Origin of the sequence: Vibrio aerogenes (genome assembly GCF_024346755.1) — a bacterium.
GTDB lineage: Bacteria > Pseudomonadota > Gammaproteobacteria > Enterobacterales > Vibrionaceae > Vibrio > Vibrio aerogenes.
In genome coordinates, this window is record NZ_AP024861.1 from 3,805,819 (window position 1) to 3,863,489 (window position 57,671).

The 57,671-nt window shown below is 43.9% G+C and carries 40 protein-coding genes and 5 tRNA genes (1 of these 45 running past the window's edge); 14 read left to right on the forward strand and 31 right to left on the reverse strand.

Annotated features, from left to right (window positions below; genetic code table 11):
- Together OCV29_RS17035 and OCV29_RS17040 are read left to right on the forward strand one after the other, a co-directional pair.
- On the forward strand, positions 1-548 hold the 3' end of the coding sequence (locus OCV29_RS17035) for a uroporphyrinogen-III C-methyltransferase (RefSeq protein WP_073604310.1). 634 nt of this gene lie to the left of the window's left edge; 548 of the gene's 1,182 nt are visible here — the last part of the coding sequence; its start codon lies beyond the left edge, outside the window; the stop codon is at positions 546-548.
- Positions 545-1,741 carry a heme biosynthesis HemY N-terminal domain-containing protein gene (locus OCV29_RS17040; RefSeq protein ID WP_073604311.1) on the forward strand — a complete coding sequence of 399 codons (1,197 nt, stop codon included), beginning with the start codon at positions 545-547 and terminating at the stop codon, positions 1,739-1,741. Before OCV29_RS17035 ends, OCV29_RS17040 begins: the two co-directional genes overlap by 4 nt.
- Before the next feature lie 115 nt (positions 1,742-1,856).
- On the opposite strand, the gene hemN is transcribed toward OCV29_RS17040, so the two are convergent.
- The 4 genes from hemN to OCV29_RS17060 all read right to left on the reverse strand — a co-directional run bounded on the left by hemN (position 1,857) and on the right by OCV29_RS17060 (position 5,083).
- A complete protein-coding gene (gene hemN, locus OCV29_RS17045) occupies positions 1,857-3,251 on the reverse strand; it encodes an oxygen-independent coproporphyrinogen III oxidase (RefSeq protein ID WP_073604312.1) in 1,395 nt (464 codons plus the stop codon).
- A gap of 138 nt (positions 3,252-3,389) precedes the next feature.
- Positions 3,390-3,878 (reverse strand): DUF2489 domain-containing protein, encoded by a 489-nt coding sequence (locus OCV29_RS17050; RefSeq protein ID WP_073604313.1) that lies wholly within the window; start codon positions 3,876-3,878, stop codon positions 3,390-3,392.
- A gap of 15 nt (positions 3,879-3,893) precedes the next feature.
- Positions 3,894-4,445 carry a Der GTPase-activating protein YihI gene (gene yihI, locus OCV29_RS17055; protein ID WP_073604314.1) on the reverse strand — a complete coding sequence of 184 codons (552 nt, stop codon included), beginning with the start codon at positions 4,443-4,445 and terminating at the stop codon, positions 3,894-3,896.
- Positions 4,442-5,083 (reverse strand): class I SAM-dependent methyltransferase, encoded by a 642-nt coding sequence (locus OCV29_RS17060; protein ID WP_261887344.1) that lies wholly within the window; start codon positions 5,081-5,083, stop codon positions 4,442-4,444. The genes yihI and OCV29_RS17060 overlap by 4 nt, the downstream gene beginning before the upstream one ends.
- A 698-nt stretch (positions 5,084-5,781) precedes the next feature.
- Here OCV29_RS17060 and yihA point away from each other — a divergent pair.
- Complete coding sequence (yihA, locus tag OCV29_RS17065) at positions 5,782-6,435, forward strand: ribosome biogenesis GTP-binding protein YihA/YsxC (RefSeq protein ID WP_175561552.1); 654 nt, start codon at positions 5,782-5,784, stop codon at positions 6,433-6,435.
- Positions 6,436-7,208: 773 nt separating this feature from the next.
- Here yihA and polA read toward each other — a convergent pair.
- Positions 7,209-9,989 (reverse strand): DNA polymerase I, encoded by a 2,781-nt coding sequence (gene polA / locus OCV29_RS17070; RefSeq protein ID WP_073604316.1) that lies wholly within the window; start codon positions 9,987-9,989, stop codon positions 7,209-7,211.
- A gap of 576 nt (positions 9,990-10,565) precedes the next feature.
- Positions 10,566-11,606 (reverse strand): porphobilinogen synthase, encoded by a 1,041-nt coding sequence (gene hemB / locus OCV29_RS17075; RefSeq protein ID WP_073604317.1) that lies wholly within the window; start codon positions 11,604-11,606, stop codon positions 10,566-10,568.
- A 261-nt stretch (positions 11,607-11,867) separates the two neighbouring features.
- On the opposite strand from hemB, the gene OCV29_RS17080 reads away from it, so the two are divergent.
- Positions 11,868-12,632, forward strand: coding sequence for a TatD family hydrolase (locus OCV29_RS17080; RefSeq protein ID WP_073604318.1), 765 nt, complete (start codon positions 11,868-11,870; stop codon positions 12,630-12,632).
- 63 nt (positions 12,633-12,695) lie between these two features.
- Here OCV29_RS17080 and tatC read toward each other — a convergent pair whose 3' ends face one another.
- From tatC to rmuC, 7 genes are all read right to left on the reverse strand, one after another.
- The gene (gene tatC, locus OCV29_RS17085; RefSeq protein ID WP_073604319.1) at positions 12,696-13,442 is read right to left on the reverse strand and encodes a twin-arginine translocase subunit TatC; all 747 of its coding nucleotides are present in this window, start codon (positions 13,440-13,442) and stop codon (positions 12,696-12,698) included.
- A gap of 69 nt (positions 13,443-13,511) precedes the next feature.
- Positions 13,512-13,868: a Sec-independent protein translocase protein TatB gene (gene tatB, locus OCV29_RS17090; RefSeq protein WP_073604320.1), complete on the reverse strand. Its 357-nt coding sequence runs from the start codon at positions 13,866-13,868 to the stop codon at positions 13,512-13,514.
- A gap of 9 nt (positions 13,869-13,877) precedes the next feature.
- Positions 13,878-14,117, reverse strand: coding sequence for a Sec-independent protein translocase subunit TatA (tatA, locus tag OCV29_RS17095; RefSeq protein WP_073604321.1), 240 nt, complete (start codon positions 14,115-14,117; stop codon positions 13,878-13,880).
- A gap of 63 nt (positions 14,118-14,180) precedes the next feature.
- Positions 14,181-15,815, reverse strand: coding sequence for a ubiquinone biosynthesis regulatory protein kinase UbiB (ubiB, locus tag OCV29_RS17100; RefSeq protein WP_073604322.1), 1,635 nt, complete (start codon positions 15,813-15,815; stop codon positions 14,181-14,183).
- Positions 15,812-16,441, reverse strand: a complete 630-nt coding sequence (locus tag OCV29_RS17105; RefSeq protein ID WP_073604323.1) for a ubiquinone biosynthesis accessory factor UbiJ — start codon at positions 16,439-16,441, stop codon at positions 15,812-15,814. Before OCV29_RS17105 ends, ubiB begins: the two co-directional genes overlap by 4 nt.
- Positions 16,442-16,469: 28 nt before the next feature.
- Positions 16,470-17,237 carry a bifunctional demethylmenaquinone methyltransferase/2-methoxy-6-polyprenyl-1,4-benzoquinol methylase UbiE gene (gene ubiE, locus OCV29_RS17110; protein ID WP_245796886.1) on the reverse strand — a complete coding sequence of 256 codons (768 nt, stop codon included), beginning with the start codon at positions 17,235-17,237 and terminating at the stop codon, positions 16,470-16,472.
- Positions 17,238-17,450: 213 nt separating this feature from the next.
- Entirely contained in the window at positions 17,451-18,980 is a 1,530-nt protein-coding gene (gene rmuC, locus OCV29_RS17115; protein WP_073604325.1) for a DNA recombination protein RmuC, read from the reverse strand.
- Positions 18,981-19,133: 153 nt separating this feature from the next.
- Here rmuC and OCV29_RS17120 point away from each other — a divergent pair, with 153 nt between their 5' ends.
- The 5 genes from OCV29_RS17120 to OCV29_RS17140 all read left to right on the forward strand — a co-directional run bounded on the left by OCV29_RS17120 (position 19,134) and on the right by OCV29_RS17140 (position 26,746).
- On the forward strand, positions 19,134-20,981 hold the full coding sequence (locus tag OCV29_RS17120) for a M3 family metallopeptidase (protein WP_073604326.1): 1,848 nt from the start codon (positions 19,134-19,136) through the stop codon (positions 20,979-20,981).
- 635 nt (positions 20,982-21,616) lie between these two features.
- The gene (locus OCV29_RS17125; RefSeq protein ID WP_073604327.1) at positions 21,617-24,097 is read left to right on the forward strand and encodes a pectinesterase family protein; all 2,481 of its coding nucleotides are present in this window, start codon (positions 21,617-21,619) and stop codon (positions 24,095-24,097) included.
- Between the two features lie 164 nt (positions 24,098-24,261).
- Entirely contained in the window at positions 24,262-25,152 is an 891-nt protein-coding gene (locus OCV29_RS17130; RefSeq protein ID WP_073604328.1) for a DMT family transporter, read from the forward strand.
- A gap of 97 nt (positions 25,153-25,249) precedes the next feature.
- Complete coding sequence (locus OCV29_RS17135) at positions 25,250-26,029, forward strand: tetratricopeptide repeat protein (protein ID WP_073604329.1); 780 nt, start codon at positions 25,250-25,252, stop codon at positions 26,027-26,029.
- A gap of 339 nt (positions 26,030-26,368) precedes the next feature.
- Positions 26,369-26,746, forward strand: a complete 378-nt coding sequence (locus tag OCV29_RS17140; RefSeq protein ID WP_073604330.1) for a hypothetical protein — start codon at positions 26,369-26,371, stop codon at positions 26,744-26,746.
- 128 nt (positions 26,747-26,874) lie between these two features.
- Here OCV29_RS17140 and OCV29_RS17145 read toward each other — a convergent pair whose 3' ends face one another.
- The 3 genes from OCV29_RS17145 to uvrD form a co-directional block, all read right to left on the reverse strand.
- Positions 26,875-28,833: a cellulase family glycosylhydrolase gene (locus tag OCV29_RS17145; protein WP_073604331.1), complete on the reverse strand. Its 1,959-nt coding sequence runs from the start codon at positions 28,831-28,833 to the stop codon at positions 26,875-26,877.
- Between the two features lie 678 nt (positions 28,834-29,511).
- Positions 29,512-31,371, reverse strand: a complete 1,860-nt coding sequence (locus OCV29_RS17150; RefSeq protein ID WP_073604332.1) for a cellulase family glycosylhydrolase — start codon at positions 31,369-31,371, stop codon at positions 29,512-29,514.
- A 707-nt stretch (positions 31,372-32,078) separates the two neighbouring features.
- Positions 32,079-34,253: a DNA helicase II gene (uvrD, locus tag OCV29_RS17155; protein WP_073604333.1), complete on the reverse strand. Its 2,175-nt coding sequence runs from the start codon at positions 34,251-34,253 to the stop codon at positions 32,079-32,081.
- A 346-nt stretch (positions 34,254-34,599) separates the two neighbouring features.
- On the opposite strand from uvrD, the gene OCV29_RS17160 reads away from it, so the two are divergent.
- Positions 34,600-36,960 (forward strand): phosphatase PAP2 family protein, encoded by a 2,361-nt coding sequence (locus tag OCV29_RS17160; protein ID WP_073604334.1) that lies wholly within the window; start codon positions 34,600-34,602, stop codon positions 36,958-36,960.
- An 84-nt stretch (positions 36,961-37,044) separates the two neighbouring features.
- Here OCV29_RS17160 and prlC read toward each other — a convergent pair whose 3' ends face one another.
- Positions 37,045-39,087, reverse strand: a complete 2,043-nt coding sequence (gene prlC / locus OCV29_RS17165) for an oligopeptidase A (protein ID WP_073604368.1) — start codon at positions 39,085-39,087, stop codon at positions 37,045-37,047.
- Positions 39,088-39,354: 267 nt separating this feature from the next.
- Between prlC and OCV29_RS17170 the strand changes: the two genes are divergently transcribed.
- Together OCV29_RS17170 and gorA are read left to right on the forward strand one after the other, a co-directional pair.
- On the forward strand, positions 39,355-40,194 hold the full coding sequence (locus OCV29_RS17170; RefSeq protein ID WP_073604335.1) for a 23S rRNA (adenine(2030)-N(6))-methyltransferase RlmJ: 840 nt from the start codon (positions 39,355-39,357) through the stop codon (positions 40,192-40,194).
- A 139-nt stretch (positions 40,195-40,333) separates the two neighbouring features.
- Positions 40,334-41,686, forward strand: a complete 1,353-nt coding sequence (gorA, locus tag OCV29_RS17175; RefSeq protein WP_073604336.1) for a glutathione-disulfide reductase — start codon at positions 40,334-40,336, stop codon at positions 41,684-41,686.
- Positions 41,687-41,765: 79 nt separating this feature from the next.
- Here the strand turns inward: gorA and OCV29_RS17180 are convergent, their stop codons facing one another.
- From OCV29_RS17180 to rep, 14 genes are all read right to left on the reverse strand, one after another.
- Positions 41,766-42,740, reverse strand: coding sequence for a VirK/YbjX family protein (locus OCV29_RS17180; protein WP_073604337.1), 975 nt, complete (start codon positions 42,738-42,740; stop codon positions 41,766-41,768).
- A 976-nt stretch (positions 42,741-43,716) separates the two neighbouring features.
- A complete protein-coding gene (locus tag OCV29_RS17185) occupies positions 43,717-45,135 on the reverse strand; it encodes an aspartate kinase (RefSeq protein ID WP_073604338.1) in 1,419 nt (472 codons plus the stop codon).
- Positions 45,136-45,200: 65 nt separating this feature from the next.
- Complete coding sequence (locus OCV29_RS17190) at positions 45,201-45,587, reverse strand: ectoine synthase (RefSeq protein ID WP_073604339.1); 387 nt, start codon at positions 45,585-45,587, stop codon at positions 45,201-45,203.
- An 11-nt stretch (positions 45,588-45,598) separates the two neighbouring features.
- Complete coding sequence (gene ectB, locus OCV29_RS17195; protein ID WP_073604340.1) at positions 45,599-46,864, reverse strand: diaminobutyrate--2-oxoglutarate transaminase; 1,266 nt, start codon at positions 46,862-46,864, stop codon at positions 45,599-45,601.
- A gap of 22 nt (positions 46,865-46,886) precedes the next feature.
- The gene (gene ectA, locus OCV29_RS17200) at positions 46,887-47,447 is read right to left on the reverse strand and encodes a diaminobutyrate acetyltransferase (protein WP_073604341.1); all 561 of its coding nucleotides are present in this window, start codon (positions 47,445-47,447) and stop codon (positions 46,887-46,889) included.
- A 296-nt stretch (positions 47,448-47,743) separates the two neighbouring features.
- Entirely contained in the window at positions 47,744-48,169 is a 426-nt protein-coding gene (locus OCV29_RS17205) for an organic hydroperoxide resistance protein (protein WP_073604342.1), read from the reverse strand.
- Positions 48,170-48,259: 90 nt separating this feature from the next.
- Positions 48,260-48,709 (reverse strand): MarR family winged helix-turn-helix transcriptional regulator, encoded by a 450-nt coding sequence (locus OCV29_RS17210; protein ID WP_073604343.1) that lies wholly within the window; start codon positions 48,707-48,709, stop codon positions 48,260-48,262.
- A 255-nt stretch (positions 48,710-48,964) separates the two neighbouring features.
- Positions 48,965-49,882 carry an SPOR domain-containing protein gene (locus tag OCV29_RS17215; RefSeq protein WP_073604369.1) on the reverse strand — a complete coding sequence of 306 codons (918 nt, stop codon included), beginning with the start codon at positions 49,880-49,882 and terminating at the stop codon, positions 48,965-48,967.
- Between the two features lie 362 nt (positions 49,883-50,244).
- Positions 50,245-50,321, reverse strand: a tRNA-Pro gene (locus tag OCV29_RS17220).
- 45 nt (positions 50,322-50,366) lie between these two features.
- Positions 50,367-50,442, reverse strand: a tRNA-His gene (locus tag OCV29_RS17225).
- A 15-nt stretch (positions 50,443-50,457) separates the two neighbouring features.
- Positions 50,458-50,534 (reverse strand) — tRNA-Pro (locus OCV29_RS17230).
- Positions 50,535-50,565: 31 nt separating this feature from the next.
- Positions 50,566-50,641 (reverse strand) — tRNA-His (locus OCV29_RS17235).
- Positions 50,642-50,678: 37 nt separating this feature from the next.
- A tRNA-Arg gene (locus OCV29_RS17240) sits at positions 50,679-50,755 on the reverse strand.
- Positions 50,756-50,926: 171 nt separating this feature from the next.
- On the reverse strand, positions 50,927-52,945 hold the full coding sequence (gene rep / locus OCV29_RS17245; protein WP_073604344.1) for a DNA helicase Rep: 2,019 nt from the start codon (positions 52,943-52,945) through the stop codon (positions 50,927-50,929).
- Positions 52,946-53,227: 282 nt separating this feature from the next.
- Here rep and OCV29_RS17250 point away from each other — a divergent pair, with 282 nt between their 5' ends.
- Positions 53,228-54,334 (forward strand): efflux RND transporter periplasmic adaptor subunit, encoded by a 1,107-nt coding sequence (locus OCV29_RS17250; RefSeq protein WP_073604345.1) that lies wholly within the window; start codon positions 53,228-53,230, stop codon positions 54,332-54,334.
- 11 nt (positions 54,335-54,345) lie between these two features.
- Positions 54,346-57,417, forward strand: a complete 3,072-nt coding sequence (locus tag OCV29_RS17255; protein ID WP_073604346.1) for a multidrug efflux RND transporter permease subunit — start codon at positions 54,346-54,348, stop codon at positions 57,415-57,417.
- Positions 57,418-57,671 lie beyond the last annotated feature (254 nt).

The following is a 57,671-nucleotide window of genomic DNA, read 5'->3' on the forward strand; positions in this document are numbered from 1 at the left end:
TCAAGGCCGTTCCGCTGATAGACAAAGATGGTTTGGTACTGCGTCTGACCAGCCTGCAACAACAGATCAAACAATTACCGCTCGCGAATGCAATTCTGCCGGACGCACCTGAAATACAGAAAGAAGAAGTGACTGAGAATATCAGTGACTGGCAACATAACCTGCTGACTTCAGCGAAAGATTTTGTCAATAATTTCATCACGTTCCGAACCAGAGACGGTAATGTCATTCCACTGCTTTCTCCAAAGCAGGACTTCTACTTAAGAGAAAATTTAAAAGCGAAACTGGAAACAGCAATTCGCGCGGTTTACGACGAACAGCAAGCGGTATACAGCACAGCGCTTTCAACTGCCAGAGAGTGGTCGGTGTCTTTCCTGAATCAGGAAAACAATCATGTACAGCAATTCAATCATATGCTGGAAACGCTCAGTAAGAAAAATATTCAGGTCAACTACCCGGTCAAACTGGAATCACAGAGTCAGTTGACTGATATTATTAATACACGTCTGCGCAAAGAAGTAACCAGTTTGACGGAGGATGATTCATGATTCGTTCAATCTTTCTGTTTGTTGTTCTCGGCATCGGTTTATTTGTCGGCACTCAGTATGCAGGACAGCAAGGCTACGTTTTAATTTCTGCTGCTGGTAAAACGATTGAAATGAGTGTGACATCACTTGTCGTCATGATTATTGTTTTACTGGCAATCCTGTTCGGCCTTGAATTTCTGATTAAAAAAGTCCTGAATACAACCACTTCAACCTGGAACTGGTTTGGTGAACGGAAGCTGAAAAAGTCCCGCCGGTTCACCAATGAAGGTATCGTCAAACTCATTGAAGGTGACTGGAAACTCGCAGAAAAAAAAGTCACCCGGTTGGCGAAAAATCATGATATGCCTTTACTATGCTATCTCATTGCTTCCGAGGCAGCATTAGAGCAGGGAAATAATCAAAAAAGGGAACATTATTTATCTCTGGCCTCACAGCAAAAAGATTCAACACTTGCTGTGGAACTGACGAAAGCGAGACAATACATTAAAGAGAAGAATTATCAGGCAGCACAAAAAATTGTCTCTGAGTTATCAACACATTATCCATCCAATCCGGTTGTGCTCACCCTGCTGAAAAGTACTTACTACCAGTTACAACAATGGCCTGAATTACTCTATCTGTTGCCTCAGCTCAAAAAACGTAAGTTAATTGAAGATGATGAATTACAAAAACTAAAAGTTGAAGCACATTGCCAACAACTCTCACAGGCAGCAAATCAACTGAATCAGGAAGGGTTACAGGAACACTGGAATCAACTTGCAAGAAAAACCAAATCACAACCCGAAATTCTGACGCATTATATTCGATTGCTGATTAAGCATAATGAAGATTCCCAAGCCTTCAAACTCATCAAAGAACAACTGAAAAAACAACCTGAATCTCTGTTAAGTACACTTCTTCCCGAACTCAATCTTGAGCCACCTCAGGCTGAATCTGCAATAAAGCTGCTTAAAGACATGGTTCAAAGTAATGAACATAATGCTGAAGCTCAGAGTGCCTTAGGCCGGTTCTATATGAAACAGCAACAGTGGAGCAGAGCTCAAACCTGTTTTGAAACCGCGTTAAGAGGCAGAAGTCAGATATCAGATTATCGTTATCTGGCACAAGCTCTGGAATACCAAAACATGGCACAGGCAGCTCACGATGTCAGTCAGAAAGCATTAAGCCTCGCAAGTGCTACAGATATAAAATGAAGAGACAACAGAACAAAACAAAACAAAAAGCCAGTAACACGCTTACTGGCTTTTTTATTTCATCAATCGCTTTAATTTCGTAAATATCTATATAGCGTGATAGCGTGAGAAATGACTATATCACACGGGAAAATTGTTGCTGCCGGGCCCTGTTTCGTAGATACCGGTCAAAACACATACAAATATTGCGAATGAGTAACCGCCCCCTTGGAGTCACCAAAATCACGTTGGGCGTTATTTTTACCAGACCATCAGTTGCGAAAGTCTGAAGCAACCCTAAATCTTCACTGAAATAACGATCGAACTGAATACCAAAATCAGACTGGATGGCTTTCTTGTCCAGTACAAAATTACACATCAGTTGCTTAATCACTTCACGCCGGATTAAATCATCCCGATCAAGAGAAACACCTTTCCACAAGGCATGGCGCTGTTCATCCACCTGATGATAATACTGCGATAGCTCTTTGTGGTTCTGTGCATACACATCACCAACCATTGAGATGGCAGAAACACCAAAACCAATCAAATCACAGTCGCCATGAATCGTATATCCCTGAAAATTCCTGTGCAGGCACCCTTGCCTTTGTGCAACGGCCAAATCATCATCAGGCACAGAGAAATGATCCATACCGATATATTGATAACCCGCACCGGTCAAATGCCGGATAGCAGACTGAAGAATATTCATTTTTTCCTGAGCAACCGGCAAGTCTGCTTCTTTTATTTTTCGTTGCGCTGCAAACAACTGTGGCATATGAGCATAATTAAAAACAGATAAACGCTCGGGCGCCAGCTGAATGACTTTCTTCAGTGTCTCCGTAAATGATTCGCAACTTTGCTTCGGTAAACCATAAATTAAATCAAGATTCACAGATCTGAAGCCAATTGATTTCGCTCGTGCGACTAAATCAATGATAAACGCTTCATCCTGCTCACGGTTAATCAATTGTTGAACCTGTTTATCAAAATCCTGAACACCGATACTCAGACGGTTAAAACCTTCCTGATATAAATGGTCCAGCAAAGTTACATCAATTTCCCGGGGGTCTATTTCAATGCTGATCTCAGCATCCGGGGTAAAATCAAACTCGGCACGCAACAGCGTCATTAAACGGCTGATTTGGGCTTCGGTCAGAAAAGTGGGCGTACCACCACCAAAATGTAACTGCACAACCTCCCGATTCTGCAGCTGTAGCAGAGAGGCCCTCTGACGAATTTCCAGCTCTAAAACATCCAGATATTCATCAGCTTTGTGATGATGACGGGTCACCAGTTTATTACAGCCACAGTAGTAGCAAAGCTTATGACAGAATGGAATATGAATATATAACGACAATGGACGCTCGGGATACTGAGTACATGCCATGTCGAATTCAGCAATAGTAAAAGCTTCATGAAATTCTAAGGCAGTCGGGTACGAGGTGTAGCGGGGCCCGGAGTAGTTGTACTTATCCAACATATCCTGGTCCCATATGACCTGCTGATCCAATATTGCTCGTTGAAACATATTCATTTATTCCGCACTCAACACTGAAAGTGTATTTTGCCACACAGATTGGGTCTCGAGTTGAATAAGAAAACAGAAAATCTTAGTAATCGTCTAAACTGTTACTCAGATCACTGAACTCATTCATTTGCACCACGACTAAATGGTTTGAACCAGAATTTGGTTATCTGTTGCCTTTAAATCTTTCCGGAGCTGATGTAACTCCTGATTAATAGCTTCATGAAGCCGCTCTTCCGCTTTCATACGACTCAGGTTTTGCTTCATGCGCTCCTGCTTAGGCAATGCCTGTCGCGCCTCACCTCGCGCCATATCTTTGACAATATGATACAGTTCGCTGATAGCCGGGTAGGTTTGCTCAAAGTCGACCCGTTGCTCTCCCTGAACATAATCCATAATACAGTAGATTCGGATACTTAGTTCAGACAGGTCACATTGCCCCTGAATACCAACCATACATAAAGTGTTCACATTATCAAAAATATTCGCGTTTCTCTTTTCAACTGCCAAAGCCTGATGCTTTGCAAGCAAAGCTTTCTGCTTTTTCAGTTTGAATAACAAATATCCGGCATAAACAGCCAAAACCAGAATAATGATACTGCCAATGACCACAAGTACGGTTAAATTCATTCTCGGCTCCAGAGATTACAATTTATCAGTGTCCAGATCGGTAAACTGCTGTAACAACTCATCTTCATCCGACAGTCCTGAAAAATCAGAAGTATCCGGCTGGTCATCATCATCTGGTGCCTGAGTATCCATCTCTTCCAGTAAACCAAGTTGTTGCATCAATTGCTCGATCCGATCGAGCTTTTCATCGACATACTTTTGTAAACCTGCACCAAGCTTTTCACCGTTCTCCAAACGCCCCAACAGCACCTGTAACTGCGCATCATTTTCCAGCTGTATTAATTCCTGTTCAGCAGAAAGACGTCGCTCCTGTTTGGTTTGTTTTTTGGGCGCATCGACAATGAGAGGAACCTTTTTCTTACTCCCCAGACGCGGATCTCCGTGTTGATTGCTTTTTACAAAATCACCTTCAGCGCCCTGAGAGTGGCGGCTTCCGGTTTTTAATCCTTTTCTTTTCTTTTCTTTTTTTCTCAGACGACCTTCAATATCTACATTTTTACGGTTACTTTTCCGTGCAAATACAAGATCACCATTCACACCTGTTGTTGTTACTTTTCTGCGAGTCATGACAAGCCTTTCCTCAGTAAAATTACATCACGCCCGATAAATTCAAGTTCAAGCTTATCCCGCTCAGCTAAATACCGGAATGTTTTCTGGCTGAAAAAACTCACGTGGGTGAGGTCATTTTTATAGTGCCAGGTTGAAAATGCATCCTGACTTTCAACTAATTTCGTCATTAAACCAATATATCCACCAGGTTTCAGCATGTTTAACCATTGCAGCCAAACCTCTCCGGGATGATATAAATACTCAATCACTTCTGTTGCCGTAATAAAATCATAGGTTGATGATAGAGCCGATATATTGTGATGGTAAAAAAAATCGTACAGCGTTGTCTGGTGACCAGCTTCTTCCAGCATGACTGACAACGTCGGTCCCGGTCCACATCCATAATCCAGCCCTGAAGATTCGGGCGGCAAACGTTGCTTCAGCGGCAGACACAAGCGAGACAAAAACCGCCTGTATCCGGGATCAGAAGGATGATTCTCATGCAAATCATAGATGGCTTTTTCTTCGTCTGCCTCTAAACGATAAGAGGGAGCAACACTCACCAGGGCACAGCAAGGACACTGCCAATATTCACGCCGTTTATCCTGATGATAAAACTGCAAAGAAGAAGCGTCACAAAGCGGACAACTATGCATGCGCACTCCGGATTAGAGGATCATTAACCATAAGGATGCGGAACATACCAGAAACTGAGAAAATAGTGGAGTCAGTATACCGACTTTTTCAGGCTTATTTATAAAAAAAACGACAGGAGAACCTGTCGCTTTCTAATTCTGCTTTCTGAGCAGAAAATGATTCGGGCACATAACTGTGCACAACTTTCCATTTGTTATTCGTGCTTTCCATGCATAAACATCGTTTGTCATCATCCTGATGAATTTTAACTGTCCATGAAAACTTCACTGTTATGGGCACTTCCGTGTCCTGGTCCTTTCCACGCTTCTTCCTGAAACAAATAGACCATCCATATCGGGTACAACGCCTTGTCGACCCTGAAAGGCTATCACAAAGACTATTCGCGAAACCCACGATCAAATTTACCTGAATTTTCAGTAAGAACAACGTGCCTGCTTTGTTTATTTATCACACTTTGAAACAATTTTTTAAAAAATATTAAAAATCAGATGATTAAATTAATCAAACCATAAACAGAGGATGTATTTATGGGCAATCTCTTACAAAAATCATCAGAAAAAAAGAAAATTATCCGATAATCGACTACTGCGTCCGAATACGCTCTCATGAATCATAAAGATAATCATCCTCTCTTTTGAACTATCCAGCTATCAAGAGTATTCATGATATACTCAATGCTGTTCCAGACTTTGCCACAATGGAGTTTACTTTGAGTGTAAAAATTAACTATCAAAACACACACTTTATTACCAGTGCCCCGGATATTCGGCACTTACCTGAAGATCAAGGCATTGAAATTGCGTTTGCCGGCCGCTCAAATGCAGGGAAATCAAGTGCGTTAAACCGGCTGGCTAACCAGAAAAGTCTGGCGAAAACCAGTAAAACACCCGGCAGAACTCAGCTTATAAATTTATTCAAAGTCACTGAGGATTGTCATATTGTCGATTTACCGGGATATGGATTCGCTCAGGTTCCCATTGAGATGAAAAAGAAATGGCAGAAATCCCTGGGAGAATACCTGCAAAAGCGCCAGTGCCTGAATGGTCTGGTCGTTTTAATGGATATCCGTCATCCAATGAAAGATTTGGATCAACAGCTGATTCACTGGGCAGTTGAAAGTCATATTCCGGTTCAGGTTCTGCTCACCAAAGCAGATAAGCTGAAAAGTGGTGCCAGAAAAGCACAACTGCTGAAGATCAGAGAAGCTTCACTCGCATTTTGTGGTGATGTCAGCGTTGATTTATTTTCTTCTTTGTCAGGCATCGGTGTTGACACATTACGCAATAAACTTGATAGCTGGTTTTCACCGGCTTTGACTTCCGGCTCCGATCCTGATGCGGATGAAGTTTAATTTCCTCAGCTAAAACATCACTATCATTTCATCAGTCCTCCACAACCAGAAGATGCTTGAGTATCAGCACAAATAAAAACCCCACCTTCCTGGCGGGGTTAACGGGAGAGATAATGAACTTTTTGTTATTTGTTTTTGTGCCACTAGAAGCATCGTTCAATATCAAGAATATTGCAATCCCGAATTAATAAATTTAACAGTCAAACAATTTAAAACCTATCCTATTGATAATAAAGATAAAAGTATTAATTTTATATCTTTATTCACAAATAGAATTAATTAATTTGTGACAAACAATTAATTACAAATTCGTTATATACATTCATTTCATTCAAGATAGCCGACATCGGAACAGACGGAGAAGAAAAACGGAGAGAGAAGACACGGAAAGGTCTCAAAAGCGAAGATTTAAGCTTTAGTATCAATATGTTAATACAATAAAAAACGCCCCAGTCAAAAACTGACTGGGGCGGCTGAAACAGCCTAATCCAATAACGTGAAACAAAAGGTCTGAAAGATAGAACATCTTACCTCTGTACCCTACGTCATTTAATGTACAATATACTGATGAAAAAAGAAACCCTTTTTGTAATTAATTTTCATATTTTATTTTATCAAAATACATAAGGTCATGATTCATCCTTGTTTTTTTCAATTAAAAAAAAACTGGCGTATAAACACCAGTTATTGATTTAAATAAGATTAAGATCACACATTCAACAGGTGAATACACTTAACCAGGACAAACCTATTCATTTTAAAGTTAAAAATGGTTAATGCGCTTGTTCCCAGCTTTCGCCATCACCACATTCAGCCAGTAACGGAACATTCAGCGATGCGGCTGACTCCATGAGTTTCTGTATTTTACTTTCAATTTCGGGTAAAAATGACTCTTGGACTTCAAATACCAGTTCATCATGAACCTGCATCAGTAAACGAACTCTGCCCTGCCCTTCATCTTCAATCCATTGGTCAACTAATAACATCGCTTTTTTGATAATATCCGCTGCGGTTCCCTGCATCGGTGCATTAATTGCCGCCCGCTCAGCAGCCTTACGCCGCATTCCGTTTCTTGAACGAATTTCAGGCAGATATAAACGCCGGCCAAACAGAGTTTCAACGTAACCATTCTCACTCGCTTTGGAACGGGTATCTTCCATATACTGCATCACACCAGGATAACGCTCAAAATAGGTATCCATATAGGATTGCGCTTCTGCCCGCGAGATCCCGAGCTGTTTCGCTAAACCAAATGCACTCATCCCATAGATCAACCCAAAATTAACGGCTTTGGCACGTCGGCGGTGTTCACTTGAAACCTCATCAATATGAACCCCTAAAATCTCAGCCGCAGTTGCAGCATGGATATCCTTTCCTTCACGGAAAGCATCCAGTAAGGCCTGATCACCAGAGAGATGAGCCATGATTCTTAACTCAATTTGAGAGTAATCGATAGCAACAACTTTCCAGCCTTTTTCCGCAATAAACGCCTGACGGATTCTCCGGCCTTCTTCATTACGGACCGGTATATTCTGTAAGTTTGGATCGGTCGATGATAAACGCCCTGTCGCCGTCACTGCCTGATGATATGACGTATGAACCCGTCCGGTTGCAGGATTGATCATTTTGGGTAATTTATCGGTATACGTTGATTTGAGCTTAGCCAGTCCCCGGTACTCCAGTATTACCTGAGGTAACGGATAATCTAAAGCCAGCTCCTGTAAAACCTCTTCATTGGTTGAAGGTGCACCGGATGGCGTTTTCTTCACTACAGGTAAGCCCATCTTATCAAACAGAATAACCTGCAATTGTTTGGGAGAACTGAGATTGAATTCTTCACCTGCTATCTCAAAAGCTTTTTGCTCAAGTTCCGTTAATCTGACCGAGATTTCCTGAGACTGAGCATGAAGTAACGAATCATCAATTAAGACCCCTGTTCTTTCCATTCTGGACAAAACAGGAACCAAAGGAACTTCGATCTCTTCATACACACGCTTCAGCTTCGGATTTGCTTCAATATTTTCGGTTAAGCGATTGTGCAGACGTAAAGTAATATCAGCATCTTCAGCAGCATATATACCTGCCTGTTCCAAATCGATTTGATTAAATGTCAGCTGATTTTTACCTTTACCGGCAATCTGTTCGAACGAAATACATTGGTGCTGCAGAAAACGTAATGCCAGACTATCCATATCATGACGTCCGCCGACACTGTCGTAAACGTAGGATGCCAGCATGGTATCATGACGTATCCCGCGCAGTTCGATGTCGTAACGGGCCATGATACTCATATCAAACTTCAGATTCTGCCCGGCTTTTGCCAGGTTCTCATCTTCAAGCAGCGGTTTCAGTTTCTCTAACACCCACTCCCTGCTCAACTGCTGAGGTGCATCAAGATAATCATGAGCCAGCGGTACATAAGCAGCTTCTCCCTCTTCAGTTGCGAAAGATAAACCAACCAGATTAGCTGTCATGTAATCCAAACCATCGGTTTCAGTATCAAATGCAAATAAAGATGCCGCTTTCAATTTATCCAGCCAGGATAAAAATGTCGCTTCATCCAGAACTGTCTGGTAACCGGACTGATCGATTTTGACGGCTGAGGTATTCACCTGAGATGAGGATTCATTCTGAGTATTCCCGGATGATGGCGCAGACTCCGCATTTTCGCTGCCTTCAGTCAGCTCATTCAACCATGACTTAAATGCCAGCTGGCTATACATCTCTGTCAGAGTATCTTTATCCGGATCTTGTTTAACTAATGCGTCCGACGTTTCGTCCAGAGCCACATCAAGCTTAATCGTCGCCAGCTGATAAGAAAGCAAAGCATCATCTTTATGCGCTTCAAGCTTTTTCGCCATACTTTTGGCGCCCCGAAAGCTCAATTCTGAGATTTTATCAAGGTTTTGATACAGCGTATCCAGTCCGCCGATTCCCTGAAGTAATGCCTTCGCTGTTTTTTCTCCAACCCCGGGGACACCCGGAATATTATCGACCTTATCACCCATTAATGATAAGTAATCAATAATCAGTTCGGGTGGGATACCAAACTTTTCAATCACACCCTCACGATCCAGAATGACGTTTGTCATCGTATTGATTAACGTCACATGCTCATTGACAAGCTGAGCCATATCTTTATCACCGGTACTGATTAAAACAGGTATACCAGCCTGCGCGGCCTGAGTGGAAATTGTACCAATCACATCATCGGCTTCCACACCCTCTATCGCCAGTAATGGCAGCCCCATAGCACGGATAATTTTATGTAGCGGCTCGATTTGATTGCTCAATTCATCCGGCATGGGTGGCCGGTGCGCTTTGTATTGTGGATAAATATCATCCCGGAAAGTTTTTCCTTTTGCATCGAAGATGACGGCAATCCGATCAGATGGATATTGCCGTAGCATGCTGCGAATCATATTCACAACGCCATAAATTGCATTCGTCTGAATGTTACCGTTGCTCATCGTTTCAGGATAAGCATGGAATGCGCGATACAGATAAGATGAGCCATCAATAAGAATGAGAGGATTATCAGGAATTTGAGCCATAGTCTGTTGGTATCCAAATTTTTCGGGAATCACAAGCAGGCCTTAGAATGCCACTTCTGTCTTCAGGATGCTACGCTCTGAATTACTTTTGGTTGAAATGAGCAGAATCATTGAAAGATGGGGGAACGGTATTTTGTGGATAAGTCTGTTCATACTTTTTTTCGTCCGTAAATAGACACGGACAAATATGCAATAAAAATAGAAATAAGACATTGATTATTAATAAAAAATAAAAAGATCTGTGTAAATGACAACGATCCTTTTGTGATCAATAGCTGTGGAAAAGTATAGCTTTTGTACAATGAGGGACTTTTATATATCGTAAAAAAAGAAAAGCGATATTCAAATATGAATATCGCCTAGCATAAGGAAGAAAGTGATTTATGTGACAAATCGCTTTCCTGTAAAGCTATAAATTACACTGGAAGCAATGTGAGCAATGTCGTGCCAAAAAGAATGAATATGCCTGACTATATTTCGTTTATGAATATACAGAACAGCAAGTGCATTCCCTATGACGAGGTTAATAATAACCATTCTCACTTGAGAGTCAAGTGCAAATAAGAATTAATATCATCATTTCTTTAAATTGCTGACAACCGTCTCATTTGATTCAGCCAACCATTGTGCAACATCTTTCGCAAAATACGTGAGAATACCGTCAGCGCCTGCTCTTTTGAAACACAACAAAGATTCAAGAACTGTCTCTCTTTCTTTCAGCCATCCATTCATGATGGCAGCTTTGTGCATCGCATATTCTCCTGAAACCTGATAGGCAAAGGTAGGCACCTGAAGCTCGGATTTAACCCGGCGAACGACATCCAGATAAGGCATACCTGGTTTCACCATCACCATATCTGCCCCTTCCTGAATGTCCATTGCAGCTTCCTGAAGCGCTTCATCACTGTTTGCAGGATCCATCTGATAGGTTTTTTTATTCCCACCTTTCAGATTTGCAGCAGTTCCGATAGCATCACGAAATGGGCCATAATAGCAAGATGCATATTTTGCTGAATAAGCCATAATTTGTGTATTGATATAACCTGCATCTTCCAATGCCTGTCTGATGAGCCCGATTCGTCCGTCCATCATATCCGAAGGCGCAACAACATCAGCACCAGCTTCAGCATGAGAAAGAGCCTGGCGAATCAAAACTTCGGTTGTTTCATCGTTGAGTATGTAACCTTCCTCATCAATAATTCCATCCTGACCATGCGTTGTGTATGGATCCAGCGCAACATCAGTAATGACCCCCATCTGAGGGACATGCTCTTTTAATTCACGGACAGCACGCTGAATTAATCCTTCCGGGTTAAAAGCTTCAGCGGCATCCAGACTTTTAGCATCCTGATTTACCATAGGAAACAAAGCGATCGCAGGAACACCAAGCCCGGCAAGATATAAAGCTTCTTCAATCAACAGATCGATCGACAACCGTTCTATTCCGGGCATAGATTCAACAGGTTCACGGCGATCTTTACCCATCAGGATAAACACCGGGTAGATTAAATCATTGACTGATAATGTATGTTCTGCCGTCAAACGACGACTAAAATCATGCTTACGGACACGACGCATCCGGCGACCGGGAAACTGACCAAATACAGAAACTGACACGCACTTCTCCTTATCTTTTATCATCAATACTCAGGCCACAAAGCTCAGACTTTTGAACTCTGTCTGAGTGATTAAAATCATATACCCAAACCACCTGAACATACATCATTCAGCGCCAGCCGAAAGATGGTTTGGGTATATCACTCCACTGATTCTCCACCATACAACAATCATGAAAAATCTTCATACCCCGTTCTCCCCTGTTTTCTCAGGATATTCCGGTATACTAAGCAACACAAATCCGAATATTCAGACAAAACTATGATTGATACACATGCCCACATCTATGCCAGCGAATTTGACCCGGATCGTGACGACGTCATTCAGAGAGCACGACAAGCGGGAATAGAAAAGATCCTGATGCCAAATATTGATCCCGACTCCATAGCACCAATGCTTGCCACCGAATCTGCATATCCGGATTTCTGCTATGCCATGATGGGGCTTCATCCGTGTTATGTCGATCAAGACTATCAGCAGAAACTCGCTCTTATCGAGCACTGGTTTGAGCAACGGGATTTCATCGCTGTGGGTGAAATTGGCATCGATTTGTACTGGGATAAAACCTATAAAAAGCAGCAGGAAATAGCCTTTATTACCCAACTACAGCTGGCAAAACAAAAGCAGCGCCCGGTCGTGATCCACACCAGAGACTCGATTCAGGAAACACTGGCACTGGTGCAACAAGAACAGGATGGTTCTCTGCGGGGCGTTTTTCACTGCTTTGGCGGAACACGGGATGAAGCACAACAAATCATTGATTCCGGGTTTCATCTGGGCCTTGGCGGTGTGACCACATTTAAAAATGGCGGGATGGATCAAGTCGTCCCGCATCTTGACCTGAGCCATATCATTCTTGAAACTGACTGCCCTTATCTTGCGCCCGTTCCACACAGAGGGAAACGCAATGAACCGACGTACACACAGTTAGTCGCAGAGCGCATTGCGACACTCAAGTCATGTTCCCCGGAAGATGTGGACCGCCTGACCACACAAAATGCCAAAACGCTTTTCAGGCTCAGCTGATAACACGGGCCGACTGGCCAACAAAAGCTTTGGGCCATCAATCTGGTGACACGGTTTTTTTAATCATTGAACGGTGTCACTTTCAGTCTCTTTCCGGGTATAAAAACGGGCAAAAAAGATACCGACTTCAAACAGTAAACACATCGGGATAGCTAATAATGTCTGTGAAAAAATATCCGGAGGCGTTAACAACATCCCCACAATAAACACACTGACAATGATGTAAGGGCGTTTGGACCGGAGAGTTTCCGGAGAGGTAGCCCCTGTCCAGCACAACAAAATAATTGCAACCGGCACTTCAAATGCAATGCCGAAAGCCAAAAACAGGGCCAGCACAAAATCCAGATAACTGACAATATCTGTCGCATATTCCACGCCACCTAAAGAAATCGCTGTAAAGAACCCAAAAATCAGCGGAAATACGACATAGTAGGCAAACGCCACACCACAATAAAACAGTAAAGTACTGGAGAACATCAGCGGCATCACCAGACGGCGTTCACGTTGATATAAACCCGGTGCAACAAAAGCCCACAGCTGGTAAAGAATATAAGGTACTGCAATAAATACCGACACAATTAAAGTCAGTTTCAGTGGTGTGAGGAAAGGAGAAGCGACATCCGTCGCTATCATCGTTGCACCCTGAGGTAACCGCTCAATTAAAGGACGGGAAACAAATTCATATATATGGCTTGAAAAATAAACCAGTGCGATGAAAATCACTAACACCGCACCCATACTTCGCAAAAGACGATCACGAAGCTCAAGCAGATGACTGATTAAAGGTTGAGTCTGTTCTGCGGATGACATAATGACGATGACTCCTGACAGCAATCAAAACAGTCAGTAATAACTCACTATTTTGAAAACAATTCTATGCTAAGATTCCGGCTTTTTTTCCGTTGCTGACGTATCAGGTACGCTTTCTGCGCCAGAGGTTAAGGCTTTTTTCTCACGCTCAACAGCATCATCTACAGTTTCTTTTACCTGGTTGACAGAAGACTCAAATTCAGAAGCTTTTTTTCTGATCGTCTGTTCTGCATCTTGTAAATCTTTCTGAATCTGATTGAGCTCAAGCTCACGGTTTAACTCATCTTTGACACTGTTGGCCATTTGTCTCGCTGTGCGGACAAAACGGCCTACAGAGCGAATCGCAGATGGCATCCGTTCCGGCCCTAACACGACTAAAGCAACAACGAAAATTAATACCAGCTCCCAAAAACCGATATCAAACACGATTAGGCCCTACTCTTTATCCTGATGACTCTGTTCCTTTTGATGACTCAAAGGCTGACCAGATTTAAGAGCATCTTCATCAGACTTATCCTGTTGTAGTTTATCAGGATCATCATCAGAAATAGCCTTCTTAAAACCTTTAACGGCACCACCTAAGTCACTTCCCATACCGCGAAGCTTCTTTGTTCCAAACAGTAAAACCACGATCACAGCAATAATCAATAATTGCCAGACACTAATTCCACCCATCCTTTACTCTCCTTTTGAAGTCATATTTCTATTTATAATCGTGGTGCACCTGAATCATTGAGTTTATCGACGATAAAGTACCCAACTGCACACCCAACTGATAGTACCACCAATCAAAGTGCTAACAGAAATATCAACATGATCATTCACTGCAAAAATTGCGGAGCAAATCATCAATGTGGCACCAACTCCGAGGAAAAATTTCCCCGTTCCATGTTCCCGTTTCACCTGACGGTAGTTTTGATACATCAGATCAACCCGTTGATTCATCACCCGTCCCTGTTTCAGACTCTCATAAACCAGTTCGGGAAATTCAGGTAATTTCTCAGCCCAATATGGCGCTTTCTCTTTGATAGACCGGACGATAGCCTCCGGACCAACCTGCTGTCGCATCCATCGTTCAAGAAAAGGTTTTGCTGTCTCCCATAAATCCAGTTGTGGGTAAAGCTGACGGCCAAGACCTTCAACATACAACAAAGTCTTCTGCAATAAAACTAACTGTGGCTGAACTTCCATATGAAAGCGCCGGGCCGTATTAAAAAGATTCAGTAAAACGTGACCAAATGAAATCTCACAAAGTGGCTTGGCAAAAATAGGTTCGCACACAACCCGGATTGCACTTTCAAACTCATCAATATTCGTGTCAAAAGGCACCCAGCCAGACTCTACATGTAACTCAGCTACCCGCCGGTAATCCCGGTTAAAGAAGGCCAGAAAATTCTCAGCCAGATAACGCTTATCTTCTTTATTCAGTGTGCCGACAATCCCGCAGTCCAAACCAATCCATTGAGGATTTTCGGGATGATGCGGAGAGACAAACACATTACCAGGGTGCATGTCAGCATGGAAGAAACTGTCTCTGAAAACCTGTGTAAAAAAGACACTTACTCCCCGCTCCGCCAGCAATTTCATATTGGTTCCATTCGCCCGTAATCCTTCGTGGTCAGAGACCTGAATACCATAGATACGTTCAGAAACCATGACAGTCTGGTTACTCAGCTCAGAAATAACTTCCGGAATATATAACTCATCACTGCCTTCAAAATTGCGCCGCAACTGAATGGCATTCGCAGCTTCACGCCGCAGATCCAACTCATCTCTGAGGGTTTTTTCATATTCCTGAATCACTTCAACCGGCTTCAGACGACGCGCTTCCGGCAATGTTTTTGCCACCAACCGGGCAAGACGGAACATCAGCTTAATATCCGCCTTAATCACTGGCTGGATATCCGGTCGAATGACTTTAATCACGACTTCAAGTCCGGAAGATTTCAACGTCGCAGTGTGAACCTGGGCAATGGATGCCGACGCCAGCGGACTGACCTGAAAATCATCAAACCAAGTTTCAACAGGTCCACCTAACGCCGATTCAATTTGCTGCCTGGCCAGCTCACCGTCAAACGGGTCCACTTTGTCTTGCAGCAACGCCAGCTGATCAGCGATATGAGGCGGGAATAAATCCCGGCGGGTCGACATCATCTGACCAAACTTAATCCACACAGGCCCTAACGCCTGTAATGCAAGCCTTAAGCGCTCACCGATAGGTTTTTCCGGATGACGGTTTTTCAGCCAGAATAAAGATTTTCGGGCCAGCATCGGTGCTTTCAATAACTGGTGATGAGGCAGGAGTTCATCCAGTCCAAATTCCAGCTGAACTTTAATAATCCGGTAAAGTCTTTTGATTTCTGTCGGCGTCATTGTTTGTCTGCTACCTGATTATCAATGTTACGCGATACGTGCTGAATACGGGCTTCCAGCCGGGCAAGCTGGCTATGTAAATCATCCACCTGATCACAAAAGTCAGCGACTTCAAGTGGTCCGGGTGCAATACGCCACTCTTCCGTAATGACCTGTCCAAGATGAGATTGGTGCCGGATTAACTCTGCCTGAAAAAAATGGCCCAAATCTTTGGCTCCACGCACAACAGAATGCGCAACAACATCTCCGGTTAACCGGGACAACCATTCTTCCGGGTCTGGCTGACACTCCGTAAGCAATACGGAAAAGTTTTGTGCTAAACGCATATCGCCTTCCAGAACCAGTTCATCTGCTTTGATCAACCGGGTAATATTTGCCTGCTCTTTCAGCTGTGGTAACACACTCAGTTTCAGAGATAAAAAACAATCCGGTTGCCCTTCATAACCATTCAGAACATCAACCTGCTGACTGAACACAAAAGTCAGTGTTTGATCCAGTTCTTTCAGATGAATTTGAACAGACTGCCCCTTGAGGCGGGCAGCCTGACGAACAAGCATGGGATCATCCTGAATTAAACGATTCAAAACCGTTTCAATTGTCGCGGTAATCAAAGATGAAAATGGCATAAACCAGACCTTTAAAAATGTGTAACCACTAAAATTTATAACCCCGGTGCAGCGCAACTATCCCGCCCGTCATATTGTAATAACTCACCTGTTCGAAACCGGCTGTTTCCATCATGGCCTTCAATGTTTCCTGATCAGGGTGCATCCGGATAGACTCAGCCAGATAACGGTAACTATCGGCATCATTTGCAATCAGCTGCCCCATTTTCGGCAAAATATGAAACGAATAGGCATCATACACTTTTGACAGGGGTTCAAAGACAGGCTTGGAAAATTCTAAAATCAATAAACGGCCACCCGGTTTAAGTACCCGAAACATCGACTGAATCGCTTTCTCTTTATCAGTGACATTTCGCAAACAAAAACTGATAGTGATACAGTCAAAATAATCATCCGGAAAAGGCAGTTCTTCTGCATTCGCCTGTACGTAATGAATATTACCGACAAAGCCTTTATCACGTAGCTTATCCCGGCCAACACACAACATTGAGTTGTTGATATCTGCCAGAATAACCTTGCCTGAGTCACCGACAATCCGGGAAAATTTCGCGGTCAAATCACCGGTGCCGCCGCCTAAATCAAGAATTTTCTGTCCGGGTCGGGCACCACTACAATCAATCGTAAATCGTTTCCATAAACGATGGATACCACCAGACATCAAATCGTTCATCACATCATACTTTGCCGCAACCGAATGAAATACCTGTGCAACTTTACGCACCTTTTCATCTTTATCTACGGTTTCGAAACCAAAATGTGTGGTTTCCTGAATATCGTCTAGTTTTTCTGATTGCACACCAATACCTACCTTAAACTATACAAACAGCCTGTAAATAAAAGCCGTTTCCTGAGATACGCGGCTCCCGCATCAGGAGATCACCACCGTACCTTTTCATCATGTTGATTCAGTCAAAGACCGCAGACAACGCAAGACTTACCCAAAACCAGATTTCCCTGAAACAGTCGCCCGGAAAAAATATCAACATCTTTGAGATAACCAAATTGAGAATTAGTTTACTTTATCCCTTTCGGGATGTCTTTGTGCAATCGACAGATTTTCTTCCGGGTCGTCCTGAGCGTCACTGACCAGCTTCGGAGAAATCGGACGTTTCACCTCAACACCAAGACTTTTGAAGCTTTCAGCCTGACGAATCAGATTACCACGACCAGTTGACAGTTTTTTCATCGCACCGTGATAACTTTGTCCTGCTTTCTCGAGTGCTTGCCCAAGTCCATCCATATCATCAATAAATAACCGCAGTTTGTCGTAAAGTTTTGCGGCTTTATCGGCAATAACCTGAGCATTTTGGTTCTGATATTCATTCCGCCATAAATTATCAATCGTTCTTAAAGCCACGAGTAAAGTAGTCGGGCTGACAATAATAATGTTGTTCTCCATCGCATCATTCACCAATGATGGATCGGCCTGAACAGCGACCTGAAATGCCGGTTCAACCGGGATAAACATCAAAACATAATCAAGAGAGTGAACACCTACTAACTTTTGATAATCCTTGCGCCCCAGCTCCTTAATATGAGAGCGGATGGCGATCAGATGTGCCGACATTTCTCTTTCCCGGTCTTCATCTGCTTCTGCATGGAAATAACGTTCATAGGCGACCAAAGCCATTTTAGAATCGATCACGACCTGCTTTTTATCCGGCAGGTTGACGATCACATCGGGCTGGTAGCGCTTACCAGCCTCATTATTTAAGCTTATCTGCGTCTGATACTCATGCCCTTCTCTGAGACCAGATTCAGCCAAAATCTGCGCCAGAACCACTTCTCCCCAGTTCCCCTGCTGCTTGTTATCCCCTTTCAGCGCCTGAGTCAGATTGACGGCTTCTTTTGCCATTTGTTCATTCAGGCGTTGCAGATTTTTCAGCTCATGCACGAGTGTATGTCTTTCTTTCGCTTCTGAACTAAAACTGTCGTTGACCTGCTTTTTAAAACCTTCGAGCTGAATTTTCAGCGGATTCAATAATCCCTCCAGGCTCTGACGGTTTTGCTGATCAACTTTTGCCGTTTTCTCCTCAAAAAGCTGACCGGCCAGATTTTCAAATTGCTGTTTCAGGCGCTCTTCAGCCCGCTCCAGCAACTGGATTTTTTCCTGGCCTGATTTCAGCTGTGCTTCATACTTTGCATTGAGCTCGCGCACTTCTCCGTTCAACCGGGCATTCTGCTCCTGCAACTGATTCATTCGTTGCAGCAACTGTTCCCGTTCCTGCTTAATGACTGAATACTGTTCCAGCTTTTCACGTGCAACCATCAGTTGACCATGCAGTGACCGCGACTCAATCGCTGACTGATCCTGAAGCCTTTCCAGCTCATGTACATTATCCAGAGACGACTCCAGCTGATGATTCAGCTGTGCTACTTTCTGATCACTGAGCTGCTGCTGCATCTCCGATTGCTGCCGGAGCTGAGATATCGTCATTTGATACTTTTGTCTCAACCCAAACCATGTCAGCCCACAAGCCCCGAATACACCGCCCAGAAAAGCAATTAACAATGGCTGGTTCTCAATTATCCAATGCATGATGACATCACTTTTTTATCTTTTATTCCCCATTTGATGGTATTGCGATACTGGATATCTGTCCAGTAAATAAAATATCACCACTTTCCGATTCATGCCGGGCGTGCAATAATCATGCGATCACATAACCGCATGAAACATTCAGGGAAGCATATGACTGCAACAGCCTATCTTTATGAACTCAACCAACAATATCTGACCTTGCACCGCACAAAAGAAGACTTCTTCTGGGAAACCTATATGGGAACCAGTGATGATCATCAGGGATCAGCACAAGCTCAGACGAAATGGACAGAATTCCTCAGTCAGGCATCAAAAATTCCCGAGCTCAGGCAGCAAATCCTCAACGCAGAATCTATTGCGGATCCAGATGAAAAACGCAGCACAGTCACCGGACTAAAAGGCTGGCTGACCATGTTTGAAGCACATGCACTCGAATCTGAAAAAGCACAAATGCTGAAAAAAGAACTCATCGACTTCGAAGCAGCATTGTTTGAAAAGAAACAAAATCACACGATGACTTACCGCGATGAGTCAGGTGAACTTAAAGAGGGCTCACTGCCTTTACTCGCATCAGTTATCCGCACCAGTGATAATGAGGAAGTCAGGCAGTCTGCGCATCAGGCCTTACTGGATCTAGAGCAGTGGCTGCTCAGCAACGGTTTTCTCGAATTGGTCAAACTACGCAATCAGTTTGCCAAAGCGATGGGGTATGACACATTTTTTGATTACTCGGTGCAAAAAACAGAGCAAATGACAACGGATCAATTATTCAGGATTCTGGATGATTTTGAATGCCGGACAAGAGACTGTCATCTTAACAGCCTGAAAGATTTGAAGAATCAGCAAGGCACTCAGGCTCTGCTCGGCCATAACTTTATCAATGCTTTCTCCGGCGATGTTATGCGTGAACTGGATCCGTACGTGCCATTCTCCAGGTCATTACGCCGCTGGGTTGAATCATTCAGCCGTCTGAACATTAATTATTCCGGTGCTGATCTAACGCTTGATTTACTGGATCGCAAGGGCAAATATCAGAATGGTTTCTGTCATGGTCCCGTCCCTTCATTCTACAATCAAAATCAATGGATTCCGGCGAAGGTGAACTTCACCAGTAATGCAAAACCAGATCAGATTGGCAGCGGATATTCAGGGATTAACACGCTCTTCCATGAAGGAGGCCATGCCGCACATTTTGCCAATGTAAAGATGAATGCGCCTTGTTTTTCTCAGGAGTTTGCTCCGACGTCAATGGCCTATGCAGAAACACAATCCATGTTCTGTGACAGCCTGCTGGAAGATGCTGACTGGCTCAAACGCTACGCACATGATGCAGAAGGTAATCCGGTACCGGATGAAATCATTAAGGCAATGATCGACAGCCGACAACCATTCCGGGCATATCAGGAGCGAAGCATTCTGGTTGTTCCTTACTTTGAGCGCACTTTATATCAGCTGAGTGACGAAGAACTTACCCCGCAAAATGCAACGCAACTGGCCAGAAAAATGGAAGCACAGATTCTCGGTCTGGAATGCAGCCCACGTCCGCTCATGGCGATCCCTCATCTGCTCTCAGATGAATCTGCCTGTTCTTACCAGGGGTACCTGCTTGCCCATATGGCTGTTTATCAAACCCGGGCACATTTCCTGGCAAAATATGGTTATTTAACCGACAATCCGGAAATCGGCCCGCAACTGGCAGAACATTACTGGCATGCGGGAAATAGTGTGTCCCTGAATGCGTGCATCGAAAGTTTATGTGGCGAAGGCTTTAATGCCAAATATCTGGCAGATGAGTGTAACCTGTCGGCAGAGCAATTGTGGCAATCAGAACAACAAAAAATCCGGGCATCAGCGACACGAAAACAAAACCCGGTCATCCCTTTGAATGCAACAATCAAGGTTGTTGATGGGGATAAAGAGCTGGCATCCAATACCGGTTCGGATATTGACATGTGTCAGCAGTTTGAGAAATATATTACGGAAACATACGGTTGCTAAGCAATCTGTAACCTTCAGAGCATACCAACTCTCTGATTTATCATGTTCAGTCACGACTGCCGGGCATCAAATGGCCCGGCAATTCGTCATCACCGTTCTCTCCCGCTAAAAGGTTGATGCGTATCTGTGTTCGATATCTGCCTCGTGAGCGACAATCAGGAACCGATCTTTATTACTCAATTATAGGGAATACCATCTTATACCCAGGATGAAATAACAATATAAAAAATCTGGCTACTATTATTTTCAGCTTTAAATTTAAAATTATTAATTGATATATTTATTATTAAAAAATACTATAAATATGCCTTAATTCTTTTTTCTGATAATCTTTCTATCGCTTACATCAAACATTAAATAAAACAACATTCCAATAATAATAAAACCAGTAAATAATTATATTACAACAATGGACCAGAAAAATTCACTCAAATCAGATTCAACATTTGATTCAGCGGGCAGGCAAGAAGACTGACAGACATAAGGTGAAGCATATCCTGAAACCTATGAACCGTCAGAAAGCCAGCTGCGATAGGGAAATGAATTATTCAGAGTACCGGTAATATATAACCAGGTATACCCATAATTGAAATCACTAATTATTAGAAACCAAATAACGAAACACAGGATAGATAATGAAACTTAAACAACATTCAATCAGAATAATGATGCTTGCGTCGTTATCTGTTCCCGTTACTTTCACGTCAGTTTATGCATCTGAAAATTCAGATCTTACCACTACCTCAGAAAGTATCTGCACAGATACAACGGCTTATTTTTGCGAAGACTTTAGTGCCGGAAATACAGATAACTGGAACTTGCTTCCTGAAAACGAAAACGCTTTTGTTCCTGATGGTCAGTTTGATTTAGTGACCGATCAGGACAATACCATGCTCAGGTATACCGCCGGCAGTAAAGGTGGCGTCATTGCCTTGGTGAAACCAGAAGCACTCAGCAAATTAAATAGTGCGGATTATTATGTTGAAGCAAAGATCCGACCACGAAAAAACAGCACTACCGCGAATAAACAGCTCTATTTACTGGGCCGGTATCAGGACGGTAATAACTGGTATGCCGGCGCTTTGAACGTTCAAAATTCAACCAACAGCACTCAGGTTGAAATTGCGGTCATGAGTGAAGGTAAGCTCTCCCGGGTTAAACGGGCCAAAGTGCCTATTTCACAAGGCACGGCAGGCGCACTGGACGGCGACTGGCACCAGCTCAGGTTTGTCATGAAAGATCAAACCCTCACCGTCTATTTTGATGGTGATAAAATTGCTTCAACAACTGACACTCAACTCTCATCTCAGGGATTAATCGGCCTGTGGACATCGAATAAATCATTTGAAATTGATGATATCAATGTCGGTAATGCGGATGAAGAACCAGCATCATTGACCATTGACAGTGAATTACTTGAATATGCAGCCGATGCCGGAGACGAAGCAACAACCATTCCGGTCAGCGCCACAACCCGGGACGGAGAAGCAGACACAATCACAGTCACATCTGGTGACAGCACAGTTGTCAAAGCCGAACTCCTTGACGGCAATATCGTATTAACACCGCTCTCTCAGGGGAAAGTTACGGTCACAATCACCACAGGCTCCGGCGTATCAAAATCAATTCATGCCGTCATTGCTCCGGCCTTTGAGATGCCAACAGCGACTTATTCTTTCACTGATCAGTTAGCTCCTGCGGCACAAAGCTACAGTGTTTATGAAGATACAACATTATCTGTCACGTTTGATTCTCAACCAACCAAAGGCATTGGCTCGGTCCGGATTTATGATGCTGATGACGATACACTGGTTGACCAGATTAATGTTGATACCGATGAAGACAATATTGGTTATAAACAACTCAGAACCATCAAAACACATTCTGTCAGAATCGTTGGTAATGAAGTCCATATCACACCTCATGCAAATGCTTTGAAGCAGGGGAAAACATATTATGTCGTGATTCCTGAAGCGGCGTTGACTGGTGCAACTCTGGCCGGTAAAACGTTTGCCGGAATTGGCAGAAACAGCAACTGGGTGTTCACAACCCGGACAAATAAGCCAGACGTAAACAAAACATTCCTGATCGTCGATGATGATGGTTATCAGGCTGATTTCCGCTCCGTGCAAGGGGCTATCAATTTTGTTCGCCAATACCACGATACTGAAACACCAATGACCATTTTGGTGAAAGCCGGTATTTATGAAGAGCCAATTTATGTTTACGGACAAAAAAATCTGACCATCATGGGAGAGGGCCGGCAACGAACCATCATTACCTACAAAAATAATGAGCAGCTGAATTCAGGTACCAACGCACGCGCATTGTTCCTGGCTAAAGATGTCGATCTGCTGACTTTGCAGGATTTAACACTGAAAAACACCACCCTGATTGGTGAAGGCCATCAGGCTGAAGCTTTATATTTCAACAGCAATGAAGGTCGCTTGATTGCTTACCGCAGCAATTTCATCAGTGAACAGGACACACTGATGCTGAATGGCTGGACATGGTTCTACAAATCCATGGTGGCAGGAAACGTTGACTTCATCTGGGGTTACACCCATGCATCTCTGTTTGAAAACAGTGAAATCCGTACATTGGGTGATTCCAGAGGCCAAAATAATGGCGGCTATATTTTGCAGGCCAGAGTGAAAGACGAAAATGATAAAGGATTTGTGTTCCTCAACTCAATTCTGACCAGAGCAGATAGCGAAAATGGTTACTCCGTCGCTGATGATTCAGTCTACCTTGCACGCAGTGGCGGGTGTCCCGGATGCTATGACAATATCGCATTTATTAACACATGGATGGATGACCATATCCGTAAAACAGGGTGGCTGGATAAGCCGGCACCAACCCCGGAGACTGCATCCTCGACGGCAGGCTGGCGTGAATTTAACAGCATGAACATGCTTGGCTATCCACTGGATACCTCTCAACGTCTGGAAGGCACTTATCAAATGACCTGGGAAGATGTGCTGACTGATGGCTACCTGACCCGTCAGCAAATTTTTGCAGACTATAATGACGGCGAAGGATGGTTCCCTTATCCACCAATTCCTGAATATCACTGGCATGGCTGGATGAACTGGTTTGATATTATCAGGCTGTAACCTACAAGATATGCCTGTGCTGATCTGATCAGCACAGGTTTTTTTGTGTCATTCACCTCATCATGATTCTCCGCTGTCTTTGACAAAATCAAAGGTGCAACAGACAAATTGTTTGCGTATATTGGTCGACTCAAACTGTATTCCTGTACGAAGCAAAAATAAGCATGAATGAGAAACGCGCACTGTTTTTCGGATTAGCCGCCGTCATCTTATGGTCAACCGTAGCAACCGCTTTTAAGCTAACTCTGGCAGTATTTACTCCGGTTCAGATGCTGGTCATTGCCGGTGTCACTTCGTCATGTGTCTTGTTGATTCTCTGTTTCATTCAGGGAAAAGCGACAGACATCATTCCGACATTTTTAGCTCAGCCAGCCAGTTTCATTCTTTCCGGCCTGATTAACCCGTTAGGCTATTATCTTATTTTGTTTAAAGCATATGCCCTGCTTCCCGCTTCTCAGGCACAGGCCATTAACTATAGCTGGGCAATTACCTTAACGATTATGGCTGCCATCTTTCTCAGACAGCCAATCCGGCATAAGGACTATCTCGCAGCTGCAATCTGCTATCTGGGCGTTTTGGTGATTGCCACGCAGGGCAATTTGCTGACACTTCACTTTCAAAGTCCGGCTGGTGTCGGACTGGCTTTACTGTCCACACTGCTCTGGTCAGGTTACTGGATTTTGAATACCAAAAATAAAGCAGATCCCATTATCAGTATTTTGCTTGGTTTTTTGGTTGCACTCCCGCTGATGATAACTCTTGCCTGCTATGAACAGGCCGACTGGACAACGCAACATCTGTCCGGCTGGCTGAGTGCTGTTTATATTGGTGTGTTTGAAATGGGGATTACTTTTTTTCTCTGGATCAGCGCGCTTCGTCTGACTCAAAATACCTCACGCATCAGCAACCTGATTTTTATCTCGCCCTTTCTGTCTCTGATATTTCTGGCAACGATCATTCATGAACCTATCCACATCTCGACAGTGGTTGGCTTAGTGATTATTATTACCGGCCTGATCATTCAGCAGTATCAGAAAAAACGTAAGAAACATTGAACTAATTACAATTCTATTGGTTTAAATGCTGAGAAGCTTCATACGGCTTCACCGATTAACAAGATTTATCAACGCATTGCATTCAAAAAGGTCAATCATGAAACTAATAAAAGCCTTAATCTCAGTTCTGTTGCTGACAAACCTGTGTTTTGCAAACGCATACGACGATGGCTTGAAAGCATTAAAATCCGGGGATAAAGAAAAAGCACTGGCGCTTTTTAAACAGAGTAAAAACCCACTTGCCTTAATGAATGTTGGTGTTTTTTATACCCAACAGAAGGATTACAAAGAAGCATTAAACTGGTATGTCAAAGCAGCTGAGCTAGGTGATCCTGTTGCCCAGGCAAAAACCGGCAGTCTCTATGAAAGAGGAATAGGCACGAAAGCTGATTACAGAAAAGCAGCAGAATGGTTTTATAAAGCAGCCAAACAAGGTAGTGCGATGGCACAGCACAACCTTGCTAATATGTATATGGATGGCCGTGGTGTGAAAGAAAGTCATGAAAAAGCTTTTAAACTATATACACTGGCATCAAAGCAGGGTATGACTTTTTCAATGTATAAACTGGCAAGAATGTACAGAGATGGCATTGCTACCAAACAAGATTATCAGGAAGCAGCTAAGTGGTATCAAAAAGCTGTCGATGGAAGAGATACCAATAGCGCCCTTGAGCTCGGTATGCTTTATTATCAGGGTACCGGGTTGAAAAAAGATCAACCACTGGCCTTTAAATATATCGAATTTTCGGCACGGGCAGGAAACAAGAAAGCACAAGACAGAATAAAGAAAATATGTAAAGAAAACAGTGAACTGTCATCAAAATTCACCTGTAAACACCTGGATGTCTTTGATAAAAAAGCCGCTGACACCAAATAGTTCACATATGTCATATTGAATACCAAGCTAATCCTGTGCAGGGAATGATATGAATAAAACCATATCATTCCCTGTTTTTTCAGCAGTCCCTAGAGCACGCTCTAGCTTCAAATAAACAATTCACACTTGCATACTCTGTTGGCCTTTGATGCGGCTGGAAGAGGATTTCGTCAATTGTCAATTCATGGCGTCCCGCCGAAATTCTGTATAAAACATTTCAGTACAAAACATATGTAAGCGCTCATTTTTCTCTGTGAAAGATAGCGAACAATCAACACGCTGACATCGTTCGGGTATAATCCACCGTCCATTTGTTCGCAGGTCAACTCAGGAAATATTATGTCCAAACGTCCATGGTCAGTTAAGATTATCAGCTGGTTTTTAATGATCGCCGGTGTGATGACCCTCATTTCTGTTTTCATCAGTACAAACAATCCGGAGGTCATGGAAATTATGAAAAAAAGTATGATACCGGTCCATGTCCAGATCATTTTTTCATATGTGGGCAGCGTCATCACTTTTATCTGCGGCTTACAGATACACCGGGGGAAAATTGCAGGCAGGCACCTTTATATCGGATGGACAATAGTTTCGTTAATCATCAGCCTGATAGTAACTCCGGATAAAAAAATGATTGTTCCCGGCCTGATCTTTTCTGCCACTATCATTTTCTTTTTATTCAGCGCCAAAGCGACAGAGTTCTTCAGAGTTGAGTAAACTTTCCCAACCCGGTCAGTGGCAACATTGTCAGGCTATCTTACTTACGATCAGGAGAGGTTTGCGATAAAAAAGAGAGGAGCACACAGCCCCTCTCAGATATAACCCATTGAATAATTGCTCAGCAATTATTGGGCATTCGCTTTCCACAACCGTTGAAGCATTTCCCATTTCTCAGTTTCGAAACCAGTCCATGTACCCCAGCCTGATGTATTTGTACGTGCATCATACGCGTGAGTGTATAAACCGCCGGTATCGTCTGACTCTGGGTTAATACCCCAGTAACAACCTTCGATCTTTCTGTCTGACATGTAGTCAACCAGCGCATTCTGCCATTTTTTATCATAGTCAGATTTTGGCAGGAAGTTCCACATATCCTGAATACGGATTGCACCAGATTTTGGCCAGTCATAGTGACCACCAAATTCACCCAGGATAACAGCATAGCCTTTGTCTTTCAGATAACCAAAGTGCTCTTCCCAGCCTTTTTTCAGCATATCGGGTTTGATCACGATGTTACATTTGGCTTTCGCAGCAGCATCTTCAGACAAACCGACACAATCAGGATTTGTTTGATCAACAAACTGTGGCTGAACAGAAACAGAAGGTCCGTAAGTATGTGGAGAAATAACTAAACGGTCTTTTGGAATGTCCAGCGGATCAGTGGCCATTGAGTAGAAGTTTTCGCCCCAGTTCGGGTTCAGCTCTTCATCGCCGTGTGGGTTTTTCGTACCATCTGATTTTGCACTACCAACCCCTTCAACCCAGACAAGTACGTTTTTGTTTTCTTCGTTGATTGCCTGATAAGCGTGTTCTGCCAGAGTTTTCCACTCAGACCACGTGTAATCCCATGGTTCGTTAAAGATATCGATACCCAGAATGTTGTTCACTTTCAGTTCATCAGCAAAGCGAGCCAACTCACGTAAGTTCTCCAGCCATTTCTGCTCGTTATATTCCTGAACAGTGACACCAGGACCAACATCCGTACCACAAGAGTAGTCTTCACGTTTGTAGATGTAATTATCACGGGTTGCATCAGTGTATGGTGGTGTTGCATCCAGACGACCCGCACGCCAACCAAGATAGTTTGAACAAGAGTGAATATCTAACAGAATATCAAGACCATTCTTATCTGCCAGTTTAATGAAATCTTCTAACTGTTGACGAGCATTTGTTGCACGAACGGACTGATGGTTTTTAAATACTTTTGGCTGGCCCTGAGGGTCATTCGGATCTAAAGTTTGAGGCGCAATAGGAAGACGGATCAGGTTAATTCCTTTTGCTTTAATTTCATCCATTGTTTGCTGGATTGTACGGCCAGTACCCTGGCTGTTATTTGCCCAGAATGTATTACCAACGTAAAGCTCCATTGGGGCACCATTCGGGTTTACACCATCACTTGGTAATTCGTGACGACCTTCAAGACCGAACCATGAACCACAGTGAACAGGTTTAACCTCACCATCTTTAGTAATACGACCGTTATCATTGACACGGAAGACGACCTGATTACCACCATCTTTTCCATCAGTGCTACCAGTGTCACCGCCAGTATTACCAGTGTCACCGCCAGTATTACCTGTGTCGCCACCCGTATCACCAGTGTCACCACCCGTATTACCTGTGTCACCGCCAGTATTACCTGTGTCACCGCCAGTATTGCCTGTGTCACCACCAGTATTGCCTGTGTCAGAAGCATCACACAGAGAACCAGTCAGAGAAGGAACTTCAGATGAACCTGCACCACTTAACTGGAAACCAAATGAAGTGCTTTGTCCTGGCTGCAGTCCACCATTGTAACCCATGTTATTGATGACATAAGGATTTGAGCCAGAAGACTGTGCATTCCAGATATTTGTAATACGGGCACTGCCATCGTACTCCCAGCCAATGTTCCACGCAGTCACTGCGCTATCAGTATCATTTTGAACTGTCACATTGACAATGGCACCGGCACCCCAGTCACTCTGAACTTCATATGTACAACTTGCATACGCTGAACCTGATAAAGCTGCCAGAGCCAGGCTCACGCCGACACTGAGTGCACGTTTCGCACATCTGACGTCTTTACGGAAAGTTTTTCTCATTTTTTGTTCCTTTATATAAAAAGTAAGACTATTTTTATTTTTTAGTTATATAGAAATAAATAGACCCTGAGACAGAAACTCTTCAGTCGCACTATTCAAACGAACTGAAAAAACCACTCAGAATAAATATGAAATTGGAGCGAAAGAATAACATTGAAAGTTGATTTTCTTTCACAGTTAAATTTCACGTAAAAACTAATCATCCATACATATCATGTCAACCGGTATTAAATAACACCGGGTTAAATTCGTATAAAAAACATGCTAAACGTTAATACCATTCAAAAAAATATCAACTTTTAAAGATTGATTTATCATTATAAGATATTGAATATTTGCGATAAATATCAAATAAAGACAATGTAACCCGTACCATTATTCAGACCTTAATAAAAATGAACTTACTGTTAAAAAGAAGGATCATGGAAATAAGGTCACAAAAAATAATTTATTAAAAAATCAAAAATATGGACAAGAACAAGTATAAAGATATCCTTTCGTCAATAATGAAATCTATTTTCCAGATAAAAAGCACCCAATAAAAACTAACAGTATTTTTTCCTTAAGCTCACACAAATATTATAAGCGTCAGTTCCTTTATAAATAACAACCAAAAAAAGAGGAGCCTGAGCTCCTCTTTTATTATTGATGTACTTTTAACGATGTAAAACTCAGCAATTATTTTGGATTTGAATCCCACAACCGTTGAAGCATTTCCCATTTCTCAGTTTCAAAGCCAGTCCATTCACCCCAGCCAGATGTATTGGTGCGGGCATCATATGCGTGGGTGTATAAGCCACCGGTGTCATCTGATTCAGGGTTAATACCCCAGTAACAACCTTCAATTTTCTTATCAGACATGTAGTCAACCAGTGCATTCTGCCATTTTTGGTCATAATCAGATTTAGGCAGGAAGCTCCACATGTCCTGAATACGGATCGCGCCAGATTTTGGCCAGTCATAGTGACCACCAAACTCACCCAATACAACCGCATAACCTTTGTCTTTCAGATAACCGAAGTGCTCTTCCCAACCTGATTTCAGCAGATCAGAATCAATCACAATGTTACATTTCGCTTTTGCAGCCGCATCTTCAGATAGTCCGGCACACTCTGGTTGAGCAGGATCCATGAACTGTTTCTGAACAGACACTGAAGGACCGTATGTGTGAGGAGAGATAACTAAGCGATCTTTTGGAATATCGAGCGGACTGGTCGCCATTGAGTAGAAGTTTTCACCCCAGTTCGGGTTAGTATCTTCATCACCATGAGGGTTTGCCGTACCATCAGATGTAGAACTACCGATACCTTCAACCCAGACAAGCACGTTTTTGTTCTCTTCGTTAATTGCCTGATAAGCATCTTCTGCCAGTGATTTCCATTCTGACCAGGTGTAATCCCATGGTTCGTTAAAGATATCGATACCCAGAATGTTGTTTACACCCAGTTCATCCGCAAAACGAGCCAGTTGACGTAAGTCTTCAAGCCATTTCTGTTCGTTATATTCCTGAACAGTCACACCTTCACCCACATCAGTACCGCAAGAGTAATCTTCACGTTTGTAAATGTAGTTATCACGGGTTGCATCTGTATATGGCGGTGTTGCATCCAAACGGCCGGCACGCCAACCAAGATAGTTAGAACAAGAGTGGATATCTAACAGGATATCGAGATCATTTTTATCCGCCAGTTTAATGAAATCTTCCAGAGCCTGACGAGCATTGGTTGCACGAACAGAGGCATGGTTTTTAAACACAGCAGGCTGTCCCTGAGGATCATCAGCATCAAGTGTTTGCGGAGCAATAGGCAGACGAATCAGGTTGATGCCTTTCGCTTTGATTTCATCCATTGTTTGCTGGATGGTACGGCCAGTACCCTGGCTGTTATTTGCCCAGAATGTATTACCAACATAAAGTTCCATTGGCGCACCATTCGGGTTAGTTGCATCCGTTGGTAATTCGTGGCGGCCTTCCAGACCAAACCATGAACCACAGTGAACCGGTTTAACTTCGCCATCTTTGGTAATACGGCCTTCATCATTAACACGGAAGACAACCTGATTTCCGTCGGTTGGATCCGTTGGGTCAGTTGGATCCGTTGGGTCAGTTGGATCGGTTGGGTCAGTCGGATCCGTTGGGTCAGTTGGATCGGTTGAACAGAGTGAACCTGTCAGCGTTGGAACTTCAGAAGCGCCTGTTGCCTGGAAGCCAAACGTCGCACTGGAGCCTGGTTGCAAGCTACCATTATGACTGGCATTGGTCGCTGTATAAGGATTCGTACCAGAAAGAGTGACATTCCATGAGTTAGAGATGGTAGCACCTTTGGTATATTCCCATCCCACGTTCCATGAAGACACAGCGCTGGATGTATCGTTTGTCACTGTAATGTTCGCGGCAAACCCGGTACCCCAATCATTTTGTACTTCGTATACACACTTCGCAAATGTAGATCCAGACAATGCAGCCAAAGCCAGACCAATCCCAATACTTAGCGCCTTTTTCCTGCAACTGACGTTCCTGAAAACTTGTTGTTTTCTCATTTTTTGCTCCTTCAATTTATTTAAATTTTTATTTTGTCTTAATCAATATTTCTTTTTCATCTTAAGTGACTTATCAGCCAAACATCTGACACATATGTCATTAGCCAAGAAAGAAAAGCCGAACTCATTCACATCTGTAACCGGTTACACTCATAAATAATATAATTCCATTCAGGTATAAACCCAAAAAAATAAACAAAAGTGAAATTAAGTTACGTAGCGTATAAATAATTGACCAATTATTAACCGCCTGTCAAACCTTATTTATCATGTGCGGATAATGAATTATGTATCTGTTATTGCTATCGAAAAAAATAATACTATAAACTACACTATTATCATCACGGTAATATTAAAAACAACAAATACAAAATTTATCCAATAAAAACAATAAGATAATGAAAATTACAAATAGATGAGATATACGGTTAAAAATAAATTCACTATATATAGTTTCAGTAATAAAATTACAGAGACCTATTATGATATTATTTATTTTTCACTATAAAATAATATCCGTTCATTTTATTTCTTCTTTTTATTTATGTTTACAGTGTTAATTATATTAATTAAAAAAGGTATAAAATTACGAAAATTAAATTTAGATAATCAAGTCATTAAAAAAATTCAAAAATCCGGCACACCTGGCCCCGGACAACCGGCAGATAAATACAACCGGTTGATTGGGTCTATCAGAAAAAACAAGATTATATCAGTTCCAGTTTTGCATAAGCGGTCACCAGCCACTTAATTCCTTCACCATTAAATGCAACCTGAACTCTGCTCTGAGGTCCGGCCCCTTCAAAATTGATAATGGTACCTTCACCAAATTTAGGATGTTTAACCCGGTTTCCCAAAGAAAAGCCGGTCTCATTGAAGTTCTCTTTCACCGTCTTCTGACTAAAGCGTCCATGACTTGCCGGACGACTCACCTGTGCTTTCATCCGGACTTCATCAAGGCACTTTTCGGGTAACTCACGAATAAAACGTGATGGTTTATGGTATTTGTCCTGACCATATAACCGGCGCATTTCTGCATAAGTGATATAAAGTTTTTGCATGGCGCGCGTCATACCGACGTAGCAAAGACGGCGTTCTTCTTCCAAACGCCCGGCTTCTTCCGCAGACATCAGACTCGGGAACATCCCTTCCTCGACACCAACCATAAACACAAGCGGGAACTCCAGCCCTTTGGCACTATGAAGCGTCATCAGCTGAACAGCATCTTCAAATTCATCAGCCTGCCCTTCTCCGGATTCAAGCGCTGCATGAGTCAGAAAGGCCACCAGCATGCTCATCTCTTCCGCCTCTTCAGGTTTTTCAAACTGGCGCGTTGCTGTGACCAGCTCCTCAAGGTTTTCAAGTCTTGCTTTCGACTTCTCCCCTTTTTCCTGTTCATACATGGTATACAGGCCGGAAGCATGAATGACATGGTCTGTCTGGCGATGCAGTGTCATCTCGCTGGTATCATCCTCTAAGGCATCAATCAGCTCAATAAACCGGCCCATTGCACCGGCAGCACGTCCTGCCAGCACCTTTTCTTCCAGCAACGCAACACTGGCCTGCCATAACGTACACCCCCGGTCTCTGGCAGCAAAACGCACCGTTTCCAGGGTTTTTTCTCCTAAACCTCGTGTCGGTGTATTGACCACTCGCTCAAATGCAGCGTCATCATTGCGGTTAGACATTAAACGCAGATAACACAGGGCATCTTTGACTTCCTGACGTTCGAAGAATCGCATACCACCATAGATCCGGTAAGGAAGTCCGGACTGAATTAACGCTTCTTCTAATACCCGCGATTGGGCATTATTTCTGTAAAGTAATGCCGTATTATTCAGCTCACCGCCTTCTTCCTGCCAGACCTTAATTTTATTGACGACAAACCGGGCTTCATCCAGTTCGTTGTAAGCTGAGTAAACCGAAATCTGTTCACCTTCCTGCCCTTCCGTCCACAGGTTTTTACCCATGCGTTCGGTATTGTTAGATATCAGGGTGTTTGCAGCTTCAAGAATGGTTTGGGTTGAGCGGTAGTTCTGCTCAAGGCGAATGGTATTCACACTGGCAAATTCTCTGGAGAACTTTTCAATATTCTCAACTTTCGCACCCCGCCAGCCATAAATTGATTGATCATCGTCACCAACAATCATGACATGGCATTCCGGCCCGGCCATCAATTGCAGCCAGGCATACTGAATATTGTTTGTGTCCTGAAATTCATCGACCAGAATATGTTTAAACCGGGCCTGATAATGCTCCCGGATAAATTTATTTTCACGTAACAACTCAAGGGTACGCAGCAGAATCTCAGCAAAGTCAACCAATCCGGCCCGGTCACAAGCTTCCTGATAAGCCTGATAGATCCGCAAATACGTCGCCGTCACCGGATCCTGATAAGTTTCAATATGTTTTGGTCGCAACCCTTCATCTTTCTTCCCGTTGATCCACCAGGAAACCTGCCGGGCTGGCCACTGCTTCTCATCCAGATTCTGCGCTTTTATCAGCCGGCGAATCAGGCGCATCTGATCTTCTGAATCAATGATTTGGAAATCTTCAGGAAGCTTGGCATCCATATAATGCGCCCGGAGAATCCTGTGGCAAATACCATGGAATGTCCCATTCCACATGCCGGAAGCACTGCCCATCATCAATGCTTCGATTCGCCCCCGCATTTCAGCAGCAGCTTTATTCGTAAACGTGACCGACATGACAGAGAAAGGAGAAGCCTCTTCGACAGAGATAAGCCAGGCTATCCGGTGAACCAGAACCCGGGTTTTACCACTTCCGGCACCAGCAAGTATCAGTAAATTCTGCAACGGGGCGGCCACAGCATCACGCTGTTTGTCGTTCAGGCCATCGAGTAAAAGAGAAGGATCCATCATGATGATATCACTGTTTATTTATACAGAAAGAAGATGATTATATACTCAAACCACCTCAAGATGCTCGTATGACTTCAATATCTTTTATAACCGGACAACCTCCGGATTCAGATTTCAACAGGATGAGCTCATTCACTGCATTTCTGTTTATAACGTATTCAATACGTTAACAAATACGTCATACAAGCTTCACGATTCATTCATTCTTCGCTGATAGTTTTCCATTCGATTAAAGAAAACTTTGTCTTTTTATAGCTGGAAACTTTGCCTCTGATACTCAGGATCACTTGATCTATGCATCAGGGCTTCAATGTATGAATTTTACAGGTAAGGATACTCATCCATCATGAATCATCAATCACAAACCCGCATCTTTGCGCTGTCTGCGATTACGCTGGCACTGGCTGCATGTAACTCTTCTGATAATCAAACCACCTATACAAATCCGGGAATGCCAACGGGCAAATCAGGTACTGTCACTATCAGTGAGCCGGTATTAAGTGGCACCAACGTAGCTATCGTTGATGGTGATATCCCAACAACAAATGACAAACACAACACGGATGCTTACAACCCGGATAAGAACCCAATCATCCAGATTCTGAGCGGCTTTGATGATATCTGGTATGCGGGTGATGATGTTTGGGCAAGCAACGGTTCCAACACCCTGACAGTCGTGAATGGTAACAGCGGTGTTGAAGGTGGCGGCTCAAACAGCACGACACTGGCAATTCCGTTTGACTTCTCGAACGATGTCATCCGGGATATGCAGGTCTGGAAAGAGAACTTTGATTATGTCACGACGCTGACACGTCAGGGACAATCAACACCAGACGTTGACCGCAGTGACAAAGCAGCCATGGTCAGCGCCTATCTGGATGATCAGCGGGATAAAGGTTTCAGTCTCACTTCAGGGTTAGGTCCGCTCGCCGACGATTACCATTCCGGTGCAAACTCTCACTCTTCATATGGTACAGACAGCAACAATAATGTGACACTGACAGACAATGACGGCCAGGTGACAACCGTTGATGTGACCGCTGCAACATATAATAAAAGCCTGAACACAAAACTGGCCAGTTATACAAAAACCGGATACGGCACCACCACACTGGATGGGAGTGCAACAGCATTAAGCAACGTAGTCACTTTACTTCAGACAATCGCTGCCTATGGCGCATCGAGTGAAGCACCAAAGTATCACTTCGAATCACCCCGTCCGTGGCGCATCAGCAAAGATGACTATGACGTCCCTGCATTCAATGATGCATCGGCTTCGGTTTACAGCACTATCAGCGATCTGACCACACTGGATCAGGTCAGTTGCCTGAATTTAGACGGCTCAACGGATACAGCAAAATACTACGAACGTCCAGCCAATCCGATTGTAGAACCAATGTCGGGCCTGCTGTGTGCGGCCCGAACCACTTACCGTGCGAAAGACAGCGGCGGTTATAGCGAAGGGTATGATTTTAGTGCATCTCCGCTGGCGACAGTGACCTACTCAAGCCGTGCAAAAGATGGGGCTTTCCCAAGTGGTCACACAGCTGAGGCGTTCGACCGCGGTCTGGGTTATGCTTATGCAATCCCTGAGCGTTTTGCTGAAATGGTAGCCCGTGCCGGTGATTTAGGACAAAACCGGATTGTTGCAGGCATGCACTCACCACTGGATGTCATCGGTGGCCGAATCATGGCAACGGCAATTACAGCGGCAACATTGTCTGACGCCGCGAATGCAACGATTGCAAACAATGCATTCACACAAGCGAACAGCTATTTCACGACGAAAGCAGTGGCTGCCGGTTACGATAACGCTTATGACTTTGCTCACTGTACAACCAACACAACCAATCCATGTCGTGGCAAAACAGACAACTATGCTGATCGTGCAGCCATGAAAGCACGCTACAAAGCTTACATGACTTACGGTTTCAGCAAACTGGATGAAGCAAGCAAAGACCCTGAAGTGCCAAAAGGTGCGGAAGTCTTGCTGGAAACACGTTTCCCTTATCTGGATGCAGACCAACGACGTGTCGTTCTTGCATCAACTGAAATCGATTCAAACTATCCTGTGATTAACAAGTCTCGCGGCTGGGGTCGGCTGAATCTGGTTGATGCAGCTGATGGTTACGGTACATTTGATGGTAATGTCTCTGTGTACATGGATTTGAGCAAAGGCGGATTTAATGCTCAAGATCACTGGCGGAATGACATTTCAGGTCAGGGTCGTCTTGAGAAAGACGGAACGGGTGTGCTATTCCTTGAAGGTGCAAACACCTACAGTGGCGGAACAGTCGTAGACGCAGGTACGCTGGTTGGCACATCAGGCACGGCATTTGGTAACGGTACACTTTACCAGCAGGGCGGTACAGTTAAAGTCTCCATTGACGACGGCGCATCAGACAGCAGCAAAGGTATTCTGACGGTTTCTGACTTTGTACAGACTGACGGAGAACTGGCACTGGATCTGACCAACAATGCACAGCTTCATGCTTCGAAAGGGATTTATCTGACGGGCAGCAGTACAACGCTGACGCTGAATGTTCCGGTACTGACAGCAGCGACGACTTATACGGTGCTTTCATCGGCTCATCTGGAAGGAACTTTCGCGGCAGTGGAAGCAACGGATGCAAGCAGCACCGCTTATGATGTCAGCATCAGCTATTCAGATACTGGCGCAACAGTGACTGTCTCTCCAAAAGCCTGAACAAATAGTTAAACAACAAAAAGCCCGGCGAATATGAAATCGCCGGGCTTTTTTTATTCACGACCCAATAACAGTCTTATGATGTTAAGCTGCAATACCAGCATGACGTAACAGCGCATCAATCTGAGGTTCACGGCCACGGAAACGCTTAAACAGTTCCATTGGCTCTTCACTCCCTCCCATTTCAAGGATATTGTTCAGGAAGCTTAATCCGGTTTCCGGATTAAAGATGCCTTCTTCTTCAAAGCGGGAGAATGCATCAGAAGACAGCACTTCTGCCCACAAGTAGCTGTAGTAACCAGCACTATATCCACCAGCAAAAATATGCGCGAAACTATGGGAGAAGCGATTCCACTCAAGTGCAGGTAACACGGCAACTTTTGCCTTCACCTCTGCCAAAGTTTCCAGTACCCTCGGACCGACCTCAGGGTCATAGTCGTGATGCAGTGTGAAGTCAAACAGACCAAACTCAAGCTGACGTAAAATAAACATCGCAGACTGGAAGTTCTTCGCTGCCAGCATTTTATCAAGCATCTCTTTCGGTAATGGTTCACCGGTTTCGTAGTGACCGGAAATAAATGCCAGCGCATCTTCTTCCCAGCACCAATTCTCCAGGAACTGGCTTGGCAGTTCAACGGCATCCCATGGCACACCACTAATTCCGGCCACTGCACCCACATCAACCTGAGTCAACATATGATGAATACCATGACCAAATTCATGGAACAAAGTCACGACTTCATCATGGGTAAACAGTGCAGGCTTATCACCCACAGGTTTGTTGAAATTACAGGTCAGATAAGCCACCGGCGTTTGTAACTTGCCATCAGCCGTGATCCGGCGTCCCCGGCAATCATCCATCCATGCACCGCCACGTTTATGTTCACGGGCATACAAATCTAAATAGAAGCTGCCACGTAACTGCTGCTGAGCATCGTAGATTTCATAGAACCGGACAGATTCATGCCAGGTGTCCACACCTTCACGCGCTTTTACTGTCATCCCAAAAACACGCTTCAGGACTTCAAACAACCCGCTGATCACTTTCTGTTCCGGGAAATAAGGCCGGAGCATTTCATCTGAAATATCAAATAAGTGCTGTTTTTGCTTTTCGCTGTAATAAGCTATATCCCACAGCGCCAGTTCTTCAACCCCAAATTCATCTTTGGCAAATTGACGCAGCGCTTCAACTTCTCTTTCACCCTGAGGTTTCGCCCGTTTTGCCAGATCATTGAGAAAACTCAACACCTGTTCCGGCGTTTCGGCCATCTTTGTTGCCAGAGATTTTTCACTGTAGTTATTAAAACCCAATATACGGGAAATTTCGTAACGCAGTTTCAGCTCTTCAGCCATAATTTCTGTATTATCCCACTGGCCTGCATTTGGCCCGCGATCTGAAGCCCGGGTCACGAAAGCTTCATACATTTCAGCCCTCAGCTCACGGTTATCACAATAAGTCATCACCGGCAGATAAGAAGGCATTTCCAGCGTCAGCAGATAACCTTCCAGCTCTTTCGCTTCTGCCGCTGCTTTTGCTGCGGCCATTGCGCTTTCAGGCATACCGGACAGTGCTTTTTCATCGGTAATGTGTTTGGTCCAGCCCATGGTTGCATCCAGCACATTATTTGAGAATTTTGACCCCAGCTCCGACATCCGCTTACTGATTTCACCATAGCGTTTCTGTTCTGCTACCGGCAGGCCGATCCCTGACAATTTAAAATCACGCAGTGCATCCTGAATGGTCTTCTTCTGCGCCTGTGTTAACCCGGCAAAAGCCTCACTGTCATGAATTTTCAGATAAGCTTCGTACAATCCTTTGTGCTGCCCAACCCAAGTGCCATATTCAGATAAAATGGGCAGACAACTTTCATACGCTTCACGCAGTGCTTCACTGTTCACGACAGAATTCATATGACTCACTGGCGACCAGATACGGCTCAGCCAATCATCCGCTTCTTCAATCGGCGCCACCAGATTTTCCCAGGATGGATTTTCATTATCCTGTAAAACCTGCTCAATCCGCTGGCGGCATGTTTCAATCACCTGCTCAACAGCTGGCTTTACATGTTCAGGTTTGATTTGCGAAAACGGAGGTAAATCCGTAAAGGTAAGCAATGGGTTCGACATAAGACATTCCTTTTGATGTTTAACCATACCATCTTCCGGACAATGAAGATGCAAAGGCTGTTGTGCATGAATCAATAACGCCGGACACATATCCGGTAACATAGTTACTAAATATAGGTATGATCAGCAATTTTCAATAGCACCATACCAAAGTCAGCCAATCAATGCCTCCGGCTTACCGGTAAACAGGGCGGATCAGAACACTGCATCTTCAGTCCACTTGAGTATATAATCAGCATTTCCCGATGCAGAACCAGAGAATTAATTTTGCTTAGTTATCGCCACAGTTTTCATGCCGGCAATCATGCCGATGTCCTCAAACATATCGTTCAGAGCCTGATTCTGGATGCGTTAAAACAGAAAGAAAAACCCTTCGTCTATCATGACACCCATTCCGGTGCCGGACGCTATGACCTGAATCACGAGTGGTCAGAGAAAACAGGAGAATACAAGCTGGGCATCGGTCGTATCTGGCAACAGCCGGATTTACCAACTGAGCTGAATCCTTATCAGGAAAGTGTTGCCCGGCTGAATCAGCCAAACATTCTCCGCTATTACCCCGGTTCTCCCCTTGTCGGACGGGCATTGATTCGTCCACAGGACCGGATGGTTCTGACCGAACTTCATCCCAGTGATTATCCATTGCTGGCGCAGGAATTCCAGCGGGATCGCCAGGTCAGGATTTTTAAAGAAGATGGATTTACCCGCCTGAAAGCCAGCCTTCCCCCCAAAGAACGCCGTGGATTGGTTCTGATTGATCCGCCATACGAGCTTGCAACTGAGTACAGAGATACCGTAAAAGCGATAATTGAAGCACACAAGCGCTGGGCAACCGGGATTTATGCGATTTGGTATCCGGTCGTATACCGGGAAAATATCGATGACATGCTGACGGGCCTGAAAAATTCAGGTATCCGGAAAATTTTGCAGATTGAACTGGGCGTTTCTCCTGATACAACGGAAAGAGGCATGACCGCATCCGGTATGATCGTCATCAATCCGCCCTGGAAACTGGAAAGTCAGATGGAAAAGCTGCTACCGTTTCTGAAAGAAAAAATTGCACCGGCAACAGGCCATTTCACGCTGAAATGGGTTGTTCCGGAGTAAAACGGACCAATATATAACCCAAGGTGCCTTAAGTTGTACGATTTACGGAACTTCAGACACAGACGAATAAACTAATATATCCAATTAACCGAAACAGAATCATTGGGCCTCAAAGCCACGGAATCAAACGGAGAAAGTCATGGCAACACATTTTGATTACATATGTATTGGCGGCGGAAGTGGCGGTATCGCTTCTGCAAACAGAGCTGCAAGATACGGTGCAAAAGTTGCGCTCATCGAAGCAAAAGACCTGGGTGGCACCTGCGTCAATGTCGGATGTGTGCCGAAAAAAGTGATGTGGCACGGTGCTCAGGTTGCTGAAGCCATCAAGCTCTACGCAAAAGATTATGGCTTTGACGCAACCCTGAACAACTTTAACTGGTCCACTCTGGTAGAAAGTCGTCAGGCTTATATTGGCCGGATTCATCAGTCTTATGACCGGGTGTTAGGAAACAATAAGGTGGAAGTCATTCGTGGTTTTGCCAAATTCATCGATGTCAAAACAGTCGAAGTCAACGGTGAACATTACACAGCCGATCATATCCTGATTGCGGTAGGTGGCCGGCCAAGCATCCCGAATGTTCCTGGTGCAGAATATGGTATTGATTCCAATGGTTTCTTTGAGTTGCAAGAACAACCGAAGCGGGTTGCTGTGATTGGGGCAGGTTATATTGCGGTAGAAATCGCCGGTGTATTACATGCACTGGGTAGCGAAACTCACCTGTTCTGCCGGAAACAATCTCCGATTCGCAGCTTCGATCCGATGGTGATTGAGACATTAGTGGAAGTGATGAATGAAGAAGGCCCGACACTGCACACAAACTCTGTGCCGAAAGAAATCGTCAAAGAAGCGGATGGTAGCCTGACACTTCATCTGGAAAACGGCAGCAGCCAGAATGTGGACACATTAATCTGGGCGATTGGCCGTCATCCGGCAACCGATGCGATTAACCTGGCAGCCACAGGCGTTGAAACCAATGATCGTGGTTACATCAAAGTCGATGAATTCCAGCAAACCAACGTTCCGGGCATCTACTGCGTCGGTGACATCATGGAAGGTGGTATAGAGCTGACACCGGTCGCTGTCAAAGCCGGTCGCCAGCTTTCCGAGCGCCTGTTCAACAACAAACCTGATGCGAAAATGGATTACAATCTGGTCCCGACCGTGGTCTTCAGCCATCCCCCTATCGGTACGATTGGCCTGACAGAGCCTGAAGCAATTGCGCAATATGGTGAAGACAACGTCAAAGTCTACACGTCTTCTTTCACTGCGATGTACACCGCAGTCACAGCCCACCGCCAACCATGCCGGATGAAACTGGTTTGCGCCGGAGCAGATGAAAAAGTCGTTGGCCTGCACGGGATTGGTTTTACCGTAGATGAAATGATTCAGGGATTTGCGGTTGCAATGAAGATGGGCGCAACTAAAGCAGATTTTGACTCAGTCGTTGCCATTCACCCTACCGGTTCGGAAGAATTTGTCACCATGTAGACCGGAGTCTGGAAAATCGGATCTGCCGCAAACAGAGTGAAAGATGCGGCAGATCAACAGATACAGAACAAGTAGCTCTCTACACCGGATTTAATGATGGCTCAGGGACGCATGGCTTATATGGTTCATAACCTGTCAGCCCTGACAGTGCTTCATGCAATTGCTGGTTTAATTCATCCAGAAATTGATATCGTTTCGTATAGAGTTTCCTTTTACTGCGGTTTAATGTGTCCGGCTCTTTGCGGGGAAGCGTTAATGGAACCGCAAAAAGGTGTTTATTCAAACGGATGGCGTGGTGTTCTTCCCAAAAAGTATCGTAGTCAAATTTGACTTTTCTTGCTTTCGAGGACTGATAACGTAATGCCTGATAGACATGTCCTTTACCCGATACAGCCTGAACTTGATCGATGTTCCACTCTCTGGCCAGCATCAATGTGGTTTCCAGAATAAAAGATTTGGGTCTCAAACCATGGAATGATCGGGTGAGTGTTTTGATACATGCCTTGCGGTCACTACAATCCCCGCGAGGGCCCTGGACAGCACCGATATGCATTGTCCATCTTCCGTCCTGTTCCTGAAACAGTGTAAAAGACAGGCTATAAATAGTGCCAAACCCACCATACAACCGGATTCCAAGAGAACCTTCTTTGATGTTTCCCCGGAAAAGATTCAGCGTATAAACATCCCCCTCCCTGTCTGAGAGTTTCAGCAGGTCAATACCTTGTGGCGATAATAGCAATGGTGTTTTTGTCGTAAAAATCTGACTGATTAAATTATAATGATGTATCCGGGCTGTAATTCGCTGTTTCGCAGACCATGTGACACAACCGTAGGGCATGAATGACATTTCAAACACGGATGAAATATACGGTATTGATTGGCTGAGATTAGGGTCAGAAAATAATAAATTTTCCAAAGCTTTAAAATGGTGCCTTTTTATCAGACTAAACAGAATGAACCTTACAATTTTTCTGATTTTTTTTATGCCTTTATCTTCATCGTATATTTGTGTAGATAATTCTATCATTCTTGAAATATAACAAACACCATTCATATAAACCTCATTGAATAATTATTATTAATAAATTGATGCACGAAAACATTGACTGAATTAATAAATAAAACACCGTTCAATTTTGTTGTATATTATTTCTTTTTAAAACTACTTTTATTTACATTTTTATGAATAATTTATTTCATATGTAAAAATTTTATTATCATCGGTGATCATTGAGTTCTATCGTAAACTCCGAAGCTTTAAATGAATATTTCTCTCAATTTCCATTTTATATTTTGAATTTTGATGTTTAAAAGTGGTTATTTCGCCGCTAAATACCTGTTCTTAAATATGCGCCACTTTTGGTAACGAGGCAGATATCGATAAGCAGACCTTACGCGGCAGAGCCCTAAGGATGGGTTTATGCGCGTCTGTGCTCGATATCTGCCTGGGTGACCGACAATTGGCAACCATGCGCTAACATCTCGCTTAAAAGTTTACTTTTCAATAGATTAAAGAAATTCAGAGGGAGTGGGGAGTGGTTCTGTGACTATCGTACGGGAGGCTGGCATGGCCATATCATCAATTATTATCTCAGTCCTGATTAGTGATAAGCCAGCCGCTAAAGCCTTTCTGAATAAGGCAATAGTTTCGCATGGTCTGCCACATCTTTATTAACTACATGGACTACCAAACCTTTTATTTTTCTAATGGCTCCAACCATTTAATCATTCTACAACATTATTTTTATAATAGATTATTCAGAGACTGAAAAATTATTGACTGGAGTGATTCATTTGAGAATTATCATTAATTTTTATATTTTATGTAAAATAATACTGAGGCAATAATATATAAAATATATGTCTTCCTGGTATTTTAACAGAACTATATAAATATTAGTTATGCACCATTAACTAATATTAATACACCCAAGTGACCTCAGGATACAGTATTCTGAGCGTCATCAACAAATCCGGTTCAAGAAACAGAAGACCCGCCGGGAGGCGGGTCTTCTGTTTCCTTTAGCGGCTCAGGCAACGCGACGGGGTCGCTCATACTTTTTACTACAAAATGTTTGATGCAGTACCCGAATACTGGATTCATACTCATCATCACTGACGACAAACTGAACACTCACATGCCGCATCGATGCATAGACTGCAAGCGGAGAAATCTGATCATCGGTCAAAGCCCGCACCCCCTGGCTCAATACCGTATTTGTATTAATCAAGGCGCCGGTCACAGAAATCAATGCCACCATCGATCCTGTCACAGACGAGTCAGGAAAGTGCTGTCGGGTCCGGAGCATCACTTCATCCAGAATCTCTGTGCTACCGCTCAGGTAATAAGTGATCGAATTTGCATTCATTTCTTTACTAATCAACGTGACATGAGCATCCGAAATAATTTCCATCACTTCACAACTCACATTATCAACTTCCCGAACCATGCTCTGATCGAAAATATGCAGCGCAAACACTTTACGCTTACCGGCGATGATTTCAATTTTATCATCCGCAGGCTGGAACTGATTACTGATCAGTGTGCCGTCATGTTCAGGTTCAAATGTGTTTTTAATTCTCAGAGGAATATTATGCTGACGAAGCCCGGAAGCTGCATTCGGGTGAATGGCTTCCATACCTAAAGCGGCCAGCTGATCCGCGACATCAAAGTTTGTCTGACCAATCGGGAAAACGAGTCCCGGTCCGATAATCTTCGGATCCGCACTACTGAGGTGATATTCTTTATGAATAATGGCCTGATCAGCACCGGTCAGACAGGCGATCCGGCTGAATGTCATCTCACTGTAGCCACGATCATAAGTTTTCATTAAGCCTTCATCACAATAGGCGTAACCAGTGATAACCGGCAGCACTTTCGTGACATCAATCGACTCAAAAGTTTGATGAATGACTTCATCCAAATTGCCTTTCAACTCATTGTTCCAGCCTGACAAGTCAATAAACTTTGCCCGGATGCCGAGAGTGTTTAACTTCAGAGCAGTGTTATAAGCACTGTGCGCTTCACCGATCGAAGATAAAAACTCTCGAATCTGCGGCAGATATTTTTGCAAAGTAAACTGACCGTACTGACAGGTCTCCAGAATATTCTCAATACAGTTCTTCGCTTCTTTCAGACGGGTCTTTATAAACTGGTCCGCCTGAATCCGGTGAAAAGGGTCGGCAAACATGTTTTCATTGATCAGAAGCATACGTTGCTCCAGCTCAGAGATTGCGTCCCGCCACGCGGCATCACGTCTGGCAACATACCGGTAAATACCCGGCTTCCCTGAGCGCTTACATTCAAGTAACGCGTCTGTCATTCCGGCGTATGCAGAAACAACAAAAACTCTGTGATACGGGTCATCCGGACGTAATAAAATATTATCAAAAACAGCGTCAAACGCTGACATCGATGTACCGCCGATTTTCTCTACGGTATAAGTCATATAGTTATCCTTGTAATTTACTTTCTCGTGCTTGATTGTTTTATTGAATGAATCAGAAAAGAAATTTATTCAACTAATGGATAAACGCCATGTTCATCATGGACTTCAGCGCCCGTAATCGGCGGGTTGAATACACACGCCATCACCATATCCGAGCCCTCAGCCGCACGCAGATAATGTTCATCATGTTGATCAAGCAGATACATGGTGCCCGGTTTAATCGGATAGGTTTTCCCGTTCACCACTTCAATTTCACCTTCACCAGACATGCAATACACAGATTCCAGATGATTCTGATAATGAATATGTGTCTCTGTGCCCTGGTAAATCGTTGTAATATGAAATGAAAAACCGACATTATCGTCTTTGAGAATCATCCGGACACTTTCCCAGTTTTCTGCAACGACACGACGTTCACTGTTCTGACATTCTGCTAATGTTCTGACAATCATATGATCCTTCCTTATGATGCTTTTTTGGTTATTTTTGAAGACACTTCTGCGACCACACCGGTAAAGATGTCCAATCCCTGAGCCAGCTCAGCTTCAGTAATAGTCAGCGGACAGAAAAATTTCACCACTTCATCATCAGGCCCGGCCGTTTCGATAATCATGCCATCATGAAAACAGCCTTCTGAAATAGCCGCAGCTATCTCACCATTTTTACAGGCAATCCCCTTCATCAATCCCCGGCCTTTCACTTGACTAAACAAATTAGGATACAGATCAAGCGCCTTATTCAATGAACGGTTGACCTGCTCTGAACGCTGACGGATATGACGTTCAAATGTGTGGTCAGCCCAATAGGTTTCCAGTGCTTTGGCCGCGGTGACAAAGGCATGGTTATTTCCCCGGAAAGTACCGTTATGCTCTCCGGGCAACCACTGATCGAGTTCAGGCTTCAATAACACGATCGCCATCGGCAATCCGTAACCTCCAATTGATTTCGATAGCGTCACCATATCAGGCACGATTCCGGCAGGTTCGAAACTGAAGAAAGTACCGGTCCGGCCACAGCCAGCCTGAATATCATCGACAATCATCAGGACGCCATGAGCAGTACAAATCCGGCGCAACCTTTGTAGCCACAGATTAGATGCAGCATTTAACCCACCTTCGCCCTGCACGACTTCTAACAATACTGCTGCAGGTTTATCCAGACCGCTTGAATTGTCATTTAACATCGTTTCAAGGAGTGTCAAACCATCGACATCGGCATAATCGTCATAAGGAATCCGGGTTATTCCGGATAACGCCATTCCAGCTCCACCCCGGTGATGCTGATTACCTGTTGCAGCCAAAGCGCCTGAACTACATCCATGAAATCCATTGGTAAAGGCGATGATATTGGTTCGGCCAGTGACCTTTCTGGCCAGCTTCATAGCAGCTTCGACAGCGTTGGTTCCCGTTGGACCGGTAAACTGAACTTTATAATCCAGTGAACGGGGCTCAAGAATATATTGCGTTAGTGCAGTTAAAAAATCTGCTTTTGCCTGCGAATACAAATCTAAGCCATGTGTCAAACCATCCCGCTCTATATAATCCAGTAAGGCCTGTTTCAATGCATCGTTATTATGGCCGTAATTCAGGGCACCAGCCCCGGAAAGAAAATCGAGATACTTATGACCATCCTCAGTCTCCAGCCAGCAACCTTTTGCCTGGGTAAAAACAACCGGAAAATGATTGGAATACGAGCGAACCTTTGATTCTTTTTGATGGAAAATATCCATGTTTTAATCCTTTCTGTCTTTATTATTTTTCAGATGAACAATTCAGGGGAATGCGATACAAAAACTCAGTATCGTGCTTGCCTTTGAAATGCCGGTTTTCATCCAGAAAAGTGGAAACACTTCCCTGCAAGCCATGCGCTTTATCCAGCTTTTTAAACAAGGCCCAAGAACTTTGGTTGTCTTCAGTGATCGTTGTTTCCACCACAGCAACCTTGCAGAGCGAAGGACGCTTCAGCAAATTCTGCAACATCCGGAATGCCAGTCCCTGACCACGAAAGCGTGGCGCGACAGCGACCTGCCAGATGAATAGCTCATCAGGAGACTCTGGCTTCCGGTAAGCAGAAATAAAACCGGCAACCGCTTGATCACGTTCTGCAAGAACGCAGGTACTGTTGAAATGAGAAGACTGAAGAAAATTACAATAGGAAGAGTTGACATCCAAAGGCGGACAGGCCGCTATCAACTGGTGAATCCCATCACCATCATCCAGGCAAGGCGTACGAAAACGCCACGACGCATCTTCTTCATCCCGAATGTCTGCTTGTGAGATCCAAGGTGTTGCAGTCACGATTGATTGACGCATAATGTTTAGAACTCTAATTAATTAACACCCTAACAAGGATACACAATGAGCAATTTAGATCAAGTAAAGTCTAAAAAAATCACAAAAAATTAAGTAAAATGGCATTTAAGAGACAATATGATGACATTATCATTAGATGTGTAATATTTAGAATAGTAAACAATTAACGTTAGTCTTAATCTTAAAAATGATCAAATTTTCTTCTGGAGAAATGTGCAATAAACTCAAAAGACAAAAAAGCCCTTCGATCATGAAGGGCTGCGTAAAGCACAAAAACTGAGGAGAATGGGACAGACTTATACGATAGTCAGACGTACATCAATATTTCCGCGGGTTGCATTCGAATATGGACAAACTTCATGTGCTTTATTCACTAACTCTTCAGCCAGAGATTTTTCCATACCAGGAATACTGATGCGCAGTTCAACTTCAATGCCAAATCCCTGAGGAATTGGACCAATTCCCACCAGTCCCTCAATCTTAGCTGAATCAGGTATAGCCACTTTTTGTTGTGAAGCAACCAGCTTTAATGCACCGGTAAAACAGGCCGCATAACCTGCAGCAAACAGCTGTTCAGGGTTAGTACCTTCATTCCCCGCTCCACCCAATGCTTTTGGGGTGGTTAACTTCAAATCAATCATTTGATCATCGGCAGTTGCCCGGCCATCACGACCACCAGAAACAGATGCCTGAGCAGTATAAAGAACTTTTTCTAAAGACATTATTGACTCCATATATTTAATTTTAGTCGCTAGCAATTAAATAGCGAACTACTTAGTTGTTAAATCAAGACAGCCTGATACCAGGATAAATCATAGTCTGTCTAAAATATTATTCCGCAACATTTCGAGGTTTGCTTTCATCTCCAGTAAGGCATCTGCGTCACAAGCTGTTGAACACATCACTTGTTCGGGTATATGAACTGCTTGTGCCCGGAGCGACTTTGCTTTGTCGGTCAGATAAATAATAACATGGCGCTCATCCTGCTCAGAGCGCTGACGAATCACCAGCTCTGCAGATTCCATGCGCTTGAGCAAGGGAGTCAGTGTTGCTGAATCCAAAAACAACTGCTCACCAATAGAAGAAACAGATAAACCATCCTGTTGCCACAATGTCAGAAGAACCAGATATTGAGAATAAGTTAACCCCAGTGGTTTTAATACCTTACGATAAAGTTTATTCATTGCAAGTGACGCTGAATACAAAGCAAAACAGACTTGCTTGTCCAAATTCAACCACTGTGTTTTATCAGATGTATCCACCCTTCTCTTCCTTACTCTGTGTCTTGGTCATCTGACCCTGTCATCAAATAAAGCTTACTACTAAATAGTGCACTATACAATGGTTAAAAATATAATTTCTTTGAGATGAACAAGCCAGACCGGAAATATCAGGAATCAAAGTCATACAGGAGAGGAGAAATCACCCACCTGAAATTATGTCTGGTTAATAACAGCAACCAGACACATCAAAGCACGATCGAACTCAACAGGAAAGTATGGTTAAAGCGGGGAAATTCAACGATCAACACATAAGACATTGAGTAATGAAGTCCCTTTGAGTTGTGTCACTTTACCACTGGCAAACAGGCCTTTTTTATCTCTCCCCCAATAAGGCAGATAAACTGGCCATTTGTCTTTCTCCATCACTTTAGACATGCGCAATCGCTGCCATTGTTGCTCAGAGGCGAGTTTCATGCCAATTTTTTGACATGTCAGCTTCGCATCGTCATAACTCAGTCGGTTCCATGGCTTGTTATATTCCATGTAAAACTGGGTATCTTTCTTTGTTCCGACAAAAGGAACCGCATAATTCACTTTAGCAATGACAGTCCGCTTACGAACCTCGGGCTGACCCTGTATTGTTGAATGCGTTGCTGCAGGCCGCGATGCGGTTGCAGAAGCCGCCGGACCTGACTGTGGACGCTTAACCGGTGGCTTTTTTACCGGAGCAGCCTTAGGTTTGGGCTTTAGCTTCGCTTTAGACTTAGCCGGAGCCGCTGGTTGACTTCCTTTTTTCATCACTTCGCGGATAAAAGACTGTTTATACGAGGGAAGCTTCCGGATCTTCTTCAAATCCTGCCGGGCATCAATAATGCTTTCGTAGGGACCGATCAGGCAGCGATATCCTTTTGATTCAGGCTTCATCCACACATCTGAAGAGATGTTTTTATATAATACTTTTGCCTGTGTAAGGGGCATAGGGTGAGCATAGATGCCACACTGAATCCAGAACACCGAGTCATGTCGCTTCGGCTGCGATTTCCCCCATAATCCCTGACCAATCGGACAGGACTTATCCAACAGGGGCAATTTCTGTGTCGATTCCTGAGTTGCATCACACAGAAATTCATCCTGCGCCTGAGCCGTCTGGGTCCACGACAGCAAACCGCACAGAACAAAGCCCCCTAAAATACTTTTGGTGATTGTACTCATCACTTTCACAACAAAGTCCTTTGTAAATATATTGAGCAGACAAATGATTCAAGACATATTTTCAAATTTAATGCAAAAAAAGAGCCGCATTTATAATGATACGACTCAGTTTATGGAATTTTTTATCGAAAAATCAATTGTATTTGTTCACTTATATCAAATATTAGGCTTAAAAGTATACCGATGCCAATGCAAAAACTGAACTGTGTGCATTTAGGCACAAAAAGGCAGCAACAACACGTAATCAAAGATGACTTAATTGATAAAGGCTAAAGAATGAATGCGCCACCAAACTGCACGATTCAGAAGCTTCCGTTTTATCAGATATAAAAAAGCCCCAGCAAATGCTGAGGCTCTGAGTATGGTCGGTGAAGAGGGATTCGAACCCCCGACCCTCTGGTCCCAAACCAGATGCGCTACCAAACTGCGCTATTCACCGAATTTTATTGTTTGGAGGAATCCATTTACTCTTCATAAAAATAAATGGGGTGGCTAACGAGACTCGAACTCGCGACAACCGGAATCACAATCCGGGGCTCTACCAACTGAGCTATAGCCACCATAAAAAAGAAAAATGGTCGGTGAAGAGGGATTCGAACCCCCGACCCTCTGGTCCCAAACCAGATGCGCTACCAAACTGCGCTATTCACCGAACTAAATGCACTATTTATCATCTCGATAAATGGGGTGGCTAACGAGACTCGAACTCGCGACAACCGGAATCACAATCCGGGGCTCTACCAACTGAGCTATAGCCACCATTATTTTTCTTTTTGCCGATATTCCCTCCGAGGAATGGCGCGCCCGAAAGGATTCGAACCTTCGACCTTTGGCTCCGGAGGCCAACGCTCTATCCAGCTGAGCTACGGGCGCTTCTATGCCCTTATCGGCGGAGTGGAATGATACGGGTATCAATGTTTGCCGTCTAGTATTTTTTTCAAATTTTTTTGTTATTTGGTGCCTTTTTCATCAGAAAAAGGTTTATTCAGGCAAAAAGCCGGAATTTCTTACAAACCAATCATGTGTCCGGGTAAATCAACCGGTTCAGTCTTTCTTGAACATCGCACGAAGGTTTGCAATATGTGCTTGTCCTTTTTGCTTCGTTTCTTCCTGAGTAAGCGTTTTCTTACGTGCTTCCCAGGTCACATCATCGTACGGTAGTTCATCAAGAAAGCGACTGTGCGCTGGCTTAATTAACTCACCAAATTGTCGACGCTCCTTGCACACAATAAAAGTCAGCTCACGCTGTGCACGGGTAATGCCAACGTACATCAAACGTCGTTCTTCTTCGATATTGTCTTCATCGATGCTGGTTTGATGGGGTAAAAGTCCTTCTTCTGAACCCACAAGGTAAACGTATGGAAACTCAAGTCCCTTGGAAGCATGTAATGTCATTAACTGTACTGCATCGCTGTCGTCAGCATCTTCTCCTCTTTCCATCATGTCACGCAATGTTAGTCGCTGTACAACTTCCCTCAACGATTTGACTTCCTGAACCGGATTATCGCCTTCCAGATCAGCCACAATCCACGCATACAAATCTGAAATATTCTTCATCCTCATTTCTGCAGCTTTCGGACTGGAAGAGGTCTCATAGAGCCAGTCTTCGTAATGAGTATCCCGGACCAGAGCACGGACAACATCAACAGTATTTCCTCTTTCAGCCTGATCAGCCAAAGACACAATCCACTGTGTAAATCGTCTCAGGTTCTCCAGACCTTTGCCTGACAAAGTTTGTTCCAGACCAATTTCAAAACTGGACTCAAACAGACTTTTACCACGCATATTGGCATAAGTTCCCAGCTTCTCCAGTGTCACCGGACCTATCTCTCTTCGCGGTGTATTCACAATGCGCAGAAATGCATTATCATCATCCGGATTTACCAAAATCCGTAAGTACGCCATCATGTCTTTAATTTCTGCACGGGCAAAAAAGGAAGTACCACCAGACAATTTATATGGAATCCTGTTCTGCATCAGACATTTTTCAATCAGGCGGGACTGATGATTCCCACGGTATAAAATGGCGTAATCCCGGTATGCGGTATGATTGATAAATTTGTGAGCAATAATCTCTCCGACAACCCGCTCTGCTTCATGGTCTTCATTATTTGCCAGAATAACTTTCAGCATTTCACCATCAGGCAGGGCTGAAAACAGTGATTTTTCATAAACATGTGGGTTATTGGCAATTAAAATATTCGCTGCCCGTAAAATCCGGTTCGTTGAACGATAATTCTGTTCCAGCTTAATCAATCTAAGCTGAGGATAATCCTGACCCAGTAAAACCAGATTTTGTGGTTTTGCGCCCCGCCAGGAATAAATCGACTGGTCGTCATCACCCACAACCGTAAAACGACCTCTTTCTCCGACAATCAGTTTCACCAGTTCGTACTGGCTGGTATTGGTATCCTGATACTCATCCACCAGCAGATAACGAATGCGGGACTGCCAGCGCTGCCGAACCTCTTCATCTTTACGGAATAACAACACCGGCATTAAGATTAAGTCATCAAAATCCAGCGCGTTGTAGGCCTTCATCTGTGCCTGATACATTTCGTAGCAAAAAGCGAACAGCTGCTGTTGTTCTCCTTGTGCCATCGCTTTTACCTGGTCAGGAGATAACATATCATTCTTCCAGTTCGAGATGGCAGAAAGCAACTGGCGTAATAAATCCTTATCACCGTCGAGCTGTTTTTCCGTCAATTCTTTGAGTAAAGCCAGCTGGTCCTGATCATCAAACAGGGAAAAACCAGCTTTCAGGCCAAGAGATTTGTACTCCCGGCGGATGATATTCAGTCCCAGTGTATGAAATGTAGAAACCATCAAGCCACGAGCCTCTCCCTTACCTAACGTTTGTGCAACCCGCTCTTTCATTTCCCGGGCAGCTTTATTGGTAAATGTGACAGCTGCGATATATCTGGCTTTATAGCCGCAACTCTGCACGAGATAAGCTATTTTGTTAGTAATCACTCTGGTTTTTCCGGATCCGGCTCCTGCAAGGACAAGACATGGTCCGGATATGTACTTCACTGCTTCATCTTGACTGGAATTGAGTTTCATTTTGCCTGTTATCACCTCTTTACTTTGCGGTGGTAATAATAATGTGCAATGCCGTTGAATACTATGTTCAAAGCTGATGGAAAATAATTCAATTTTTTGCTGTACAAGTGTATTGCATAAAAGGTAAGTTACAGCTCAAGTTATAAAATATACTTATTAATTGATTACTGAATATACATCTGGTAACAGTGTCTTGGTTTTATTATGCTGTGCCAGTAGTCAAACGTAATAACGTGGCCATCTTCTATATTTAAGAATTTTTCAAACTTAGGACTGATTCAAATGAAAAAGTGGACAGCAGTGATGTTACTGATCGCAATCCTATTGTTCGGTAGCGTGATCGGCTTTAATTTGTTTAAGAATAAAATGATTGCAAACTTTATGGCAAATATGCCTGAGCCATCTTACCCGGTGACCGTCACCAATATTTCATCGCAAGACTGGACACCTACGATTGAAGCTATTGGTTTCATTGAGCCTTATCAGGGTGTCACATTAACAACTGAATCAAGTGGTGTGATTGATAGCATCAAATTTGAATCAGGCGATAAAGCGGAGAAAGGTCAGGTACTGTTGACTCTGGATTCAAAAGTTGAGCAAGCAACGCTGAGAAGCTCTGAAGCCCGCTTACCGGCTGCAAAAGCTAAATTTGAACGTTATAAAGGCTTGTATAAACGCGGTTCTTTGTCACAGGAATCTTACGATGAGGCACAGGCTTCTTACCTTTCATTATCGGCTGATATCGAAAGCCTGAAGGCAACGATTGCCCGCCGTCAAATCAAAGCGCCTTTTGCCGGACAAGTCGGTATCCGGAATGTTTATCTGGGTCAATATCTGCAACCAGGCACCACAATTGTCCGTCTGGAAGATACCAGTGTCATGCGTTTACATTTCACGATTCCTCAAACTGAAATCTCGCGTATCTCGAAAGGACAGACGGTAGAAATTAGTGTCGATGCCTACCCGGACCATGCATTTAAGGGTGAGATCACGGCCATTGAGCCCGCGGTCAGTGTCAAAAGTGGTCTGGTTCAAATCGAGGCTAATATTCCGAACAGTGATGGTAAACTGCGTAGTGGTATGTTTGCTCATGCACAAATTCAGCTCCCCGTTATTCCCGATCAAATTATTGTTCCACAGACAGCAATCACCTTTACACTTTATGGTGACAGCGTGTATGTCGTCAGTGGTAAAGATGATGAAAAGAGGGTGAAACAGCGTGTGGTGAAAGTCGGAGAGCGCCGGGGTTACATTGCACATATCCTGACAGGTTTGAAAGACGGAGAAGAGATCGTTACATCCGGGCAGGTTCGACTGAGTAATGGGGTAAAAATCCACGTGGTCGAAAGTGATGCAACAGCACCTCGTGCCGAAACACCGATGTTGTAAGCGGAGGACTCATGCGCTTTACAGATATTTTTATCAAACGTCCTGTTCTGGCTATTTCAATCAGTTTTCTGATTGCACTGCTCGGATTTCAGGCCGTTTTTAAACTTCAGGTCAGGGAATATCCCAAAATGACCAACACTGAAGTCACTGTTACAACCAGCTACTATGGTGCCAGTGCCGATCTGATTCAGGGCTTTATTACGCAACCGCTCGAACAAGCAATAGCACAAGCCGATAACATTGATTATATGAGTTCGGAATCAGTTCTGGGCAGCTCAAAAATTACTGTCAAGATGAAGCTGAATACCGACCCGAATGCAGCTTTGTCTGATATTCTGGCCAAGACTAATTCGGTCCGTTCTCAGTTGCCTAAAGAAGCAGATGACCCAACGGTCGCAATGTCAACCGGCTCTTCAACCGCAGTTATGTATATTGGTTTTTCCAGTGAAGAGCTGAGCTCAAGCCAGATTACCGACTACCTGAAGCGGGTTGTTACACCACAGCTCTTTTCTGTGCAAGGGGTCTCTAAGGTCGATTTATACGGGGGAATTCCATACGCCCTGCGTATCTGGCTGGATCCTTATAAGATGGGCGCCCTGAAACTAACCGCCTCTGATGTATTAACCGTTCTCAGTGCCAATAACTATCAGTCAGCAACAGGTCAGGCAACTGGTGAGTATGTCATTTTCAACGGAGATGCGGACACTCAGGTTTCTACCGGAGAAGAACTTGAAAATTTGGTGGTTCGCTCTGATGACGGGCAGATCGTTCGTCTGGGAGACATTGCGAAGGTCACTCTGGCAAAAAGCCATGACACCTATCGTGCAACAGCCAATGGTAAAGACACGGTCGTTACTGCGATCAATGCCGCGCCAAGCGCAAACCCAATTGATATAGCCGCAAGTGTACGGGATATTCTTCCCCGTCTGCAAAAGAATCTGCCGGGTAATATCGAAATGAAGTTGCTTTATGATTCAACCATTGCGATTAATGAATCGATTCATGAAGTCATTAAAACACTTGGGGAAGCGGCACTGATCGTTTTGATCGTGATTACCCTTTTCCTTGGCTCTTTCAGAGCTGTATTGATCCCGATTGTCACGATTCCCTTATCATTAATCGGGGTCGCTTTAGTCATGCAAATGTTCGGTTTCTCATGGAATCTGATGACATTACTGGCGATGGTACTGGCTATCGGGCTGGTAGTGGATGACGCGATTGTGGTTCTGGAAAACGTTGACCGGCATGTCAAACTCGGTGAAACACCTTTCCGGGCGGCGATTATTGGTACTCGCGAAATCGCAATGCCAGTTATCGCGATGACACTGACACTGGCTGCTGTATATGCGCCTATCGCCATGACCAGTGGTATTACCGGCTCCCTGTTTAAAGAATTCGCATTATCGTTGGCAGGCTCCGTCTTTGTGTCCGGTATTATTGCACTGACATTATCACCGATGATGTGTTCAAAAATGTTGAAAGATCATGAGGAGCCCTCTCGCTTTGAACAAAAAGTCCATGACGTTCTTGACAGAATCACTGAACGTTACATGAGAATGCTTGGTGCAATCATGAATCGCCGGCCGGTGATCATTTTCTTTGCTTTGATTGTTTTTGGCACACTACCTGTTTTATTTAAGTTTATTCCGGCAGAACTAGCGCCATCTGAAGATAAGGGCGTAGTGATGATGATTGCGAATGGTCAGGCTAACGCTAACCTCGACTATATGGAAAACACCATGTCCGAGGTCAGCGATATTCTGAACAAGCAGGATGAAATTCAGCTTTCTATGGCATTTACCGGGATTCCTAAATCGAATCAGGCGTTTGGTATCGCTGTTATGAAACCATGGAGTCAAAGGGAAGCCAGCCAGGCAGAGGTTATGAAACGTGTTCAGACTCTGGTGCAGGATATTCCGGCCATGTCAATCACAGCATTCCAGATGCCGGAACTTCCGGGTGCAGGTTCAGGCTTACCTATTCAAATGGTGATTACAACCCCCAATAGCTTTGAAAACCTGTTCTCTCTGGCCAGTGATATGCTGGCAAAAGTGCAGAAAAGCCCTTTGTTTGTCTATTCAACATTGGATCTGAATTTTGATTCAGCAACAATGAAAATCAGTATTGATAAAGATAAAGCTGGCTCTTATGGGGTCACCATGCAGGACATTGGTCTTACCCTGGCAACCATGATGGCCGATGGCTATGTCAACCGGATTGACCTTGGCGGTCGCTCATATGAAGTGATTCCACAGGTTGAGCGTAAATTCCGTTTAAACCCGGAGTCTATGAAAAATTACTTTGTGCGTGCGGCTGATGGAAATATGGTTCCTCTTGGAAGCCTGATTCATATTGATGTAGTCGCTGAACCAAAATCATTGCCCCACTTCAACCAGCTAAATTCCGCGACGATTGGAGCGGTTCCTATGCCTGGTGCAGCTATGGGGGATGCAATCAACTGGCTGGATAATCTCGCTGAAGAGACCTTGCCTGTCGGATATGACCATGACTATCTGGGGGCATCCCGTCAGTATGTCACGGAAGGGAGTGCGCTTTATACAACCTTCCTTCTGGCACTCGCGATCATATTCCTGGTTCTGGCGATTCAGTTTGAGTCTCTCAGAGATCCGGTTGTCATCATGGTTTCTGTACCTCTGGCCATCAGCGGCGCTTTGGTTGCACTGGCATGGGGTGCTGCTTCGATGAATATCTACTCGCAAGTCGGATTGATTACATTGATCGGCTTGATTACCAAGCATGGTATTCTGATCTGTGAAGTGGCCAAAGAAGCACAGCTGAAACATCATAAGAACCGGGTCGATGCGGTGATGGAAGCCACCAAAACCCGTTTGCGGCCAATTCTGATGACAACTGCAGCAATGATTGCTGGTTTGATCCCATTGATGTACGCAACCGGTGCGGGTGCACAACAACGTTTCAGTATCGGTATCGTGATTGTTGCCGGGCTGGCATTAGGAACATTGTTTACATTGTTTGTCCTGCCCGTCATTTATACATATCTGGCTGAAAAACATAAGCCTTTACCTGTGTTTGTCGAAGATGAGACAACACGAGAGCTTTAAAAAACTGATTCAGTGAGCAAAACCTGTTTTTTTGTCTGCGCTTACTGGCTTCTGAAAAAATCTGATGGGTTCCGCCCGTCAGATTTTTTTATGTCACTAACCAGGGTCTGTTGACCTGTCGAGTGCAAATTTTGTTCAATCCCAAAAGGCCACGCCCTGATGACACACTAAAATATAATTTATGATACAAATCACTATGCATAATATAAAAATATAGCTAAAATAAAATACAGCGTTTTATTGTTTGAGCAATA

Bases quoted from the DNA above. Each gene is read 5' to 3' on its own strand.
- prlC (WP_073604368.1), bottom strand. From the start codon at position 39,087: ATGTCGAACCCATTGCTTACCTTTACGGATTTACCTCCGTTTTCGCAA.
- ubiB (WP_073604322.1), bottom strand. From the start codon at position 15,815: ATGACGCCGACAGAAATCAAAAGACTTTACCGGATTATTAAAGTTCAG.
- ectA (WP_073604341.1), bottom strand. From the start codon at position 47,447: ATGCGTCAATCAATCGTGACTGCAACACCTTGGATCTCACAAGCAGAC.
- OCV29_RS17080 (WP_073604318.1), top strand. From the start codon at position 11,868: ATGATTGATACACATGCCCACATCTATGCCAGCGAATTTGACCCGGAT.
- OCV29_RS17140 (WP_073604330.1), top strand. From the start codon at position 26,369: ATGTCCAAACGTCCATGGTCAGTTAAGATTATCAGCTGGTTTTTAATG.
- OCV29_RS17120 (WP_073604326.1), top strand. From the start codon at position 19,134: ATGACTGCAACAGCCTATCTTTATGAACTCAACCAACAATATCTGACC.
- OCV29_RS17130 (WP_073604328.1), top strand. From the start codon at position 24,262: ATGAATGAGAAACGCGCACTGTTTTTCGGATTAGCCGCCGTCATCTTA.
- OCV29_RS17250 (WP_073604345.1), top strand. From the start codon at position 53,228: ATGAAAAAGTGGACAGCAGTGATGTTACTGATCGCAATCCTATTGTTC.
- OCV29_RS17205 (WP_073604342.1), bottom strand. From the start codon at position 48,169: ATGTCTTTAGAAAAAGTTCTTTATACTGCTCAGGCATCTGTTTCTGGT.
- OCV29_RS17215 (WP_073604369.1), bottom strand. From the start codon at position 49,882: ATGAGTACAATCACCAAAAGTATTTTAGGGGGCTTTGTTCTGTGCGGT.
- OCV29_RS17190 (WP_073604339.1), bottom strand. From the start codon at position 45,587: ATGATTGTCAGAACATTAGCAGAATGTCAGAACAGTGAACGTCGTGTC.
- polA (WP_073604316.1), bottom strand. From the start codon at position 9,989: ATGGCTCAAATTCCTGATAATCCTCTCATTCTTATTGATGGCTCATCT.
- hemN (WP_073604312.1), bottom strand. From the start codon at position 3,251: ATGTTTCAACGAGCAATATTGGATCAGCAGGTCATATGGGACCAGGAT.
- OCV29_RS17125 (WP_073604327.1), top strand. From the start codon at position 21,617: ATGAAACTTAAACAACATTCAATCAGAATAATGATGCTTGCGTCGTTA.
- OCV29_RS17135 (WP_073604329.1), top strand. From the start codon at position 25,250: ATGAAACTAATAAAAGCCTTAATCTCAGTTCTGTTGCTGACAAACCTG.
- rep (WP_073604344.1), bottom strand. From the start codon at position 52,945: ATGAAACTCAATTCCAGTCAAGATGAAGCAGTGAAGTACATATCCGGA.
- yihI (WP_073604314.1), bottom strand. From the start codon at position 4,445: ATGACTCGCAGAAAAGTAACAACAACAGGTGTGAATGGTGATCTTGTA.
- OCV29_RS17040 (WP_073604311.1), top strand. From the start codon at position 545: ATGATTCGTTCAATCTTTCTGTTTGTTGTTCTCGGCATCGGTTTATTT.
- OCV29_RS17255 (WP_073604346.1), top strand. From the start codon at position 54,346: ATGCGCTTTACAGATATTTTTATCAAACGTCCTGTTCTGGCTATTTCA.
- OCV29_RS17185 (WP_073604338.1), bottom strand. From the start codon at position 45,135: ATGACTTATACCGTAGAGAAAATCGGCGGTACATCGATGTCAGCGTTT.
- OCV29_RS17180 (WP_073604337.1), bottom strand. From the start codon at position 42,740: ATGAATGGTGTTTGTTATATTTCAAGAATGATAGAATTATCTACACAA.
- OCV29_RS17150 (WP_073604332.1), bottom strand. From the start codon at position 31,371: ATGAGAAAACAACAAGTTTTCAGGAACGTCAGTTGCAGGAAAAAGGCG.
- yihA (WP_175561552.1), top strand. From the start codon at position 5,782: ATGGAGTTTACTTTGAGTGTAAAAATTAACTATCAAAACACACACTTT.
- uvrD (WP_073604333.1), bottom strand. From the start codon at position 34,253: ATGATGGATCCTTCTCTTTTACTCGATGGCCTGAACGACAAACAGCGT.
- ectB (WP_073604340.1), bottom strand. From the start codon at position 46,864: ATGGATATTTTCCATCAAAAAGAATCAAAGGTTCGCTCGTATTCCAAT.
- OCV29_RS17105 (WP_073604323.1), bottom strand. From the start codon at position 16,441: ATGCCATTTTCATCTTTGATTACCGCGACAATTGAAACGGTTTTGAAT.
- rmuC (WP_073604325.1), bottom strand. From the start codon at position 18,980: ATGCATTGGATAATTGAGAACCAGCCATTGTTAATTGCTTTTCTGGGC.
- tatA (WP_073604321.1), bottom strand. From the start codon at position 14,117: ATGGGTGGAATTAGTGTCTGGCAATTATTGATTATTGCTGTGATCGTG.
- OCV29_RS17160 (WP_073604334.1), top strand. From the start codon at position 34,600: ATGAATCATCAATCACAAACCCGCATCTTTGCGCTGTCTGCGATTACG.
- OCV29_RS17050 (WP_073604313.1), bottom strand. From the start codon at position 3,878: ATGAATTTAACCGTACTTGTGGTCATTGGCAGTATCATTATTCTGGTT.
- OCV29_RS17060 (WP_261887344.1), bottom strand. From the start codon at position 5,083: ATGCATAGTTGTCCGCTTTGTGACGCTTCTTCTTTGCAGTTTTATCAT.
- tatC (WP_073604319.1), bottom strand. From the start codon at position 13,442: ATGTCATCCGCAGAACAGACTCAACCTTTAATCAGTCATCTGCTTGAG.
- gorA (WP_073604336.1), top strand. From the start codon at position 40,334: ATGGCAACACATTTTGATTACATATGTATTGGCGGCGGAAGTGGCGGT.
- OCV29_RS17145 (WP_073604331.1), bottom strand. From the start codon at position 28,833: ATGAGAAAAACTTTCCGTAAAGACGTCAGATGTGCGAAACGTGCACTC.